This window comes from Mesorhizobium sp. IMUNJ 23033, assembly GCF_044778005.1.
Classification (GTDB): Bacteria; Pseudomonadota; Alphaproteobacteria; order Rhizobiales; family Rhizobiaceae; genus Mesorhizobium; species Mesorhizobium amorphae_A.
This window is the reverse complement of the sequence record NZ_JBJACT010000004.1, coordinates 113,143-170,813: the sequence shown is the minus strand read 5'-3', so window position 1 is coordinate 170,813 and position 57,671 is coordinate 113,143. Positions and strand designations below refer to the sequence as shown.

Annotated in this window: 49 protein-coding genes and 2 pseudogenes (1 of these 51 running past the window's edge); 30 read left to right on the top strand and 21 right to left on the bottom strand. The window is 62.3% G+C overall.

Features of this window, described 5'->3' with window-relative positions:
• The 10 genes from ACFX5Q_RS06035 to ACFX5Q_RS05990 form a co-directional block, all read left to right on the top strand.
• Window positions 1-1,858, top strand: partial view of a DUF2126 domain-containing protein gene (locus ACFX5Q_RS06035; protein ID WP_404276157.1) — the 3' portion only. 1,502 nt of this gene lie to the left of the window's left edge; 1,858 of the gene's 3,360 nt are visible here — the last part of the coding sequence; the start codon falls outside the window, past its left edge; the stop codon is at window positions 1,856-1,858.
• Between the two features lie 6 nt (window positions 1,859-1,864).
• Window positions 1,865-4,276: a circularly permuted type 2 ATP-grasp protein gene (locus ACFX5Q_RS06030; RefSeq protein ID WP_404276155.1), complete on the top strand. Its 2,412-nt coding sequence runs from the start codon at window positions 1,865-1,867 to the stop codon at window positions 4,274-4,276.
• A gap of 13 nt (window positions 4,277-4,289) precedes the next feature.
• Window positions 4,290-5,174, top strand: coding sequence for a transglutaminase N-terminal domain-containing protein (locus ACFX5Q_RS06025; RefSeq protein WP_404276153.1), 885 nt, complete (start codon window positions 4,290-4,292; stop codon window positions 5,172-5,174).
• A gap of 131 nt (window positions 5,175-5,305) precedes the next feature.
• On the top strand, window positions 5,306-6,241 hold the full coding sequence (locus ACFX5Q_RS06020) for a glycosyltransferase family 2 protein (protein ID WP_404276151.1): 936 nt from the start codon (window positions 5,306-5,308) through the stop codon (window positions 6,239-6,241).
• Window positions 6,242-6,263: 22 nt separating this feature from the next.
• Window positions 6,264-7,115 (top strand): glycosyltransferase family 2 protein, encoded by an 852-nt coding sequence (locus ACFX5Q_RS06015; protein ID WP_404276149.1) that lies wholly within the window; start codon window positions 6,264-6,266, stop codon window positions 7,113-7,115.
• 11 nt (window positions 7,116-7,126) lie between these two features.
• On the top strand, window positions 7,127-7,864 hold the full coding sequence (locus ACFX5Q_RS06010) for a hypothetical protein (protein WP_404276148.1): 738 nt from the start codon (window positions 7,127-7,129) through the stop codon (window positions 7,862-7,864).
• Between the two features lie 85 nt (window positions 7,865-7,949).
• Complete coding sequence (locus ACFX5Q_RS06005; RefSeq protein ID WP_404276146.1) at window positions 7,950-9,056, top strand: DNA topoisomerase IB; 1,107 nt, start codon at window positions 7,950-7,952, stop codon at window positions 9,054-9,056.
• A gap of 120 nt (window positions 9,057-9,176) precedes the next feature.
• Window positions 9,177-9,551, top strand: a complete 375-nt coding sequence (locus ACFX5Q_RS06000; protein WP_192177924.1) for a YciI family protein — start codon at window positions 9,177-9,179, stop codon at window positions 9,549-9,551.
• On the top strand, window positions 9,548-10,822 hold the full coding sequence (locus ACFX5Q_RS05995) for an RNA polymerase sigma factor (protein ID WP_404276145.1): 1,275 nt from the start codon (window positions 9,548-9,550) through the stop codon (window positions 10,820-10,822). Before ACFX5Q_RS06000 ends, ACFX5Q_RS05995 begins: the two co-directional genes overlap by 4 nt.
• A 166-nt stretch (window positions 10,823-10,988) precedes the next feature.
• Window positions 10,989-12,503, top strand: a complete 1,515-nt coding sequence (locus ACFX5Q_RS05990) for an aldehyde dehydrogenase family protein (protein ID WP_404276143.1) — start codon at window positions 10,989-10,991, stop codon at window positions 12,501-12,503.
• Between the two features lie 85 nt (window positions 12,504-12,588).
• Here ACFX5Q_RS05990 and ACFX5Q_RS05985 read toward each other — a convergent pair whose 3' ends face one another.
• The 6 genes from ACFX5Q_RS05985 to ACFX5Q_RS05960 form a co-directional block, all read right to left on the bottom strand.
• Window positions 12,589-13,677 carry an ABC transporter ATP-binding protein gene (locus tag ACFX5Q_RS05985; RefSeq protein WP_404276142.1) on the bottom strand — a complete coding sequence of 363 codons (1,089 nt, stop codon included), beginning with the start codon at window positions 13,675-13,677 and terminating at the stop codon, window positions 12,589-12,591.
• Window positions 13,664-14,602, bottom strand: a complete 939-nt coding sequence (locus tag ACFX5Q_RS05980; protein ID WP_404276140.1) for a carbohydrate kinase family protein — start codon at window positions 14,600-14,602, stop codon at window positions 13,664-13,666. Before ACFX5Q_RS05980 ends, ACFX5Q_RS05985 begins: the two co-directional genes overlap by 14 nt.
• Window positions 14,603-15,619 carry an SIS domain-containing protein gene (locus ACFX5Q_RS05975; RefSeq protein WP_404276138.1) on the bottom strand — a complete coding sequence of 339 codons (1,017 nt, stop codon included), beginning with the start codon at window positions 15,617-15,619 and terminating at the stop codon, window positions 14,603-14,605.
• Between the two features lie 2 nt (window positions 15,620-15,621).
• Complete coding sequence (locus tag ACFX5Q_RS05970) at window positions 15,622-16,467, bottom strand: carbohydrate ABC transporter permease (RefSeq protein ID WP_404276137.1); 846 nt, start codon at window positions 16,465-16,467, stop codon at window positions 15,622-15,624.
• Complete coding sequence (locus tag ACFX5Q_RS05965; RefSeq protein WP_404276136.1) at window positions 16,467-17,351, bottom strand: carbohydrate ABC transporter permease; 885 nt, start codon at window positions 17,349-17,351, stop codon at window positions 16,467-16,469. The genes ACFX5Q_RS05970 and ACFX5Q_RS05965 overlap by 1 nt, the downstream gene beginning before the upstream one ends.
• Window positions 17,352-17,431: 80 nt before the next feature.
• Window positions 17,432-18,670, bottom strand: coding sequence for an extracellular solute-binding protein (locus ACFX5Q_RS05960; RefSeq protein WP_404276135.1), 1,239 nt, complete (start codon window positions 18,668-18,670; stop codon window positions 17,432-17,434).
• A gap of 211 nt (window positions 18,671-18,881) precedes the next feature.
• Here ACFX5Q_RS05960 and ACFX5Q_RS05955 point away from each other — a divergent pair, with 211 nt between their 5' ends.
• A complete protein-coding gene (locus ACFX5Q_RS05955; RefSeq protein ID WP_404276133.1) occupies window positions 18,882-20,096 on the top strand; it encodes an ROK family protein in 1,215 nt (404 codons plus the stop codon).
• 9 nt (window positions 20,097-20,105) lie between these two features.
• Here ACFX5Q_RS05955 and ACFX5Q_RS05950 read toward each other — a convergent pair.
• Window positions 20,106-20,775: pseudogene (locus tag ACFX5Q_RS05950) on the bottom strand (hypothetical protein).
• On the opposite strand from ACFX5Q_RS05950, the gene ACFX5Q_RS05945 reads away from it, so the two are divergent.
• A complete protein-coding gene (locus ACFX5Q_RS05945; protein WP_404276483.1) occupies window positions 20,686-21,009 on the top strand; it encodes a hypothetical protein in 324 nt (107 codons plus the stop codon). The pseudogene ACFX5Q_RS05950 and the gene ACFX5Q_RS05945 overlap by 90 nt on opposite strands.
• Window positions 21,010-21,093: 84 nt before the next feature.
• Here ACFX5Q_RS05945 and ACFX5Q_RS05940 read toward each other — a convergent pair whose 3' ends face one another.
• Window positions 21,094-21,960: a hypothetical protein gene (locus ACFX5Q_RS05940; protein WP_404276131.1), complete on the bottom strand. Its 867-nt coding sequence runs from the start codon at window positions 21,958-21,960 to the stop codon at window positions 21,094-21,096.
• 131 nt (window positions 21,961-22,091) lie between these two features.
• Window positions 22,092-22,805 (bottom strand): GntR family transcriptional regulator, encoded by a 714-nt coding sequence (locus tag ACFX5Q_RS05935; protein WP_404276129.1) that lies wholly within the window; start codon window positions 22,803-22,805, stop codon window positions 22,092-22,094.
• A 263-nt stretch (window positions 22,806-23,068) separates the two neighbouring features.
• Between ACFX5Q_RS05935 and ACFX5Q_RS05930 the strand changes: the two genes are divergently transcribed.
• The 6 genes from ACFX5Q_RS05930 (at window position 23,069) to ACFX5Q_RS05905 (ending at window position 29,030) form a co-directional block, all read left to right on the top strand.
• Window positions 23,069-24,157, top strand: a complete 1,089-nt coding sequence (locus tag ACFX5Q_RS05930; RefSeq protein WP_404276127.1) for an ABC transporter ATP-binding protein — start codon at window positions 23,069-23,071, stop codon at window positions 24,155-24,157.
• Window positions 24,158-24,191: 34 nt separating this feature from the next.
• Window positions 24,192-25,481, top strand: a complete 1,290-nt coding sequence (locus ACFX5Q_RS05925; RefSeq protein ID WP_065518292.1) for a PotD/PotF family extracellular solute-binding protein — start codon at window positions 24,192-24,194, stop codon at window positions 25,479-25,481.
• Window positions 25,482-25,700: 219 nt separating this feature from the next.
• Entirely contained in the window at window positions 25,701-26,615 is a 915-nt protein-coding gene (locus tag ACFX5Q_RS05920) for an ABC transporter permease (RefSeq protein WP_404276125.1), read from the top strand.
• Window position 26,616: 1 nt separating this feature from the next.
• On the top strand, window positions 26,617-27,435 hold the full coding sequence (locus ACFX5Q_RS05915) for an ABC transporter permease (RefSeq protein WP_404276123.1): 819 nt from the start codon (window positions 26,617-26,619) through the stop codon (window positions 27,433-27,435).
• Window positions 27,436-27,443: 8 nt separating this feature from the next.
• Entirely contained in the window at window positions 27,444-28,190 is a 747-nt protein-coding gene (locus ACFX5Q_RS05910; RefSeq protein ID WP_404276467.1) for an aspartate/glutamate racemase family protein, read from the top strand.
• Window positions 28,191-28,196: 6 nt separating this feature from the next.
• Entirely contained in the window at window positions 28,197-29,030 is an 834-nt protein-coding gene (locus tag ACFX5Q_RS05905) for a GNAT family N-acetyltransferase (protein ID WP_404276121.1), read from the top strand.
• Between the two features lie 62 nt (window positions 29,031-29,092).
• Here ACFX5Q_RS05905 and ACFX5Q_RS05900 read toward each other — a convergent pair whose 3' ends face one another.
• The 6 genes from ACFX5Q_RS05900 to ACFX5Q_RS05875 form a co-directional block, all read right to left on the bottom strand.
• Complete coding sequence (locus ACFX5Q_RS05900; RefSeq protein WP_404276119.1) at window positions 29,093-30,463, bottom strand: alpha-glucosidase/alpha-galactosidase; 1,371 nt, start codon at window positions 30,461-30,463, stop codon at window positions 29,093-29,095.
• A gap of 21 nt (window positions 30,464-30,484) precedes the next feature.
• Window positions 30,485-32,152, bottom strand: a complete 1,668-nt coding sequence (locus ACFX5Q_RS05895) for an ABC transporter ATP-binding protein (protein ID WP_404276117.1) — start codon at window positions 32,150-32,152, stop codon at window positions 30,485-30,487.
• Between the two features lie 10 nt (window positions 32,153-32,162).
• Window positions 32,163-33,302 carry an ABC transporter permease gene (locus ACFX5Q_RS05890; RefSeq protein WP_404276115.1) on the bottom strand — a complete coding sequence of 380 codons (1,140 nt, stop codon included), beginning with the start codon at window positions 33,300-33,302 and terminating at the stop codon, window positions 32,163-32,165.
• A gap of 1 nt (window position 33,303) precedes the next feature.
• The gene (locus ACFX5Q_RS05885) at window positions 33,304-34,311 is read right to left on the bottom strand and encodes an ABC transporter permease (protein ID WP_404276113.1); all 1,008 of its coding nucleotides are present in this window, start codon (window positions 34,309-34,311) and stop codon (window positions 33,304-33,306) included.
• Between the two features lie 94 nt (window positions 34,312-34,405).
• On the bottom strand, window positions 34,406-36,490 hold the full coding sequence (locus tag ACFX5Q_RS05880) for an ABC transporter substrate-binding protein (RefSeq protein WP_404276112.1): 2,085 nt from the start codon (window positions 36,488-36,490) through the stop codon (window positions 34,406-34,408).
• A 114-nt stretch (window positions 36,491-36,604) separates the two neighbouring features.
• On the bottom strand, window positions 36,605-38,071 hold the full coding sequence (locus ACFX5Q_RS05875; RefSeq protein ID WP_404276110.1) for an alpha-glucosidase/alpha-galactosidase: 1,467 nt from the start codon (window positions 38,069-38,071) through the stop codon (window positions 36,605-36,607).
• Window positions 38,072-38,375: 304 nt separating this feature from the next.
• On the opposite strand from ACFX5Q_RS05875, the gene ACFX5Q_RS05870 reads away from it, so the two are divergent.
• Window positions 38,376-39,173: an AraC family ligand binding domain-containing protein gene (locus tag ACFX5Q_RS05870; RefSeq protein WP_404276466.1), complete on the top strand. Its 798-nt coding sequence runs from the start codon at window positions 38,376-38,378 to the stop codon at window positions 39,171-39,173.
• A gap of 229 nt (window positions 39,174-39,402) precedes the next feature.
• Entirely contained in the window at window positions 39,403-40,794 is a 1,392-nt protein-coding gene (locus ACFX5Q_RS05865) for a family 16 glycosylhydrolase (protein WP_404276109.1), read from the top strand.
• Window positions 40,795-40,998: 204 nt separating this feature from the next.
• Here ACFX5Q_RS05865 and ACFX5Q_RS05860 read toward each other — a convergent pair whose 3' ends face one another.
• Window positions 40,999-42,333, bottom strand: a complete 1,335-nt coding sequence (locus ACFX5Q_RS05860) for a dicarboxylate/amino acid:cation symporter (RefSeq protein WP_404276464.1) — start codon at window positions 42,331-42,333, stop codon at window positions 40,999-41,001.
• A 255-nt stretch (window positions 42,334-42,588) separates the two neighbouring features.
• Here ACFX5Q_RS05860 and ACFX5Q_RS05855 point away from each other — a divergent pair, with 255 nt between their 5' ends.
• The 4 genes and pseudogenes from ACFX5Q_RS05855 to ACFX5Q_RS05840 all read left to right on the top strand — a co-directional run bounded on the left by ACFX5Q_RS05855 (window position 42,589) and on the right by ACFX5Q_RS05840 (window position 45,461).
• A complete protein-coding gene (locus tag ACFX5Q_RS05855) occupies window positions 42,589-42,912 on the top strand; it encodes a LysR family transcriptional regulator (protein WP_404276108.1) in 324 nt (107 codons plus the stop codon).
• A pseudogene (locus ACFX5Q_RS05850) lies at window positions 42,863-43,497 on the top strand (LysR substrate-binding domain-containing protein). Before ACFX5Q_RS05855 ends, ACFX5Q_RS05850 begins: the two are co-directional and overlap by 50 nt.
• A 407-nt stretch (window positions 43,498-43,904) precedes the next feature.
• A complete protein-coding gene (locus tag ACFX5Q_RS05845; RefSeq protein ID WP_404276107.1) occupies window positions 43,905-44,525 on the top strand; it encodes an SDR family NAD(P)-dependent oxidoreductase in 621 nt (206 codons plus the stop codon).
• 183 nt (window positions 44,526-44,708) lie between these two features.
• Window positions 44,709-45,461 (top strand): GntR family transcriptional regulator, encoded by a 753-nt coding sequence (locus ACFX5Q_RS05840; protein ID WP_404276105.1) that lies wholly within the window; start codon window positions 44,709-44,711, stop codon window positions 45,459-45,461.
• Here ACFX5Q_RS05840 and ACFX5Q_RS05835 read toward each other — a convergent pair.
• Window positions 45,429-46,349, bottom strand: coding sequence for a LysR family transcriptional regulator (locus ACFX5Q_RS05835; protein WP_404276104.1), 921 nt, complete (start codon window positions 46,347-46,349; stop codon window positions 45,429-45,431). The two genes, ACFX5Q_RS05840 and ACFX5Q_RS05835, sit on opposite strands and share 33 nt — an antisense overlap.
• Before the next feature lie 103 nt (window positions 46,350-46,452).
• Between ACFX5Q_RS05835 and ACFX5Q_RS05830 the strand changes: the two genes are divergently transcribed.
• From ACFX5Q_RS05830 to ACFX5Q_RS05805, 6 genes are all read left to right on the top strand, one after another.
• Window positions 46,453-47,694, top strand: coding sequence for an FAD-dependent oxidoreductase (locus tag ACFX5Q_RS05830; RefSeq protein ID WP_404276102.1), 1,242 nt, complete (start codon window positions 46,453-46,455; stop codon window positions 47,692-47,694).
• Between the two features lie 10 nt (window positions 47,695-47,704).
• The gene (locus ACFX5Q_RS05825) at window positions 47,705-47,956 is read left to right on the top strand and encodes a sarcosine oxidase subunit delta (RefSeq protein ID WP_404276100.1); all 252 of its coding nucleotides are present in this window, start codon (window positions 47,705-47,707) and stop codon (window positions 47,954-47,956) included.
• 1 nt (window position 47,957) lies between these two features.
• The gene (locus tag ACFX5Q_RS05820; protein ID WP_404276099.1) at window positions 47,958-50,852 is read left to right on the top strand and encodes a 2Fe-2S iron-sulfur cluster-binding protein; all 2,895 of its coding nucleotides are present in this window, start codon (window positions 47,958-47,960) and stop codon (window positions 50,850-50,852) included.
• Between the two features lie 169 nt (window positions 50,853-51,021).
• Window positions 51,022-51,576 (top strand): hypothetical protein, encoded by a 555-nt coding sequence (locus tag ACFX5Q_RS05815; protein WP_404276097.1) that lies wholly within the window; start codon window positions 51,022-51,024, stop codon window positions 51,574-51,576.
• Window positions 51,476-51,721, top strand: a complete 246-nt coding sequence (locus tag ACFX5Q_RS05810) for a dihydrofolate reductase family protein (protein ID WP_404276095.1) — start codon at window positions 51,476-51,478, stop codon at window positions 51,719-51,721. The genes ACFX5Q_RS05815 and ACFX5Q_RS05810 overlap by 101 nt, the downstream gene beginning before the upstream one ends.
• A 513-nt stretch (window positions 51,722-52,234) precedes the next feature.
• Complete coding sequence (locus ACFX5Q_RS05805) at window positions 52,235-54,103, top strand: tetratricopeptide repeat protein (protein WP_404276094.1); 1,869 nt, start codon at window positions 52,235-52,237, stop codon at window positions 54,101-54,103.
• A gap of 16 nt (window positions 54,104-54,119) precedes the next feature.
• Here the strand turns inward: ACFX5Q_RS05805 and ACFX5Q_RS05800 are convergent, their stop codons facing one another.
• The 4 genes from ACFX5Q_RS05800 to ACFX5Q_RS05785 all read right to left on the bottom strand — a co-directional run bounded on the left by ACFX5Q_RS05800 (window position 54,120) and on the right by ACFX5Q_RS05785 (window position 57,343).
• Window positions 54,120-54,869: a TfuA-like protein gene (locus ACFX5Q_RS05800; protein ID WP_404276093.1), complete on the bottom strand. Its 750-nt coding sequence runs from the start codon at window positions 54,867-54,869 to the stop codon at window positions 54,120-54,122.
• Window positions 54,866-55,936, bottom strand: a complete 1,071-nt coding sequence (locus ACFX5Q_RS05795) for a YcaO-like family protein (RefSeq protein WP_404276091.1) — start codon at window positions 55,934-55,936, stop codon at window positions 54,866-54,868. Before ACFX5Q_RS05795 ends, ACFX5Q_RS05800 begins: the two co-directional genes overlap by 4 nt.
• Before the next feature lie 165 nt (window positions 55,937-56,101).
• Window positions 56,102-56,809, bottom strand: coding sequence for a hypothetical protein (locus ACFX5Q_RS05790; RefSeq protein ID WP_404276089.1), 708 nt, complete (start codon window positions 56,807-56,809; stop codon window positions 56,102-56,104).
• Between the two features lie 51 nt (window positions 56,810-56,860).
• Entirely contained in the window at window positions 56,861-57,343 is a 483-nt protein-coding gene (locus ACFX5Q_RS05785; protein ID WP_404276088.1) for a hypothetical protein, read from the bottom strand.
• Window positions 57,344-57,671: the final 328 nt, after the last annotated feature.

The following is a 57,671-nucleotide window of genomic DNA, read 5'->3' as shown; positions in this document are numbered from 1 at the left end:
CTGGAACAGCCAGGCATCGGAACCGCGCTGGCGCTCGGAGAAATGGAAGACGCGCCGCGGCCGCCTGTTTCTGGTGCCCGGCGATTCACCGGTCGGCTACCGCCTGCCGCTCGGCACGCTGCCCTATGTGCCGCCGGCGCAATTCCCCTACATCGTGCCGGTCGACCCGTCGCTGCCGCGCGGACCGTTGCCGGCGCGCACGGCCATCCTGCCCGCAGCGGCGCCGGCAGAGCTTGAAGGTGCCGACGAAATGGCGCGCCGCCAGCAGGCGGTGTCGTTCACGGCCGCGACCGGCCAGCAGGACCGGGTCGAGCAGGAGATCACCGAGATCGGCGGCGCGGTGCGCACGGCACTCTCGGTCGAGCCGCGTGACGGGCGGCTCTGCGTGTTCATGCCGCCGGTCGAGGGGCTGGAAGACTATCTCGAACTGGTCGCGGCGGCTGAGAACGCGGCAAAGGCGATCGGCCTGCCAGTGCATATCGAGGGCTATGGCCCGCCGCACGACCCGCGCCTCAACGTCATCAGGGTGGCGCCGGATCCGGGCGTCATCGAAGTCAACATCCACCCGGCCGCGAACTGGCAGGATTGCGTGGCGACGACGACGGCGATCTACGAGGAGGCGCGGCAGACGCGGCTTGGCGCCGACAAGTTCATGATCGACGGCCGCCATACCGGCACCGGCGGCGGCAACCATGTCGTGGTCGGCGGTGCGACCCCCGACGACAGCCCGTTCCTGCGCCGTCCTGATTTGCTGAAGAGCCTGGTGCTGCAATGGCAGCGCCACCCATCGCTCTCCTATCTGTTTTCGGGCCTGTTCATCGGCCCGACCAGCCAGGCGCCGCGCTTCGACGAGGCGCGCCACGATTCGCTCTACGAGCTCGAGATCGCCATGGCGCAGGTGCCGCATCCGGACAAAGGCGCAGCACCCTTGCCGTGGCTGGTCGACCGGCTGTTCCGCAATCTGTTGACCGACGTCACCGGCAACACGCACCGCTCGGAAATCTGCATCGACAAATTGTTTTCGCCCGACGGACCGACGGGCCGTCTCGGCCTGGTCGAGTTCCGCGGCTTCGAGATGCCGCCCAATGCGCGCATGAGCCTGGCGCAGCAATTGCTTGTTAGGGCGATCATTGCCCGCGCGTGGAAGAACCCGCTCGACGGCCGCTTCGTGCGCTGGGGCACGTCGCTGCATGACCGCTTCATGCTGCCGCACCATGTCTGGGCGGATTTTCTCGACGTGCTCGACGATCTCAAGCTCAACGGCTTCGAGTTCCGCCCGGAATGGTTCAACGCACAGCTCGAATTCCGCTTCCCCTTCTGCGGCGAGGTTCAGCATGCGGGCATAAAGCTGGAATTGCGGCAGGCGCTGGAGCCCTGGCACGTTATGGGCGAGCAAGGCGCCATCGGCGGCACCGTGCGTTTCGTCGATTCCTCGGTCGAGCGGCTGCAGGTCAAGACCGAAGGCCTCAACCCTGAGCGCCATGCAATCGTCTGCAATGGCCGCACCGTGCCTATGAAGGTGACCGACAACCGCGAGATCGCGGTGGCCGGCGTTCGCTTCAAGGCCTGGCAGCCGGCGTCGGGCCTGCACCCGGCGCTGCCGGTCAACACGCCGCTGATCTTCGACATCTACGACCGCTGGTCGGGCCGCTCGGTCGGCGGCTGCGTCTACCATGTCGCGCATCCCGGCGGGCGCAGCTACGACACCTTTCCGGTCAATGGCAACGAGGCCGAGGCGCGGCGGCTTGCCCGCTTCGAGCCGCGCGGCCATACGCCGTCCGGCTACGCGCTGCGCAACGAAGAAGCCTCTGAAGATTTTCCGATGACTCTTGACCTCCGGCGGCCACCAAGACTCTGATCAGCGATGGCAAAGGGGAATCAGAAAAAGATACGTGGCAAGCCGCTGACGCACAGCCTGCTTGAGCACTACCAGCCGATCGACGGCGTCGTCGACGAGATGGTCGATGCATCTGGCAATCCGCGTCCGGTCTGGCAGGATTTCATCGAGGCGCTGGAGGAACTGGGGCCGGAAAAGCTCGGCCAGCGTTTCGCCCGCGCCGACCAGTATCTGCGCGACGCCGGCGTCTACTACCGCGTCTACGACAAGGCCGGCGCCAACGAGCGGGAATGGCCGCTGGCGCATGTCCCGCTGCTGATCGAGGAAAAGGAGTGGGCCGACATCAGTGCCGGTCTCGTCCAGCGCGCCGATCTGTTCGAAGAGATTTTGGCCGACATATACGGGTCGAACCGGCTGATCGACAAAGGCATTCTGCCGGCCGGCCTGATCGCGGCGAGCCCCGAATATTTGCGGCCGGTCGTCGGCGTCCGGCCTGCCAGCGGCCATTTCCTCCACATGCTCGCCTTCGAACTCGGCCGCGGCCCGGACGGACGTTGGTGGGTGCTGGGCGACCGCACGCAGGCGCCTTCAGGAGCGGGCTTTGCGCTGGAGAACCGCGTCGCCACCACCCGCGCGCTGTCCGACATCTATGGCGAGATGCATGTGCATCGGCTTGCCGGTTTCTTCCGCCGTTTTCGCGACGCGCTGATCGGCATGGCCAAGGTATCGGGCGGCCGCGTCGCCATCCTGACGCCGGGGCCGCTCAACGAAACCTATTACGAGCACGCCTATATCGCCCGCTATCTCGGCATCATGCTGCTCGAGGGCGAGGACCTGACCGTCTCGGGCGGCAGACTGATGGTGCGCACGGTCTCGGGGCTGAAGCCGGTCGGCGTGCTGTGGCGGCGGCTCGACGCCGCCTTCGCCGATCCGCTGGAGCTCAGGCCGGACTCGCAGATCGGCACGCCGGGGCTGGTCGAGGCAATCCGCCATGGCGCGGTTTCGGCCGTCAACGCGCTCGGTTCCGGCCTGCTGGAAACGCGGGCGCTGCAGTCGTTCCTGCCGAGGATTGCGCGCGAGTTGCGGGGTGAGGAGCTTCTCTTGCCAAGCGTCGCCACCTGGTGGTGCGGGCAAGAGAGCGAGCGCCGGCATGTGCTCGCCAATTTCGACCGCATGGTTGTCGGTCCGGCGCTGTCGACGCGGCTTGCCTTCGAGGATGACGATTCGACCCGGCTCGGGTCGACACTGTCCGACGAGGAACGGGCCGAACTGGTCGCCCGGATCGAGCGCGATGGCGGCGGCTTCGTCGGCCAGGAAGCGGTGACGCTGTCGACCACGCCGGTCTATATCGGCGGCTGGCTGGAGCCGCGGCCGGCAAGCCTGCGCGTCTATCTGGCTCGAACACCGGAAGGCTGGACGGTGATGCCCGGCGGCTTTGCCCGCGTCGGCTTTTCGCTCGATCCGACGGCGATCGCCATGCAGCGCGGCGGCCAGGCGGCGGATGTGTGGGTGGTCAGCGACAGGCCGGTGGAGCGCGAGACGCTGCTGCCGCAGGAGCACGACAGCTTCACCCGCACCATGCCAGGCAGCTTGCCCAGCCGGGCGGCGGAAAACCTGACATGGCTCGGCCGCTATATCGAGCGGTCGGAAGACACGGTGCGCATCCTGCGCGCCTATCACGTGCGGCTGGCCGAGACCTCCGACCCGGAAATGCCGCTGCTTGCCGACATCAGGGAATATCTCGAACCGTTCGGCATCGACGTCGATTCGGCGATCCCGCTCGGCCTGATCAGCACGCTGGACAGCGCTGTCTACAGCGCCGGCCAGATCCGCGACCGGTTTTCGCCCGATGGCTGGCTGGCGCTGAAGGATCTGTCGAAGACCATCCATCAGTTCGCGACCACTGTGGCGCCGGGCGACGACGCGACGCGGGCAATGACGGTGATCCTGCGCAAGCTCGCGGGCTTTTCCGGCCTGCTGCACGAGAACATGTACCGCTTCACCGGCTGGCGTTTCCTGGAAATCGGCCGGCGGCTGGAGCGCGGCATCCAGATCGCCCGCACGCTGGCGTGCCTGACCAGGACCGGAGCGCCGGACGGGGCGCTCGATATGATGCTGGAGATCGGCGACAGCGTCATGACCCATCGCCGGCAATATCCGGTGCAGGCCGGGCGGCGCACGGTGATCGATCTCCTGGCGCTCGATCCGCTCAATCCGCGCTCGATTCTGTTCCAGCTCGAGCGGCTGAAAGCCGAAATCGGGCTGTTGCCCACCGTCGGCGGCGAGGGGCATATGTCGCCGGCGGCCAAGGAGATCCTGCAGCTCAACACGGCGATCGCCGTGATGGAGCCTTCGGACATGACGGCGAATGCACTCGACGATCTCGCCGGCGAGATCGGCGGCCTCTACAACAGCGTCGCCAAGGCCTATTTCGGATAAGACCAAGGCAGCCATGCTCTACGACATCAGGCTTCATCTCAGCTACGACTACGATGCCGCGGCCGGCGGCGGCCGCCATCAGGTGCGCGTGCTGCCACCGACCATATCGGGCGTGCAGCGGGTGGTCGCCGCGTCCCTGTCCTTCGCGCCGGCGCCCAGCGAACGCGCGGACTTTTCCGACTTTTTCGGCAACAATGTCACCTCGATCGCCGTTCGCGATGCCCATGATGCTTTGGACATCCGGATGAGCGCGCGCGTGTCCGTGTCGCGCCCGGAGCCCGGGCTCGACGTGTCGCCCGGCATAGACCGGCTGAAAGAGGAGCTCGGCGCGGTGCGATCCCTGGCGCCCGATGCTCCGCATCACTTTCTCGCCGCCAGTGATCATGCCAGCATCGACGCGGCGATCACGGCATACGCGCAAGCGAGCATCGCCGATTCGACCGCCGGCACGGTCATGGATTTGTGCAACCGCATTCATCGCGATTTCACCTATGACGGCAAGGCGACCACGGTCCAGACGCGCGCCAGCGACGCCTTCGGCCTGAAGCGGGGCGTCTGCCAGGATTTTTCGCATATCATGATTTCAGGCCTGCGCGGCCTCGGCATTCCCGCCGGCTATGTTAGCGGGTTCCTGCGCACCATTCCGCCGAAGGGCAAACCCCGGCTGGAGGGCGCCGACGCCATGCATGCCTGGGTCAAGGCATGGTGCGGGCGCGACGCCGGCTGGCAGGAATTCGATCCGACCAATGGGATGCGGGCAAGCAACGACCACATCACCGTCGGTTACGGCCGCGACTATTCCGATGTGGCGCCGATCGTCGGCGTGCTGAAGACCACGGGCGGACAGGTCGGCGAGCAAGCGGTCGACGTCATTCCGGTCGCCCTCGAGAAAGTCTGACCGGATCCCAGGTTCAAGCTGTTCGTAAGTCTCCGGGCGAGCAAAGACTGCTTCTCAAACGCCGATGCTGCCGTTATCTTGGGGACAGGGGTTGGGGCCGCCGGACACAAGCGCCGGCGCGGAGTTTGCACTTGAAAGCGGTCAGCGTCATCATTCCGGCACATAATGCGGCGGCCACGATAGCCGGCACGCTGGCGTCGCTTCGTTCAGAGGCGGCGGTCATCGGCGAGGTGCTGCTGGTCGACGATGCGTCCTCGGACGGCACGGCTGCGGTGGCTGAGGACGTCGCCGCGCGGCTGGCCTTGCCGTTGCGCGTGATTGCGTCGAGCTGCCGGGACGCCGGCGGCGCCCGCAATCTGGCCCTGGCGCAGGCGGACTGCCCATGGATATACATGATCGATGCCGATGATCTGCATCTGGAAGGCGGCCTGAGATCGCTGCTTTCGCGAAGCGACGCGCAACCGCGAGCCGAGATGGTGGTCGGCGCCTTTCGCCGCCGCACCAAGGGCGAGCACCACCAGTTCAAGTTGCCGTACGGCTATACGGCCACCGGCATCGCCAACGCTTCGGCCTATCTGGAAGGTCAGGTTCGCTCGATCGCGGTCGGCAGCGCGCTGGTGTCCCGGCGCGCGGTCGGCGAGACGAGGTTCCCGACCGCGCTCGCCTATGACGAGGACACGCTGTTCTGGGCGCGGCTGATGTGCCGGGCCCCGCTTGCCGTCATTGCACAGCCCGTCATGACCTACTTCGTCTCGGCGGAGCGCTCCGACGACCGTTTCACGATTAAGCCGGCACAACGCTTCCTCGCCTGGCGCCACGCCTTGCGTCAACTCACCGACTGCGGCATCGCCAGGGCGACACTGAAAACGAGGGAAGGCCTGGTCGCGCTCAAGATCGCCCGCGTCCACTATGCGCGCGGCGACTTTGCCACGGCAGCGCGGTTCCTTGCCGTGGCCAAGGCCGCGCCGAAGATCCCCTCGGACATTTGGCGCTGCATGCGCTACCAGTTCAAGCTCGCGGTGCGGCGCCGTTTCTCCATTTCACACGCCCTGCTGCAAAGTGCCTGATTCACACCGGCCGAAGCTTGCTGTGGTCGTCATTGGCTACCGCGCGCCGGTTCAGATAGTCGATGCGGTGACATCTCTGCTTGATCAGAACACGCCGCTCGAGATCGTCGTGGTCAACTCAGGTGGTGGGGACGTGCTGGCACTGTTGGCTGGCGTTGGGATCAAGGTGCCGGTGATCGAGATCAGTCGAAGGCTGTTTGTCGGTGCGGCCCGCAATGTCGGCATAGCGGCGACACAAGCGCCCTTCGTTGCTTTTCTTGCTGACGATTGCCTCGCCTGTCCCGGCTGGGCCGAGGCACGGATAGAGCGACATCTGGCCGGCGACCGCATGGTGGCGAGCGCCATCGTGAACAGCCATCCGCGCAATCTGATTGCCTGTGCGGCTCATCTGATCATGTTCATGCGACGACTTCCCGGTTTGCCGGCGGATCGTGCGCTGCGATACGGCGTGTCGTTCGATCGCCGGCTGTTCGATGAATACGGCTTGTTCGATGAAGAGCTGCGAGCCGGCGAAGATACCAACTTTCTGGACAGGCTGCCGCGGGAACCTCTGCCCGTCTGGGAGCCGCGTGTGCAAACAGTGCATCGCAATGAAACAAGCCTGGTGCGACTGTTTGCCGATCAATACCGGCGTGGATGTCGACGCGGTGACTACCTTGTCGCGTCCAGCCCAAAGACGCCGTTCCGATTTTTTCGCGACACCTTTCACGACCGGCATAATGTCCGCAAGCTGGCGAAGATCGGGCTTTCCGGACGGGATCGAACCTTCGCGATGATGTCGCTGCCAATTGTCTGGCTGGCCCTGTTGATCAAATCGGTGGGCGTCTATGCCGGCGCGCGCGACGGTGCGAAAGCGGGCAAGCAACTGCAATGATGACATCCCACATGAAACCCCAACCTGCGCGACGGACCAGATTGTTCCGCTCGCGGCAGAGAGTTATCGCGGTCTTCAGCTATCGCTTTGACGCGCATCTGGTTTCCGATCTTATCGCCAATCTCGATCCGATCGTCGATGGCTGGATTGCCTATGACGATCGCAAGGCGACGGGGGCTTTCAGCAGCGAGCCGCGTCGGCGGCACGCCCTGCTCGCGGCGGCGCGCGACGCTGCCGCCGACTGGATTTTGGCTATCGATCCCGACGAGCGGCTGGAGCGCGGTGCGGCGGAGCGGATCGCAAAATTGACGAGTGTCTACAGGCGAATTGCCTGGGGGTTCAGACTCCGTGAAATGTATTCGCCGACCGACTACCGCGTCGATGGGCTATGGGGCGAAAAAATTCAGTACCGCCTGTTCAAAGCCTACGACCCGGCAAACTGCCGGTCCAAGGACCTTCATGATCTCTGGTATCCTTCCAGTGTCGGGTTCAAAGCCAGGGATAGCGGGCTCAACCTCTATCATCTGAAAATGATCGAGCCCAAGCGGCGGATCGCCCGCCGTGATCTTTATGACTATCTCGATCCGGGGCATGTGCTTCAGGACGTGGGCTACGATTACCTCGCTGACGAGGCCGGGGCAGTCTTTGAACGCATTTCCCCTGGACGCGAATACCATCCACCTCATGTCGACGATGGCGGCCTGTGGATGGCCGACATTGCAGCCGGGATGCACGGCCGGCCACCCTGATCAGTCAACCCCGAAAACATTCCCTGACGACGGAACCTGCCGTCGATCCGTTGCTTATCTACGCGGAAGTTCCCGCGGAGAGGACATGCTGGACAAATCCGGGTCGTCACACGACCAATCGGCCGACAGGAAAGTTGCACCAGGCAATGGAGCGGCGACGAATGGCGCCCAGGCTTCCGCCGACCAGGTGTCGCTGACCTATGTTTCCGACAGCGAAGCCGGCATCCGCCGCCTCAGGGCAGGCAAGGGCTTCTCCTACAAGGGGCCGAACGACCGCGCGGTGAGCGAGAGCACCATCGCGCGCATCAAGGCGCTCGCCATACCGCCGGCCTGGACCGATGTGTGGATATCGCCCGATCCGGACGGCCACATCCAGGCGACCGGCCGCGACCAGCGTGGACGCAAGCAGTATCGCTATCATCCACTATGGGCCGAGGAGCGCGACGGGGCCAAATATTCGAGCCTGGTCGCCTTTGCCGAAAGCCTGCCCGAACTGCGCCGCCGCATCGATGCCGATCTGCGCCGCCACGGCCTGCCGGCGGAACGCGTTGTCGCGGCGGTTGTCTGGCTGCTCGACAACACCATGATCCGCGTCGGCAACGCCGCCTATGCGCGCGACAACAAGAGCTTCGGACTGACGACGCTGCGCGACCGTCATGTCGACATCAGCGGCTCCAGCCTGCGCTTTGCCTTCAAGGGCAAGTCCGGCAAGGAATGGAAACTGAATCTGGTCGATCGCCGGATCGCCAGGATCGTGCGCGGCGCCCAGGAGCTGCCGGGGCAGAAGCTGTTCCAGTATCTCGACGAGGACGGCAACAGGCGTCCCGTGCGTTCCGACGACGTCAATCGCTACATCCGCGATGCGGCCGGCGCGGATTTCAGTTCCAAGCACTTCCGCACCTGGGGAGGAACAATCCATGCCGCCTCGCTGTTTGCGCAGACGGAGGTTCCCGAAAGCCAGGCGCAAATCAGGCGGGTGATGAACGGCGTCATCGACAAGGTCGCCGAGCGGCTGGGCAATACGCGCGCCGTCTGCCGCAAATGCTACATCTATCCCACCGTCTTCGAGGCCTGGTCGCAAGGGCGACTGCTCGGTGAAATGGCGCAGGCCAACAAACGCAAACGGGCGATACCGGGGCTCGATGACGAGGAGACGCTGATCCTGCGATGGCTGAAGATGCAAGAGAGCTGATGCGGGCGGGCGAATTTCTCGCGGGCTCATGATGCGCCATCGCAAGCCCAGATTTTTTTATCGACCTTATGTCGGGAACGGTCCTACTGTCTCGTCCTTTGACAGAGAAAAGGACCGATCATGCTCTACGCTATCCTCTGCTATGCTTCCGAAGACGTCGTTTGCTCCTGGAGCAAGGAGCAGGACGATGAGGTCATGGCCAATCTCCTCAACGTCCAGGAAAAATACGCGCAGGCCGGCCGGCTTGGCCCGGTGGCGCGGCTTTTGCCGACGACCGCCGCGACAACACTGCGCAAGGTCAAGGGTGAATCCGTCGTCATCGACGGCCCGTTTGCCGAGACCAAGGAACAGTTCCTCGGTTTCTATACGCTCGAATGCGCCGATCTCGACGAGGCCGTGGAGTTCGCCCGCGAACTCTCCGAGGTCAACCCCAGCGGCGGTTCCTACGAGATACGCCCGGTTTCCGTCTACAACCCCGCCAGAGTTCCCGCATGACCGAGCTTGCCTGGATCAGCAATGCGATCAGCACCGCCCGTCCGCAGGCGATGGGCGCGCTGCTGCGCTACTTCCGCGACCTCGACGCCGCGGAAGAGGCTTTCCAGGACGCGTGCCTCAGGGCACTAAAGAACTGGCCGAAAAACGGCCCGCCGCGCGATCCCGCCGCCTGGCTGATCTTCGTCGGCCGCAACAGCGGCATCGACGCGGTGCGCAAGCGGTCCAAGCAGGCGCCGCTGCCCGAGGAGGACCAGATCTCCGACCTCGAGGACGCCGAAAGCGATATCGCCGAGCGGCTGGACGGCGCGCATTATCGCGACGACATTTTGCGGCTGTTGTTCATCTGCTGCCACCCGGACCTGCCGGCGACGCAGCAGATCGCGGTCGCGTTGCGCATCGTCTCCGGCATCACGGTCAAGCAGATCGCGCGCGCCTTCCTGGTCGGCGAAAGCGCCATGGAGCAGCGCATCACCCGCGCCAAGGCGCGCATTGCCGACGCCGGCGTGCCGTTCGAGACGCCGGGCGCGGTCGAGCGCTCGGAGCGGCTCGCGGCGGTCGCCGCCATGGTCTATCTGATCTTCAACGAAGGCTATTCGACCAACAGCGGCGAGGCGCCGGCCCGCGCGCCGCTCTGCGAAGAGGCGATAAGGCTGGCGCGGCTGCTGCTCAGGCTGTTCCAGACCGAGCCGGAGATCATGGGGCTGACGGCGCTGCTCTTGCTCCAGCATGCGCGGGCGCCGGCGCGTTTCGACGACAACGGCGAGATTGTGCTGCTCGAGGACCAGGACCGCAGCCGGTGGAGCCGCAAGATGATCGACGAGGGCTTGGCGCTGGTCGACAAGGCGCTGCGCCACCAGAAGCCCGGACCCTATCAGGTGCAGGCGGCGATCGCCGCGCTGCATGCGCGCGCGGCGAAGCCCGAGGATACTGACTGGACCGAGATCGACCTGCTCTACAGCCTGCTCGAACAGATGCAGCCGTCGCCGGTGATAACGCTGAACCGCGCCGTCGCGGTGGCCAAGGTGCGCGGCCCGGAGGCGGCCCTTGCCATGATCGAGCCGCTCGGGGAAAGACTGTCCGGATATTTCCACTTCTTTGGCCTCAAAGGCGGCTTGCTGATGCAGCTTGGCCGCGGCGAGGAGGCGCGCGTCGCCTTCGACCGTGCGATTGCGCTGGCCAACACCGCAGCGGAAGCCGCCCATATCCGCATGCATATCGATCGCCTGATCAAGGACGGCGCGGCGAAGGCCACCGCGAAGACAGCGCGCTGAAGCCCGTCTGGCTCAATCGTGCAGCCCAGGCTTAGACCATGCCGGGGTGGCGGTTTTTCCCTGAAACGAGTAATGCCACGCCATGACAGCGCCCGATGGCACAATGGTGCGTGGCGCAAGGCTTTGACCTCCGTCCTATAAGCGACGGGATCTGAAAGGGACAAAAATGACGATAGCGAAGGAAACGGCCGAACTGCTGGCGAAACTGGGCGTCGCCAAGGATGCGCTAGTCGGTGGTGATCTCATCGTGCGCAGCCCGGTGACGGGCGAGCAGATCGCGGCGCTGAAGACGATCTCGCCGGCCGACGCGACAAAGACCATCGACGCCGCGCACAAGGCCTTCCAGGCGTGGCGGCTGGTACCGGGGCCGAGGCGCGGCGAGCTGGTGCGGCTGCTCGGCGAGGAATTGCGCGCGCACAAGGCCGAGCTTGGCCGACTGGTGTCGATCGAGGTCGGCAAAATCCCGTCCGAAGGCCTCGGCGAAGTGCAGGAGATGATCGACATCTGCGATTTCGCCGTCGGTCTCTCCCGGCAATTGTACGGCCTGACCATCGCCACCGAGCGCCCCGGGCATCGCATGATGGAGACCTGGCATCCGCTCGGCGTCGTCGGCGTCATCTCGGCCTTCAATTTCCCGGTGGCGGTGTGGTCGTGGAACGCAGCCCTTGCGCTGGTTTGCGGCGATGCCGTGGTCTGGAAGCCGTCGGAAAAGACGCCGCTGACCGCACTGGCCTGCGAGGCGATTTTTGCGCGAGCGGTCAAGCGCTTCGGCGCGGATGCGCCGCAGGGCCTGGCACCCGTGCTGATCGGCGACCGCGCCGTCGGCGAGATCCTGGTCGACCATCCCAAAGTGCCGCTGGTTTCGGCCACCGGCTCGACCCGCATGGGCCGCGATGTCGGTCCGCGGCTGGCCAAGCGCTTTGCCCGCGCCGTGCTGGAGCTCGGCGGCAACAATGCCGGCATCGTTTGCCCGACGGCCGATCTCGACATGGCGCTGCGCGCCATCGCCTTCGGCGCCATGGGCACGGCCGGCCAGCGCTGCACGACGCTGCGGCGTCTGTTCGTACATGACAGCGTCTACGACGCGCTGCTGCCGCGCCTGAAGAAGGCCTATCAGAGCGTTTCGGTCGGCAATCCGCTGGAGACCTCTTCGCTGGTCGGTCCGCTCATCGACAAGGCCGCGTACGAGGCCATGCAGAAGGCGCTGACGGAAGCCACTGTGCATGGCGTCAAGGTGACCGGCGGCTCGCGGGTCGAGAACGGCCATCCGGACGCCTACTACGTGCATCCGGCGCTGGTCGAGATGCCGAAGCAGGTTTCGCCGGTGACGGAAGAGACGTTCGCGCCGATCCTCTATGTGATGAAATATTCCGATTTCGACGCCGTGCTCGACGAGCACAATGCGGTCGGCGCCGGACTGTCATCGTCGATCTTCACCCGCGACCTGCAGGAGTCCGAGCGCTTCCTCGGCGTCGACGGTTCGGACTGCGGCATCGCCAACGTCAACATCGGCACGTCGGGCGCCGAGATCGGCGGTGCCTTCGGCGGCGAGAAGGAAACCGGCGGCGGCCGCGAGAGCGGTTCGGACGCCTGGAAGGCCTATATGCGCCGCGCCACCAACACGGTGAACTATTCCAAGGCGCTGCCGCTGGCGCAGGGCGTATCCTTCGACATCGACTGAGGACGGTCGTCCCGTTCTGGCGGCCTTGACCGCCGAACCGTCAAACAAAAGCCGACGACGCCTGAGGCGTTGTCGGCTTTTGCGTTTAGCGGGCTGTTTCGAAGGCTTTGCCGGTCGCCGGGTCGAACAGGCGCAGCGCGTCCTCGTCGAAGGTGAAGGCGCATGGTTCGCCCTTGGCGACGCGGGCGCGTGGCGGCAGGCAAGCTGTCAGCCGTTGACTGCCGATGCGGGCCGTGGTGACCAGTTCCGGGCCGGTGAGTTCGACCACGTCGATCTCGACCGGCAACGAGAACTCCGTTGCGGCGCCGGTTGCCAGGCGAAGCGCCTCGGGCCTGATCCCGACAATGACCGGCGCGCCGTTCGGCGCCGCGTTCCTGAAGCCGGCCGGTAGCGTCAGCCGCGCGTCCGAGCCTGCAATGGCTAGCTGTCCATTCTCGACTGTTGCTTGCAGCATGTTCATCGACGGCGCGCCGACGAAACCCGCCACATAGAGCGTCGCCGGGTAATTGTAGATCTCCTCGGGCGTGCCGAGCTGCTCGATCCTGCCGTCGCGCATGACGGCGATGCGCGTTGCCAGCGTCATCGCCTCGATCTGGTCGTGGGTGACGTAGACGACGGTGGTCTGCAGCATCTGGTGCAGGCGCTTCAACTCGGTGCGCATTTCCAGGCGCAGCTTGGCGTCGAGATTGGAGAGCGGCTCGTCGAAGAGAAAGACCTGCGGCTTGCGCACCAGCGCCCTGCCGATGGCGACGCGCTGGCGCTGGCCGCCGGAAAGCTGGCCAGGCTTGCGGTCGAGCAGGGGTTCGATCTGCAGCAGTTTCGCCGCGTCGCGCACCGCCCTGTCGCGCTCGGCGACAGGAACCTTGCGCATCTCCAGCCCGAAACCGATGTTGCGGTGAACGGTGAGGTTCGGATAGAGCGCGTAGGACTGGAAGACCATGGCGATGTCGCGGTTCTTCGGGTGGACGCCGAGCACCGAGCGGCCGCCGATCATCACCTCGCCGCTGGTCGCTTCGGCGAGCCCGGCGATAATGTTGAGCAGCGTTGACTTCCCGCAGCCGGACGAGCCGAGCAGCACCAGGAACTCGCCGCTTTCCAGGGCGATGTCGATGCCTTTCAGCGTTTCGACGGCGCCGTAGTTCTTGCGGATGTCGCGGATTTCAAGCGCGCTCATGGCTGGCGTCCTCGAATTGCAGGGCTCCGCCATAGTTGCGGGGCAAAGTGGAGATGGCGCGAGACGCCACCTGTGTCGCGAAGGAGAGGCACGAGGCCAGCGGCTGGTCGCGCGTCAGTGCCGCCAGGAAGGCGGCGTTGAAGACGTCGCCGGCGCCGATCGTGTCGACGACCTTCACGTCGGGCGCCGGCGCTTCGACGAGGGCGCCATCCGGCCCGACGGCGAGGGCGCCTTGCGGTCCGCGCTTGACCACGGCCACGGCGCCTTTCTTCATGCCGAACCTGATCTCGCGCGCGGCATCGACGGGGTCTTCCAACGCAGCAAGGGTCAGCGTCTCGACCTCGTTGAACAGCGCCAGCTCGCAGCGCGACAGCCAGGCAAGCGCAGCCGTGCAGTTCGCCGCCGTCCAGCCGTCGATCGGCCATCCGGTGTCGAGCGCCACGGCGATGCGATGCCTGTCCGCCCAGTCGAAGAACGCGTCATAGTCGCGGGTGAGATCGTCGGTGAGGAAGGCGCCGCAGAGCAGTGCGCATCCGCCCGACAGCCGCTTGCCGTCGAGACCGGAGATGACGTCGGCGAGGCTCAGGCGCGGCAAGTGCCCGCGCGTGGTGAAGAAGGTGCGCTCGCCGTCGGGATGGGTCATGCCGACCGACAGTGTCGTGCCCTCGGGGCGCATCGGCCATTTTTCGGCGCGGTAGCCGAAGGCTTCACGCAGCCAGCGGCCGAACTGGTCGTCGCCGACATTGGCGGCGATGTCGAAGTCGACGTCCAGCGCCTGCCAGGCAAGTGCGGTGTTTCCCGCCTGTCCGCCGACGCGCAACTCGTCATGGTCGACGACGGTCTCGGTCCCCGCCTTGGGCCACGGTGCGACCGGGCCGACGATCAGGTCGACATTGACGTTGCCGATCACCGCAAGCGGCCGCATTCATTCGCTCCTGGTGATCTTGGTGGAGCGGACCGGCGTGCCGGCATCGTCGACGCGGGCGTCGGCGAAGGCGATCATAAGGCGCTGCGCCACCGGCAGCATGGCAAAGATCGCCGCGAGCCCCGAAGCCGGCTTGAGGGCGAGCGTCACGGCTCCAGAGACCGGCGCCTGTCCGGAGGAATCGAAAATGACGAGCGGCGCGCCGGCTTCGACCACGGAGACGGCCATGGCGGTCACCAGTTCCGCCGTCGGGTCGTCGCCGCGAAACAGGATGACGCCGGTGCGCTGGCCAAGCATCTCCATCGGTCCATGGCGAAGCTGGCCGCCTTCGAGGGAAAAGCAAGGCAGCCGCGACAATTCGGTGAGGCCGAGCGCCAGCGCTTCGGCGAGGCCCTGCAGTCGACGGCCGGAGGTGACGATGGTCGTCACGCCGCTCAAGGCAGCAAGCGCGATGTCGATATCGACGGTTTCAGGGGCTTCCAGCGCCGCAAGGGCGGCGGCCGGATCGTCGCCGAGCGCCGCCAGGATCGCCAGGTGCAAGGCGAAGCTTACGGTCAGGCTGCGGGTCGCGGCGAAGGCCAGTTCCGTGCCGCCGGCGCCGATCAGGCTCGGCGCGGTTCTGGCAAAGAAGGAGGCACTTTCCAACGTCAGGCCGAAGGCGTCAGCACCATCGCCCTTTTCTGCGAACCATCTGACGACTTCAGCGCTTTCGCCGGACTGTGAGGTGACGAGCACGGTCCTGCCGGCGAGCGGCAGCGGCTGTCCCAATTGCTCGGAGAGCGGCAATGCGAGGGCGTCTATGCCATGCGCCCGGTAGAGCGGTTCGACGGCCCGTCCGACCGCATGCGAGCCACCCATGCCGAGCAGGAGCAAACGGCCGCTCTGCCGGATCGCGGCCGCGACCTTTGCCGCGATGGTCGCGTTCTGCTGGAATGAAGCGATGGCGTCTGCATGCTGGCGCGCCATTTCGCGGTCGATCGCGAGGAGGCCAGCCGGGCGGGGTTTTCCTGCAGGCATTATCATCCTTTCACGCCGCCGCTGGTGAGGCCGGAAATCAGCGCGCGCTGCATGACCAGGCCGATCAGCACCGGCGGCAGAGCGGCGAGCACGCCGGCGGTGGCGATCAGCCCGTAGTCGGAGACGCGGCCGCCGGCGAGATCGGCGATGGCGACCGTCAGCGTCTTGGCGCGCTGGTCCGAGGTGAAGAGCAAGGCGTAGAAAAACTCGTCCCAGGCAAGCAGCACCGCAAACAGCGCCGATGTCGCCACCACGGGTGCCGCCAGCGGCAGTGTGATGATGCGCAGGGTCTGGAACAGGCCGGCGCCGTCGATCATCGCCGCCGCCTCGATCTCGCGCGGGATGGCGTCGAAACCCGACTTCATCAGCCAGGTGGTGAAGGGCGCCAGGATGGTCAGATAGACCACCGCCAGGCCGAAGACATTGTTGAGCAGGCCAAGATAGGAAAGCCCCATATAGAGCGGCACGGCCAGCGCCACCGGCGGCAGCATATAGGTAGCGATCACCATCGACAGCGACCAGCCGATCGACGGCGTGCGCGAAACCGCCCAGCCGGCAGGGATGGCGAGCAGCAGTGCGGCAAGCGTCGCCATGCCGGCGATCTCGAGGCTGTTGCGCAGCGATGCGGTGAAGGCTGCGCCTGCGCTGTTTTCGGCCGTCGACAGCAATTGCTGGTAGCGGGAGAAGTCAGCCGCTTGCGGCCACCAGCGCAGCGGCTTGGCGGCAAGGTCGGCGGCCGGCGAGATGCTCATGACGAACAGCCAGGCAATCGGTGCCAGGATGACGACGGCAAGCAGGGCCGCGCAGGCATAGATGAAGACGGTGAAGGCGGGGCTCTTGCGTTCCATCAGGTGGCACTCCCGGCGGTCTTCTTCACCAGTGCGGCATAGGCGAGCGCCAGCACGGTGACGAGCAAGGTGACGATCAACGCCAGCGAGGCGCCGGAACCGGCGCGCTGGAAGGAGAAGGCCTCCTGGTAGACGAGGATCGACAGCGTACGCGTGCTGTTGGCCGGGCCGCCGCGCGTCATCACCCAGATGATGTCGAAGACCTTGAAGGCCTCGATGGTGCGTAGCACCAGCGCCACCATCAGCGGTCCGGCGAGATAGGGCAGGATGACGAAACGAAAACGCGCGAACGGCCCGGCGCCGTCGACCAGCGAAGCGGCGGTGATGTCGCGCGGCACGGCCTGCATGGCGGCGAGCGCGATCAGGGCGACCAGCGGAAAATTCTTCCAGCAATCGGCGATGATCAGCGCCGCCAACGCCGTTCCCGGCTCGCCGAGCCAGGAGCGGTAGGCGTCGATGAGGTGCAACTGCGTGAGCGCTGCGTTCAGCGCGCCATATTCGGGATTGTAGATCAGCCGCCAGAGCGTGGCGTTGACCACGGTCGGTAGCGCCCAGGGCAGGATCATCAACGCCCGCAAGAAGGTGCGGCCGCGAAATTCCTGGTTCAGCAACAGTGCTGCCAGAACGCCGATCACCATTTCGATGGCGACGGATGCGACGGCAAACCAGGTCGTGGTGACCAGCGTGCGTGAAAAGTTCGAGCTGGACAGCATCTTGGTGTAATTGTCGATGCCGACGAAATTGCCCGCCGTGCCGACCAGCTTGGCGTCGGTGAAGGACAGGCCGACAGTGTCGACGAGCGGCCAGCCGATGACGGCGACCATGACCACGAGAAGCGGCAGCATCAGCAGCCACGCACGGGTCGTCATCCAGGTGCCCGACATCGGAGGCGCCTCTCCCAGGTCATCACTGTTTCAGAAATAGCACGGGCGGCACGAGGCCGCCCGTCTGGCAAAAGTCCGACCTAAAGACCGCTATTTTCGGCAGCCGTCTTCAAGGCATCTTCCGGCGTAGCCGATCCGAGCAGCGATTCCTGGATCGCCTGCTGCAGGGCGGTCGACATCTCCTGGTATTTCGGCGTCGTCGGCCGCGGATACATAGCGGCAAGCCCGACCTTCGCCGTGGCGATCAGTTCTTCCTGGCCCTTGGTGACGGCCGGATCGTCGTAGGACGACGCCCAGATCGGCAAGCTGAGCTTGGCGTACTGGTTCTGCGTCGCCTGCGAGGTCATGAACTCGATGTACTTCCAGGCTTCATCCGGGTGCTTGGAGACCGCGGTGACGCCAAGGCCCATCGAGCCGTTGACGGCCGATACCTCGCTCTTGCCGGCAATGCCCGGCGCCGGCACGACGCCGACCTTGCCCGCGACCTTGCTGTCCTTCGGGTTGTTTGCCATGTTGTACATGTAGGTCCAGTTGAGCGCGAAGGCGGCGTCGCCGTTCTCGAACACCTTGCGGACGTCCTCTTCAAGGAATTCCTTGGAATTCGGATTGGTGACACCCGACTTGTAGCTGGCGACCATGTATTTCAGCGCATCGAGCCCGCCGCCATTCTGGAAGTCCGGCTTGCCGTCCTTGAGGAAATCGCCGCCATAGGCGCTGACCAGCATGGCGTAGTCGCAGATCACGGCTTCGGCCTGCGACCAGCTCCAGGCGATCGGTGTCGCCAGCAAGCCCTTGTCCTTGATGATCTTGGCCTGCTCGCTCAGCTCGTCCCAGGTCTTGGGCGGGCTCTTGATGCCGGCCTTCTCCAGGATTTCCTTGTTGTAGAACAGGTACTTGGTGTCGAGGATCCAGGGCATGCCATAGTATTTTCCGTCATACTCGACGGTGGTCCAGGCGCCCGGCAGCACGCCCTTCTTCATCTCGTCGGTGATCTTCGACGAGACGTCGACCAGCACCTTGTTGGTGGCATATTCGGCCGGCCAGATGACGTCGAACAGCACGACGTCGTAGCCGCCGCCCGAGCCCTGCGCGAGCACTGTCTTGTCGTGCAGGCCCTCATAGGGAACGAATTCGAGATTGACCTTGATGTCGGGATTGGCCTTGGCGAAGGCATCCGTCATGGCACGGACGTCGGCTTCGCTGTAGGCGGCCTGCGCCATGAAGAGCGCGTTCAGCGTTGTTTCGGCGAAAGCGTGGGGAACCAGCAGTCCTCCAACGAAGACCGCGCCCAGAAGCGTCTTACCGATTGATTTCAGCATTTGTCATCTCCCATTTCCGGCGTTGGCGAGTCGGCGTTGCATCGCCTTCCCGAATTGATGTCGCGGTGACCTGGGCTTGCTCGAGCGACCGGAGGCGATAGGCATGGAGCCCTGGCCGTCTTCTTATGGAGCGCTCGGCTTCGCTATTAAGTCAATCCGCTTGACTTAATTAGTTGATCAATCCTTTAATGGTGTCAAGAGGGAAACGCCGGTGAACGAAAACAGCTCGATCCGCGCCAAAAGCGGCACCAACCAGGAAGGCACCAGTGCGCATAACCGCCGCGTCATGATCGAGGCGCTGCGGCTCAACGGCGCGCTGTCCAGAGCCGACCTGGCGCGGGCGACGCAGCTGACCAAGCAGGCGGTTTCGAACATCATCGAGGATCTCGAGCGCGACGGGCTGGTCGTCGCCCTCGAGACGGTGCGCAAGGGCAGGGGCCAGCCCTCGACCCCCTACAGGCTGGTTCCGGAAGGCGCCTTCGCCATCGGGCTGCAGATCGACCGGCATCTGACACGGGCGGTCGTTGTCGATCTGGTCGGCAGCGTGCTGACACGGGCCGAGGCGAACCTGCCGCTCGACGAACCGTCTGAAGGCGTCAAGATCATCCTCGGCCTCATCGATGGCGTCCGGCGCGAGCTGGCCGGCATTTCCAGCCAGTCCGAAAGCCGGCTGGTCGGCCTCGGCGTCGCCATGCCCGGCCCGTTCGGGCTGAAGAATTCCGACGACAAATGGATGATGCCGGCCTGGCAGAAATTTCCTTTGCTGGAAACGCTGGCGGCAGGCACGGGATTGAACGTCGGGCTGCAGAACGACGCCGCCGCCTGTGCCACGGCGGAGCGCATCGTCGGCGCCGCGCACGGTGTCGACCACGCGGTCTGCCTCTATGTCGGCTACGGCATCGCCGCAGGTCTGATCCTGAATGGCGAGCTCTACACCGGCGGCAACGGCAATGCCGGCGAGATTGGCAGGGCGCTGCTGTCGCCGGCCGGCCCGGGCTCGACGCCGCTCGAGCACCGCGCCTCGCTCGCCTCGCTCTACCAGCATCTCGGGCTGGATGCCGCCGACGCGCACCTCTATGAGCGGATGGGCGCGTTGGCGCTGGCCGAGGATCCGAAGGTCATGGCCTGGATCGAGGGGGCGGCGCATGATCTGCGCTGGAGCGTGCATCTCATCGAAACGATCTTCGATCCGCAGACGGTGATCCTGACCAGCGGCGCGCCGGAGACGCTGGCCCGCCGCCTGCTGGAGGCGATGCAGCCGCTGCTGCCGTCGATCGCCGACCGGCCCGGACGGACATTGCCGCGCCTGCAGCTCGGCATCACCGATCCTTGGTCGATTGCGCTCGGCGCCGCCGCCGAGCCGATCAGCCGCGCCTTCGACCCGCGCTTCTCCGCGATCCTGAAGACACGGGCCGGAGGATTCTGAGTTGGGCCGTCAGCTGTCCGCCAATGCCGGAACACACGCTTCGAAGGCAGCATCGATGATGGCGAGCTTGACGGCCTGGGCGGTCATGTATTCGCGGTAGAAGTCGTTCGACACCCACATCACCGAATTGCCGCGCTGGCCGAGCCAGCCGACGCTGCCAAGCTCCTCGGCGTCGCGCAATTTGCGCGCCAGATGCGTGCGCGAGAGCTTCAGCCATCTGGCGAAGTCGCCGATCGAAACCACGCCGGTCGGGATATGGTCCAGGCCGGCATGATCGGGGTCGACGCCCGAGATCAGCCAGTCCATGACGACGCCGCCATTGTTCAGCCAGGTGAACAGCGAAAAGGTCTGCCTGGGTTCGCGCACCGGGTTGGAGGAAAGCAGGCCCTCCGCCACCAGCGGCTGCAATCTGGCCAGCATTGCGGGCTGCTCGAGGAACCGGGTCAACCGGGCCCCCGCCGTCGAGGCTGTCCAGCGTCTGCAGGTGGGCAAGCATCCAGCCCGTCACCGCCTCCAAAGTGAGCTGCGTTGGTTGCAGAGGCCGAATGCGCCCATCCTCGCTCGCCGGCACAAGCTGGATGAAATTGTAGTGCAGCATCTCCTTGACGAAGGCGTCGGCGGTGTTGCGGCTGGCCACCTGGTGCTGGCGGATCACGTCGATGAAACGGGCGGTCGTCAGCTCCTTGCGGTAGTCGCGCGGATCGCGCCTGAAGTGCAAAGCGAGCCCGGTATGTGCCATCAGCCAGCGCTGCTGGGTGGCAAAGACGGAAGCAAGACGCGGGTTCCCTTGATAGGCCTGGAGCAATGCCAGCGCCTGCGCCCGGACATAGCGGTGCAATGCCGGATGACCGGAAATCTCTTCAGCGTTCAGCGCCATCCCCCCAGATCCCGCTCACGTCTCGTGACGATCTGACGGCGATAGCAGTTTCCACTTGCCGCCGCCAGACTGCGGACCGGCAATGCCGAAGACATGATCAGGCGTGCGCGGGGGCGGTGCTCAGCGATCTTCCGATGGCGGAAAACAGGCTTCGAAGGCGGCATCGACGATGGCGAGCTTGGCCGCCTGTACGGTCATATATTCCTGGTAGAACCCCTTCGAGACCCACATCAGCGAATGTCCGCGCTGGCCGGCCCAGCCGATGCTGCCGAGTTCCTCGGCGTCGTGCAGTTTGCGGGCGAGGTGGGTGCGCGAAAGCTTCAGCCATCTGGCAAACTCGCCGATCGACACCACACTGGTCGGTATCTGGTCGAGCCCGGCATTCTCGGGGTCGATGCCGGACATCAGCCAGTCCATGACGATGCCGCCATTGTTGAGCCAGATGAACAGCGAGAAGGTCTGCTTGGGCTCGCGCACCGGCGCCGAAGCCAAAAGGCCATCGGCCACCAGCGGCTGCAGTTTGGCGAGCTTTTCGGGATGATCGAGAAAGGTGGACAAGCGGCTGCCGCCGTCGAGGCTGTCCAGAGTCTGTAGATGGGCGAGGACCCAGCCAGTGAATGTCTGCACGGTGGCCGCCGTAGGCTGCATGGGATGAGCCCGCCCGTCCTCGCTCGTCGAAAGATATTCGGCGATCTTGTAGTGCAGCATCTCCTTGAGGAAGGCTTCGGCGGTGTTGCGGCTGGCGACCGAATCCCGGCGTATGGCCTCGATGAAACGCGCCGTCGTCAGCGCGGTATGGCGGTCGCGCGGATCGCGCCTGAAATGCAGGGCAAGGCCGACATGGCCCATCAGCCAGCGCTGCTGGGTGGCAAACACGGCGGCGAGCCGCGGGCTCGTTTCAAAGATCTCTATCAGCGCCCGCGACTGTGCCTGAACAGCGCGGTGCAACGCCGGATGGCCGGCAATATCTTCGGCTTTCAGCGCCATCCTCCAGTGCTCCGATTCAGCCCCCCGAACCGTGAAACACACATCACATTTTCAGCCTTAACCGTCTGTGTCCAGCGCCGAAAACCCGTCAAAAGGTCCAAACGGATCGCAGCCGGCATGCAGAGCGCTTTTCAGAATTCGAGCGCTTGCCTCAGCGCCGGTCCGCTCCTGACGCGGAGGTCGAGATCGGCCTCGATATGGTCGATGTGGTGCAGCATCAGCGCGCTGGCGCGGTCGGCATTGCCGGCCTCGAGCGCCTCGAGGATCTGCAAATGCTCGTTGTGGCCGCAGCTCGAAATGCCGGAGCGGCCGTAGAGCGCGATCACCAGTGAGGAGCGCGCAACCAGTTCCTCCATGAAGCGCTGCAGGATGACGTTGCCGGCCACCGATGCCAGCAGCAGATGGAAATCGCCCGATGCCTTGATTTCCGATCGTCTTGCGGTTGGTCCGCGTTCGGCGATGAAGCGGCCCTCTTCCTCGAGCTGGGTCTTGAAGGCAGCGACGTCAGCCGATGTCATGCGACCGGCGGCGGCGATCGCGATGCCGGGTTCGATGAGCCGGCGTGAGGCAAAGACCTGGCGGGCTTCCTCCGGCGAAGGGTTGGCGACAAAGGCGCCGCGATTGCGCTCGGTGCGCACCAGACCCTCGAAGGAAAGCATCTGCAGGGCTGCGCGTGCCACGGTGCGGCTGACGTCGAACAGCGTGCCGACCTCGCCCTCCGACAGTTTGGTTCCGGGCGCCAGACGGCGGTCGACGATGGCGTCGCGCAGCTGGTCGCGGATCGCCTGGGCGCGATCCTCGTTAGCGCCGTCGATAGCAGGGAATGTCTGGTCGGCTATGTTCATGGCGGCAAGGTCCCAAAACCCTTCTAGCCTGAATCGGGTTACTTGGACGAGAGCCAAAGTGAACGCGATCTTGGAAAAAGATTGCATACGATTTCTGCCGACATCGCTGACAATCGCCCATAATTTGTGCATCGCACAAGGGTGCTGTTTTCTCGGGCAGGGGCTTCGATGCCGATTCTTGCAGGGATTCAATTACTTGATGATCGCCGCGGGCAATTGGCACGCATGATGCTTTGGTTCATGCGACCAAAGCGAGGAACGGAATGTCCAAAGCCGCCGAAATCGACATCGTGTCCGTTTCGAAAGTCTATGGAACGACGACTGCCGTCGAGGCCATCAGCCTGAAAATCCCGGCAGGCACCTATTGCTGCCTGCTCGGCCCGTCCGGCTGTGGTAAAACCTCGACGCTGCGCATGATCGCCGGGCATGAGAGCATTTCGAGCGGTGACGTCCGCCTCGGCAATACCGTCGTCACCGACCTGCCGCCGGCCAAGCGCGGCACGGCGATGATGTTCCAGTCTTATGCGCTGTTTCCGCATCTCGATCTCATCGACAACGTCGCTTTCAGCCTGAAGATGAAGGGCGTCGGCAAGGAGGAGCGCCGAGCCAAGGCGCTCGACATGCTGAAGCTGATGCAGATGGAGGCTTATGCGGCGCGCCGTCCGGCGCAGCTTTCCGGCGGCCAGCAGCAGCGCGTGGCGCTGGCCCGCGCCCTGATCACCGATCCCGAGGCGCTGCTGCTCGACGAGCCGCTTTCGGCGCTCGACCCGTTCCTGAAGATCCGCATGCGCGCCGAGCTGAAGAAGCTGCAGACCTCGCTCGGCATCACTTTCGTCCACGTCACCCATAGCCAGGAAGAGGCGATGGCGCTGGCCGACCTGATCGTGGTGATGAATGACGGCCGCATCGAACAGGCGGCGCATCCGCGCACGGTGTTCGAGCGGCCAGCCACCGCTTTCGTCGCCCGCTTCATGGGCGACCACAACGTCGTTTCTGGCCGCGTCGCCGGCAGCCGCGACGGCATGGTGGTGTTCGACGTGCCGGGCGGTCCTTCGCTCGCGGCCAGCGGGCAGGGCCGGGAGGTCGGCGAGCCGATCGACATCGCCATCCGCACCGACCACGTGCGCATCGGCGAGCCGCCGGCTAAGGGGCTCGGCTTCACCGGCATCGTTGCCAACGTCGAATACCGCGGCTCGACCGTGAAGCTCTCCGTCAACGGCGCCGGCATCGAGGATTTCACTGTCATCGTCGACGACACCGACTTCTTCACCAAACCGGTTGCCGTCAGCGATGCGGTGCCGATTGCATGGGATGCCGAGGACGCAATCGTCCTTGGCCGTCTCGATTCCTGAACCAGCATAACCAACCAGAACAGGGGAACTGACCATGACCAACACAACAAACAAGAAAGCAGGAATCTCACGTCGTTCGCTGCTGAAGACGGGTGCCGCCGCCGTCGGTTTTGCCGCCGGCTCCGGCGCGATCACCGGCTTCCCGACCATCTGGGCGCAGACGAACATCACGCTGCGCCAATTCGGCACCGGCGTGTCGAACCTCAACGCCATCGCCGACAAGTGCAAGGCCGATCTCGGGATCACGCTGGAGATGACGGCGACCGATTCCGACGCCGCCGCCCAGCGGGCGGTGACGCAGCCCGACAGCTACGACATCGCCGACATCGAATACTGGATCTGCAAGAAGGTGTTCCCCACCGGCGTGCTGCAGCCGATGGATGTCAGCAAGTTGAAATATTACGACGAGCTGGTGCCGCTGTTCAAAACCGGCAAGCTGACGCCGGACAGCGTCATTGCCCAGGGCACGGCGCCGCACACGGTAGGCTATGTCGAGGCGCAGGACAGCAAGGTCTTCGCCAAGGCGCCGACCAACTGGTTCACCATGGTGCCGACCATCTACAATGCCGATACGCTCGGCATCCGCCCCGACCTCGTCGGCCGCGACATCACCACCTGGGCCGACATCATGGACCCGGCCTTCAAGGGCAAGACCGCGATTCTCAACATCCCGTCGATCGGCATCATGGACGCGGCGATGATCATGGAAGCCATGGGCAACATCAAATATGCCGACAAGGGCAACATGACCAAGGAAGAGATCGACAAGACGATCGACTTCCTGATCAAGGCCAAGCAGGACGGCCAGTTCCGCGCCTTCTGGAAGTCCTTCGACGAGAGCGTCAATTTGATGGCTTCGGGCGAAGTGGTGATCCAGTCGATGTGGTCGCCTGCCGTCGCCGCCGTGCGCTCCAAGGGCATCCCCTGTCGCTTCCAGCCGCTCAAGGAAGGCTATCGCTCATGGGGTGGCGGCCTTGGCCTGGCTGCCCATCTCAAGGGTGCTGAGCTCGATGCGGCCTATGAATACATCAACTGGTACACGTCGGGCTGGGTCGGCGGCTATCTCAACCGCCAGGGCTATTACTCGGCCAACATGGTCTCGGCCAAGAAGTTCATGTCCGAGGACGAATGGGGCTACTGGATCGAGGGCAAGCCGGCCAAGGGCGAGATCAAGGCGCCCGACGGCACCGTCATGGAAAAGGCCGGCGCGGTTCGCGACGGCGGCTCTTTCGAAGAGCGCATGGGCAGGGTCGCCTGCTGGAACTCGGTGATGGACGAGGACCGCTACATGGTGAAGCGCTGGAACGAGTTCATCGCGGCGTAAAGCGGACGCGTTCACTGTGCGATCCTTCGCGCCCCCCTCTGTCCTACAGGACATCTCCCCCACAAGGGGGGAGATTGGCAGCTTCATGGCCGGCTCTTCCTTAGCAACGTTGGAGATTGGCGAAGGCAGTTATGAGAGTTCAATCTTCCCCCTCGTGGGGGAGATGTCTGGTAGGACAGAGGAGGGCGCGAAGGATTGCGAGTCAGGAGGCCTTTCCCCATGACCGTGGCTCTCGACCAGCCTGCGGCCACGACGGTGGCCAAGCCCGCCAGACGCCGCCGCTTCTCGTTCGGCGCCGTCGCGCCGTATCTGCAGTCGGCGCCGCTGGCGCTGATCCTCGGCGCGTTCCTGCTTTTGCCGATCGTCATGATCGTCGTCGTCTCCTTCTGGGACTACGACTTCGCCGCCATGTATCCGGATTTCCTGACCACCAATTATTCCGACGTGCTGGGTTCCTGGGTCACCTGGAAGACCTATCTCAACACCATCAAATTCGCCGTCATCGTCTGGGCGCTGACCTTGTTCATCGGCTTCTGGGTCGCCTATTTCCTTGCCTTCCACATCCGCACCACGGCCATGCAGATGGTGCTGTTCCTGGTCTGCACGGTGCCGTTCCTGACTTCCAACATCATCCGCATGATCTCGTGGATCCCGGTGCTTGGCCGCAACGGGCTGATCAACTCGACGCTGGTGCATATGGGCCTGGTGCCGAAGCCGATCGAATGGCTGCTCTATTCCGAATTCGCCGTGGTTCTCGCCATGGTGCATCTCTACACGCTGTTCATGGTGACGCCGATCTTCAACACGCTGATGCGCATCGACCGCTCGCTGTTCGAGGCCGCGCGCGACGCTGGCGCGTCCGGCTGGCAGGTGCTGTGGAACGTCGTCATCCCGCTGGCCAAACCCGGCATGGCGATCGGCACTATCTTTGTCGTCACGCTTGTCATGGCCGACTTCTCGACGGTGCAGGTGATGTCGGGCGGGCAGAGCGCCTCGGTCGCGCTGATGATGAAGAACCAGATGTCGCTGCTGCAATATCCGGCCGCCGCCGCCAACGCGGTGGTGCTCCTGGTGCTGGTGCTGCTGATGGTCGCCGGCATCCTGCGCATCGTCGACATCCGCAAGGAGCTCTGACGTGAACCACGAGAAGCGCACCCTCGAATTCTACGTGCTGGCGGTCTTCTTCGCGCTGTTCGTGCTGTTCCTCTACGGCCCGCTTTCGGCGATCCTGATCCTGTCCTTCCAGGGTGAGAATGGTGGACTGACGTTTCCACTCAATGGCGTGTCACTGCACTGGTTCGCCAATCTTTTCGAGCGCCAGGCGGTCGGCGATTTCGGCGGCAGCTTCAAGCGTTCGCTGGTGCTGGGGGTGATGGTGATGGTCGTCACCGTCGTGGTGTCGCTGCTGGCGGGCCTCGCCTTCCGCCGCAGGTTTCGTGGCGCGACGGCGCTGTTCTATCTGGCCGTCGCCAGCCTCGTCGTGCCGTCGATCATCATCAGCCTCGGCATCGGCGTCGTCTTCCAGCAGATCGGCTTTCGGCCGGCCTGGTACACATCCGCTTTCGGCGCGCATCTGACCTGGACCTTGCCGTTCGGCGTGCTGATCATGTTTGCCGTCTTCAACCGCTTCTCGCCGGCCTATGAGGAGGCCGCGCGCGACCTCGGGGCATCTTCCTGGCAGACCTTCGCGCATGTCGTGCTGCCGATGATCGCGCCCAGCCTGATCGGTGTGGGCCTGTTCGGTTTCACGCTCTCCTATGATGAGTTCGCGCGCACGCTGATGACCTCGGGCACGTTCAACACGCTGCCGCTCGAAATCTACGGCATGACGACGAATGTGACGACGCCGGTGCTCTACGCGCTGGGCACGGTGACAACCGTGTTCTCCTTCCTGGTGATCCTGCTGACGCTCGGCGCCATCCTCTATGTCGGCCGCCGCCGGGCAAGGGCTTGAGAACCGCAGTGCAGATCCTTGTCGTCAATCCGAACACCACGGCCAGCATGACCGCAACGATCGGCGCCGCCGCGCGATCTGTCGCCGGCGCCTCGACCGAAGTCGTCGCCGTCACCTCATCCATGGGGCCGGCGTCGATCGAAGGCTATTATGACGAGGCGCTGGCCGTACCGGGCCTGCTGGTCGAGATCGCTGCCGGCGAGCGCGCGGGGGCGCAGGCGGCCATCATCGCCTGTTTCGACGACACCGGGCTGGACGCCGCGCGCGCCATGGCCAACATCCCGGTCGTCGGCATTTGCGAGGCGGCGCTCAGCATAGCGTCGTTCATCGCCCAGCGTTTCACCGTCGTGACGACGACCAAGCGGTCGTGGGTTCCCGTCGAGGCGCTGGTGCAGCGCTACGGCATGGCCGGCCAGGCGCGCGTTCGCGCCGCCGACATTCCGGTACTGGCGCTTGAGGACCCGGCTTCGGGCGCGGCCGAGAAACTGCGCGGCGAGATTGCGCGCGCGCTCGACGAGGATCGCGCCGAGGCGATCGTGCTCGGCTGCGCCGGCATGGCCGATCTCGCGGCAGAGCTGCAGCGGGAATTCGGCGTTCCGGTGATCGACGGCGTCGGCGCCGCCGTCAAACAGGCAGAGGCGCTGATTGCACTTGGCCTGTCGACATCCAAACGCGGTGCCTATGCAAACCCGCTGGCAAAGCCCTATCTTGGTGCATTGGAATCCTTTGCCCCTGATGCCGTCGCCGCCGAGTGATCGCAAATGCCCCGAACGATCCGGACCCTGACCTCAAAGGAGGTTGAAACGCTTGTCGACTGGGCGGCGGGCGAGGGCTGGAATCCCGGTCTCGGCGATGCCGCCGTGTTCCAGGCGGCCGACCCCGAGGGTTTCATCGGCGCCTTCGTCGACGGCGAGATGGTGGCCGGCATTTCGGCCGTCGCCTATGGCGACGGCTTCGGCTTCATCGGCCTCTATATCTGCCGCCCGGACAGGCGCGGCGAGGGGCATGGTAAGGCGGTCTGGGACGCCGGCATGACGCGGCTCGGCAACCGCAGTGTCGGGCTCGACGGCGTCGCCGAGCAGCGGGCCAACTACCGGCGCATGGGGTTCGTGCCAGCCTATGAGACCGTCCGTTACAGCGGGCGTGTCGCCGGCCTCGCCGGCGGCGGTAGCATCAGACCTGTGGCAGCCGAGCACATCGCCGACATCCTGGCTTACGACCGCAAATGTTTCTCGGCGTCGCGGCAAGCTTTCCTGAACGGTTGGCTGCAGCCGCCGCACATTGCGCTCGTGGCGATGAATTCAGCTGGCGTTTCCGGCTATAGCGTGGCGCGACAGTGCAGGGAGGGGTTCAAGCTCGGACCGCTCTTGGCCGACGATACGCACGTCGCGTTGCAATTGCTGGGGGTGCTGGCAGCGGCGATGGCGGGGGACGCGCTTCACATCGACGTGCCCGCGGCCAATAGCGGTTTCATCGCCGCGCTTCAGGCGGGCGGCTTGAGACCAGGCTTCACGACGACCCGCATGTACCGGGGAGGCGTGCCCAGGATTGCCTCGTCAAAGGTGTTCGGGATCACGACCCTGGAACTAGGCTGATCCCGACCTGAAATCTCACGCACGAGCAAGCTCCCGCCAGCCGGCGGGATCGGCAGCGAATGTCAGGCCGCGCGGACCCCGGGTGCCTTGCGCGCCCAGGCGGGCAACCAGTCGCCATGCGTCGCGAGCAGTTCATCCACCAGCGACCATATCTGGTCGAGGTCGAGTTCAGCCGCCGTGTGCGGATCCATCATCGCCGCGTGGTAGATATGCTCGCGGTTCTCCGTCATAAGCGCCTGGACCGTCAGTTCCTGCACATTGATGTTGGTGCGGATCAGCGCCGTAAGCTGCGGCGGCAATGCGCCGATGAAGGTTGGCTGGATGCCGGAGGCATCGACGAGGCACGGCACCTCGGCCGCGCAATTTTCGGGCAATGAGGTGATGCAGCCATTGTTGCGGACGTTGCCGTAGATCACCGAGGGTTCGCCCGTCCACACCGAATTCATGATCGAGGAGGCGTATTCCTTCGACTGCTCGACCTCGATCTTGTCGGCGGAGCGATAGGCTTCCGCTTGTCCTTTCCAGCGCTCGATCTGCTCGATGCAGCGCTTCGGATATTCATCGAGCGGGATGCCGAATTTCTCGATCAGATCCTCGCGCCCTTCCTTGATGAAGTAGGGCGTGTACTCGGCGAAATGCTCCGAGCTTTCGGTGACGAAGTAGCCGAGGCGCGTCAGCATTTCGTAGCGCACCTTGTTTGGGCAGCGCGGGTTCCAGCCGGGTTTCGGCGCGCGGCCCTCGCGGTAGGCGCGCACGAGATCCGGATAGAGGTTGCGATAGGAGCCGTCCGGCTGGCGATGCTCGAACTTGAGATAAAACGCCATGTGGTTGATGCCGGCCGAGCGGTAGCGGATTTCCTCGTAGGGAATGTCGAGATCGTGCGCCAGCTCCATCGCGGTGCCCTGCACGGAATGGCAGAGGCCGACCTGCTTGATGTCAGGATATTTCTCGGCGATCGCCCAGGTGTTGATCGCCATCGGGTTCACGTATTGCAGCATGATCGCCTGCGGGCAGACGGCGAGCATGTCCTCGCAGATCTTCCACAGATGCGGCACGGTTCTGAGGCCCCGCATGATACCGCCGACGCCGAGCGTGTCGGCGATGGTCTGGCGCAGGCCGTATTTCTTCGGGACTTCGAAGTCGGTGACCGTGCACGGCACGTAGCCGCCGATCTGGAAGGCGACGACGACGAAATCGGCACCCGCCAGCGCCCTGCGCTGGTCGGTGTAGGTCTCGGCTTTGGCCTTTACCCCGAGCGTCGAGATCAGCTTGTTGACGACGATGGCGCTCTCTTCGATGCGCTGCGGGTTGAGGTCCATCAGCGCGATCGTCGCACCGGACAACGAGGGACGCTGCAGCACGTCGCCGACGATGTTTTTCATGAAAACGGTGGAGCCAGCTCCGATGAATGCGATCTTGGGATTTCTTGCCATAACAGTCTCCGGCATATGCGATCAGGCTACCTCGAAAGCGGCTTTGACGAGCCGTTCCGTGTAAGCGGTTTTGGGATTGGACAGAACTTCGTTGACGGGACCCTCTTCCATGATCTTGCCGTGCTGCATGACAATCACGCGGTGGCATAGCGCCCGCACGACCTTGAGATCGTGCGAGATGAAGAGGTAGCTGAGGCCCCGTTCGCGCTGCAGCTTGCGCAGCAGTTCGATGATCTGCGCCTGGACCGAGAGGTCCAGCGCCGATGTCGGCTCGTCGAGCACGATGAATTCGGGCTCCAGCGCGATGGCGCGGGCAATGGCGATGCGCTGGCGTTGGCCGCCGGAAAACTCATGCGGGAAGCGCGACAGGATATTGTCCGGCATGCCGGCGCTGACCAGCGCATCGCGCACCCGTTCGATGCGGTCGTTCTTGGTGACGCCGATGCTGTTGACGATCAGCCCTTCCTCGATGATCTGGCCGATCGTCATGCGCGGATTGAGCGATGAGAAGGGATCCTGGAACACGACCTGCATGCGCGAGCGCAAAGGCCGCATCTCCGATCGCGACCTGCCGTGGATAGGCTGGCCATCGAAATGGATCTCGCCGCTGGTGGCATTGTTGAGCCTGAGCAGCGCCTCGCCGAAGGTCGTCTTGCCGGATCCGGATTCGCCGACCAGCCCCAGCGTTTCGTGGCGGCGAAGGCTGAGGTCGAGACTGTCGACGGCGACGAGCTCGCGCCAGTCAGGCTTGAAGAAGGTGCCATGCCGCAGCATGAAGGACACGCGAACGCGTTTGGCATCGAGAATGATGCCGGACCCTTCCGGCAGCGGATTGGCCTGGCCGCGCGGCTCGGACCCAAGCAGGTGCTGTGTGTAGGGATGCTGCGGATTGGCGAAAAGCCTCTCCGTCACATTGTGCTCGCACATCGCCCCGTGCTGCATGACGTAGACATAGTCGGAGAACTTGCGCACCACGGTCAGGTCGTGGGTGATCAGGATCACCGCCATCCGCAATTTCTGCTGCAGGTTGCGAATGAGGTTGAGGATCTGCGCCTGGACGGTGACGTCGAGCGCTGTCGTCGGCTCGTCGGCGATCAGCACGTCCGGATCGTTGGCTAAAGCCATGGCGATCATCACACGCTGCCGCTGGCCGCCGGAAAGCTGATGCGGATACTGTTTCAGCCGCGCCGCGGGGTCGGGGATCTGCACCTGCTGCAGAAGTTCGAGCGCGCGTGCCTCTGCCTGCCTGCGGCTCGTCTTGCGATGCACCCGTATTGCTTCGACGATCTGGCTGCCGATCGTGTAGATCGGGTTGAGCGAGCTCATCGGTTCCTGGAAGATCATCGAGATGCGGTCGCCGCGCAGTTTGCGCCGGGCTCGCTCGGAAAACTTCAGGATGTTTTGCCCATCATATTCGACGGTCGATTTGGGCGACACGACCGCGCGCTTCGACAACAGGCCCATGACGGTGCGCGCCGTCACCGATTTGCCCGACCCGGATTCGCCGACGATGGCGATGGTCTCGCCACGATAGAGCTGGAAGGAGATGTCCTTGACGGCCTGGACCATGCCGTCCTCGACCTTGAAGTCGACGGCGATGCTGCGGGCATCGATGACAGGGTTTTCCGAACGCCCGGCATGGTCGAGCCGGACAGGCGGTGCGAAGGCATTGACGAGCGCGACAGCCATCACATGCCCCTCAATAAGGATCGACTGCATCGCGCAGCCCATCGCCAAGCGCGTTGAAGGCGAAAACGGTAACAAGCACGAAGCCGACAGGGGCGAGGATCCAGGGATAGGTGCCGATGACCGAGTACGTGGCGGTGTCCTGCAGCATCAGCCCCCATGAGATCAGCGGCGGCTTCACGGCGAAACCGAGAAAGCCCAGGAATGATTCAAGCAGGACCACACTCGGGATCGCCAGCGTGACGGCGACGATGACGTGGCTCATCACGTTGGGAAAAATGTGCTGCATGATGATGCGGCGGTCGGTGGCGCCGACCGCCATTGCCGCGCGAACATAGTCGATGCGGGCAAGCGCCAGCGTCTTGCCGCGCACTTCGCGCGACATCTGCGCCCAGCCGAGCGCCGACATGATGACGATCACGAAGGCGAGGAAGACATTGGTCGGCGCCGTCACTGGGACAAGCGATGTCAGCGCGAGGTAAAGCGGCAATTGCGGGAAGGCGAGCACCAGTTCGACGAAGCGCTGTACCCAGACATCGAACGTGCCGCCGAAATAGCCCGACACCATGCCGACTGTGGTGCCGATCACGGTGACGATGAAGACCACGGTCAGTGCGATCATCAAGGAGATGCGCGAGCCATAGATGGCGCGGGCCAGCACGTCGCGGCCGAATTTGTCGGTGCCGAGGAAATGCACCGGCTGGCCGTCGGTCGAGCCGAAGAAGTGCCGGTTCGCGGGGATCAGGCCAAGCAGCCTGTAGTCGGCGCCCTTGACGAAGAAGCCGAGCAGCCGCGGATGGTCATAGTCCGGTCCGACGACCGGCTGGAAGGTGACGGGGTCAAGTTCCTCGGAATCCGCCAGCGCATAGACGCGCGGCTGGAAGACGAAATTGCCGTCCTTGTCATGGAAGCTCATCACCTGCGGCGGGGCGAAACCGACATCGGTGATCTTGGGGTCCATGGGTGCGAAGAAATCGGCAAACACCGCCATCAGCACCAGCAGCACGACCAGGATGAGCCCGGCCATGCCGGTCCAGGATCGTTTCAGGCGGCGCCAGACGAGCGCGAGATAGCTCTCATTGCCGTGCGGCCGTTTCTCTTTCTCGACCGATATTTCGGGCGGTGGCGGCAGCGAGGGCTCGCGGGCAAGCATCTCAGGTCCCTCCGTACTGGCGGACACGGGGGTCGAGCAGGGCGAGCAGCATATCGGCGATGATGTTGCCGACGATCAGCGTCGCCGACAGCACCATCATGAAGGTCGCGGTGACATAGACGTCGCCGACCGCCATCGAACCGACGATCGCCGGGCCGACGGTCGGCAGCGCGAAGATGATCGCGGTCTCGATCTCGCCGGTGAGCATGTAGGGCAGCACCACGCCCTGATACATGACCAAAGGATGCAGCGCATTGGGCACCGCATGGCGCATGACCACCGCACTGCCGCTCAGGCCCTTGGCACGGGCGGTCTCGACATATTGCGCGTTCAGCGTGTCGAGCAGATTGCCGCGCATGACGCGCATGTTGTAGGCGAGCCCGCCGAAAGTGGCGATCGCCACGACCGGCCAGACATGTTTGACGAGGTCGACGAACTTCGCCCATGACCACGGCGCGCCGCCATATTGCGGCGAAAAGAAGCTGCCGATCTCGGACACGTTGAACTGGAAGACCAGCAGGTAGACGATGATCAGCGCCATCAGGAAGCGCGGCACCGTCATGCCGAGGAAGGCGACAGCCGACAGCGCGCTGTCGATCCAGCTGTACTGCCTGGTCGCCGCCCAGATGCCGAATGTGATGCCCAGCACCGAAGCTAACAGGTGGCAGACAAGCGCCAGCAGCAAGGTGCGTGGCAGGCGTTCGCCGACCACGTCGGCGACCGGCTTGTTGTAGTAGAGGCTGTAGCCGAAATCACCGCGGGTGACGATGCCGGTGATCCAGTTGAAATACTGGACCGGCATCGGCTTATCGAGACCGTGCTCGACCCGGTAGGCCTGCGCCTGGGCGTCGGCCTCGGCGAAGGAGGCTCCGCCCTGGTTGATGAGCTGCGAACGGATGTAGTCGGCGTAGTCGCCGGGCGGCGCCTGGATGATGGCGAAGGTGACCAGGCTCAGGATGACGAGAACCGGTATTGCGGATGCTATGCGTATCATCAGGAATCGCAGCATCGGACCGTTTCTCCTCCTTGCATTCGGGTTCAGGTATCCTTGTCCCCGGCCGCGCCGCAGCGCGGCCGGGGACCTTCGCAGTCAGGGAGGAAACTCAGTTCGTCGTACCCTTGTCCCCGGGCTTTCCGGGCAATTGCTCGGGGAACAGTTCGTATTTCTGCTGCTTGTCGGCGGCGACAAAGACCCGCTCGCGGACGATCGAGTCCTCGGCCCAGTTGAACATGAAGATCGGCGTTCCCTGGGGAATGTTCGAGAAGCGCTTGTTGATGATCAACGCGCCGGGATATTCGGTCAGCCCGACGTTGTAGACGTGTTCTGTCGAGATCTTCTGGAACTTCTTCATCAGGCTGGCGCGCTCGTCATTGTCCTCAGACGAGACGAACTTGTTGACGATGTCGACGAGGTCCTTTTCGAACGGCATCAGATCGACCTCGCCATTCTCTGGTGCGCGGTGGTTCCAGCTGGTCTTCGGGCCGACAGGAGCCAGTTGCTCGGTGTTCTGCACGACCGACGTCAGCTCTTGGTCATTGCGCCTTACCAGCCAGTCGAAGCGGCCGGAATATTGCGAGGCGTCGCGCTGGGTACCGTTCAACCCGTTCAGAACCACCCGAAGCCCGAGCTTTTCCATCTGGCCGACGACACCTTCGGCAAGGCTCTTGTCGGTGGTGTAGTCGTTGTTGACCAACATGACGATCTCGACATTTTTGCCGCCGGCGGTGCCAGCCGGGAAATTGACGAAGCCGTCGCCATCCGTGTCCTTCAGGCCTGCCTTAGCGAGTTCCGCCTTGGCGCCTTCGAGATCGAATGGATAGTAGACGGTCGAATTGCGGTCATAGAAGCTGGTGCCCGAGGAGAAGCCGCCCGGATAGATCGCTGTGAAAGGACCCTTGACCAGCGAGTCGCCGAGCGCCTTGCGGTCGAGCGCCATGGTGACGGCCTTGCGGAAGTCCTCGTTGCGGTTCAGTTCGCGGATTGCCTGGCCGCGTTCATCTGGGTTGCCCCAGCCATTGGTCGAGAAATTCATGCGCAGATTGTAGCCGATCAGGCGCGGGCCGAAGGCAAGGCGGGCCGGCGCATCCTTATCCGCCGCACGCTTCAGCGAGGCGACGAAGTTCTCAGGCTGTTCGAGGTTGGAGACGTCGGCTGAGCCCGCCACCGCCTGAACGTCGCGGTCGGCCCAGGTCGATAGCTTGTAGTGCAGTTCATTGAGATAAGGGAGCTGGTTGCCCTTCTCGTCGACCTTCCAGTAGTAGGGATTGCGGCGCATGACGACGATGTCGTCAGGGCGGTATTCAACCGGCACCCAGGCGCCCATCACGGGAATGTTCATGTATTCCGGCGGGAAGGCGTTCTTGAACTGCTCGTAGGTGTTCTTCGAGTATTTCGGATGCTGCGGCTTCAGAATGTGCGCGGGGCCGGGGCAGAATGTGCCGTAGGCCATGGCATAGAGGTACTGCTTCGGGAAGGCGTCCTTGAAGGTCCATTCGACGGTGTAGTCGTCGATCTTCTTCAGCGTCGTGCCGACGCCGAAGGTTTCCTGCGTCGCGCCATTGAGCGGCGAGACGTTGGGGTCGACGACTTCGTCGTCCCAGTAGAACATGACGTCGTCGGCATTGAAGGGAACGCCGTCCGACCATTTCGCGCCTTCGATCAGATGCATGGTCAGCTTGTGGCCGTCCGTCGACCAGTCCCAGCTCTTGGCCAGGTTCGGCAGCGGCTCGGTGTCCTTGGCCTCGACCTGGAACAGCGGCGCGGTGCGGGTCAGGCATTCGGAAAGGCCGATATCGATGCCGCCCCAGCCTTGCGTCTGGCCGGCGCCATAGTTCCAGCCTTCCGGCCGGCCGCCGATGACGTGGCGCATGGTGTCGCCATAGACGCCGATGCCGTCCGGCATGTTGCCGGTCTTGAAGACCAGCGGCTCCTTCGGTAGGCGATCCTTGACGGGCGGCAGCTTGCCGGCCTTGACGTATTTCTCGGTGACCCAGTCGGGTTCGTGGTACTCGGGCAGCGCCTTGAACTCCAGAATGGAGTCGCGCGCGACATATTTGATTTTCCCTTCGGCGGGGAATTGCGCCGGCGCCGGCGGCACGGTCGGTTCGGATGCGTAGGCACTCAGCGCGGTGGCGGATACGCTCAGCGCCAGCCCTGCCAAAATGCTGATGTTGCGGAAGTTCCTCATCGTCTTTCCTCCCATTTGTTGGGAGCGTGCTTTACGCCGCTCCATTTCTGCTCGAGCGATTTGCATGCCGTGCGGCTTCGGTCTTCCTCCCGGAAATTCGCCGCTGCGCAAAACTCAGACGGCCTGCTTCAGCGCCGCCTTTTCGGCGCGCAATTCCTCGATCGAGCGGACGTCGCGCCGCGCGGCACCTGCCCAATCCCTGGTCCGGACTATGGATTTCGAGAGCCGCTCCTTGGCTGCCGGAATTGCATCCGCGTATTGCGGCAGCCAGCGGGCCTGGGCGACGACCATCTCGTCGACCATCTGCCAGACTTCCTCCGGCGTCGACACGGCGCCAACCAGCGGATCATGCAGCACTGCGAGCTTGAGCAGGTCGATGTCGCCGCTGATCGCCGCATGCACCGACATGCGCTGGACGTTGATCGAGGAAATGCAGGTGGCGGCGCAGGCTTCCGGCAGCGTGATGCCCGAGGTCATGTTGATACCGAAGCGATCGACGAAACCAGGCGACTCGATGATCGCGTCCTGCGGCAGGTTGGTGATGACGCCATTGTTCTTGACGTTGAAATGGCCGCGATAGACGCGGTTCGTCTCCAGCGCCTCCAGAATGTGGCTGGCATGCTCGTTGGAGCGCTTGGCAGGGTCGATCGGCTTCGATGCGGCCTCGAGAAACTGCGGGAATTCCGTCTCGAACCAGTTTCGCGTTTCGGTCGAGTAGCGGAGGTAGCCACCGGTCTCACCATGGATCCAGTCGGACATGTCGATCCAGCGGGTGATTTCATCCGGCCGCTTGCGATACCAAGGCAGATATTCGGACAGGTGACCATTGCTTTCGGTCGAATAGACACCGAAGCGCTTCAGGACGTCGATGCGCAGCTTTTCCTGCTGCGAATAGACCGGATGCGCCTCGAAAGCGGCGACCAGCTCGTCCTTGCCGATCCTACGGCCGTTGAGGCGCAGATCGATGAACCAGGTCTGGTGGTTGATGCCGGAGCAGATGTAGTCGAGTTCGCTGTGGGATTTGGCGCCGAGCACTTCGGCGATCTGTTCGGCGCCGTGCTGGACACCGTGGCAAAGGCCGACCGTATCGACCTTGCCATATTCGATCGCCGCCCAGGTATTCATGGCCATCGGGTTGGCATAGTTCAGGAATTTCGCGCCAGGCTCGGCAAACTCGCGAATGTCCTTGCAGAAATCGAGAATGACCGGAATGTTGCGCTGGCCGTAGAGGATGCCGCCGGCGCAGATCGTATCGCCGACGCACTGGTCGATGCCATATTTCAAGGGAATGCGGATGTCGTCGGCATAGGCTTCGAGCCCGCCGACTCGCACGCAGCTGATCACGTAGCGGGCGCCTTCGAGCGCCTCGCGACGGTCGGTAGTCGCCGTGACCCTCGTGGGTAGTCTGTTGGCTTCGACGATCCGGTCGAGGATCGCCTTGATCATCTGGAGGTTGTGGTCGCTGAGGTCGGTCAGCGCGAATTCGATATCCTGGAATTCGGGAACGCACAGGATGTCGGTGAAGAGCTTCTTGGTGAAGCCGACGCTCCCCGCGCCGATGATAGCGATCTTGAAACTCATCTGCCTGGCCTCGACCTGATCGAAAGAAGTTGGGCAAGGGCGGCGAAAAGAGGTCCGATCCACATGCCGGGGCATGTGGCCAAGACAAGCCGGAATCCGGCGTCTCCTCCTGTCCGTTCCTCGACCGCTATTTGTTTGCACTGCGGTTTGTTTTGCTTTTCGTAACGCATTATGCGCCTAATCGAGCAAGCGACCAGAGAAGGATTATGCTTTCAGGGGTAATTTTGTGCTGCGAAAGCTGATCGACACTGGGCCGTCGGCCAGGACAGTCTCGCTGCCGCGCGGCCGCCAGCGCCTGCACACTATGCCGACGAGCTCCGGCTACGAAGTGCGCGAGAACGAGGTCTATGACTGGGACGGGCGCAAGCGTGGCCAGACGCCGTTTACGGTGCTCCAGCATACGATCAGCGGCACTGGCCGGCTGCGCTACGAGAGCCGGAATTACCGCCTGCAAAAGGGCGATACGCTGCTGGTCCTGGTGCCGCACAACCACCGCTATTGGCTCGCCAAGGGCGAACGTTGGGAATATTTCTGGATCTCGATGAACGGCGAGGAGGCGCTGCGCATCCACAAGTCGATCCTTTCCGCGGTTGGTCCGGTGCTGCGGCTGCAGCCGTCGACGATCGATCATCTCGCCGATTGCAGCGTGCGCCTGATCACGGGAGCGGTCACGCCCGGAGCTGCGTCGGCCGTGGCCTACGAGGCGGCGATGGCGCTCTATGACGATGTCTTCGGCTCGCATGCCTTTGCCGACGAGAAGAGTGCCATGCAGCCGGTGGTCGACCACATCAAGGCCAATCTCGACAGGCCGCTCCGCGTTGCCGATCTCGCCGAGATCAGCGGGCTGAGCCGCGCGCATTTCTCGCGCTGCTTTGCCGAGAGCGAAGGCATTCCGCCCGCCGAATTCGTGCTGCAGCAGCGGCTGCAGCGGGCGGCGAAACTCTTGACGAAAGCCGATTTCCTGCCGGTGAAGGAGGTGGCCATCATGTGCGGATTCGAAGACGCCAACTACTTTTCGAAAGTCTTCCGCCGCTTGTACGGCACCAACCCGACGCAATTCCGCACCACCGGCATGTATGCCAGCATGGGAAACCACCGTTAGATGGGATGTCCATCCAAGCCGCAGTCGCGATGCACAGATTGCACCGACTCGTGACCACAAAAAGTGCTGGCGGCCCAATCCTTATGCATTCGAGGCAATGAGGGCGGCCGGACAGCCTGCGTGTTAAGTTCCTGGTAACTCTCCTAAGTCGACGACCAAATAAGGGGTTGGCTTCTCTTGCTTGCCATAGATGCTAGGGCCGGCATCGAAGCGAGACGAGGAGACCAGAATGGCCACCGTCCTGAACGCCAAGGGAGTCGCACTCCCCTACAGCGGGTCCTCGACAAAGTGGTACTCGGCGACGAATTCCGGCCCGGCACTTTATGGCAGCATCTACAACGACTCGATCTACGGCGACGCTAGCGTCAGCGTCACGATGTATGGCGGCAAGGGCGACGACATTTACTATCTGTATTCCACGAAGAACATGGCGGTCGAACTGGCCAATGAGGGTGTCGACACCATCTCGACCTGGATGAGTTACAGGCTGCCAGCGAATTTCGAGAACCTGACGGTCACGGGCGACAAACACTATGCTTTCGGAAACGCGGCGAACAACATCATTACCGGCGGCTCCGGCCAACAGACACTTGACGGCTTGAAGGGCGATGACGTTCTCAAGGGTGGATCCGGGGCGGATATTTTCGTCGTGGCTCCCGGCAACGGCAGTGACCTGATCCTGGACTTTGGCGCTACGGATACTGTGCGTGTCGGGAGCTACGGCTTCAACTCGTTCGAGCAGGTGCAGGCCAACATGGTCCAGTCGGGAGCAAACGTCCGGCTTAACCTGTCCGACACCGAGTTTCTCGTCTTCGCCAACAAGACCGTCGACCAGTTCACCGCAAGCCAGTTCGATCTGGCCCTCGACAGGTCGCATCTGGAACTCACCTTCGCGGACGAGTTCAACACGCTGAGCCTGTGGAACGGCTCGAGCGGCACCTGGGACTCGAACTTCTGGTGGGGAGGCGCGAACGGCAGCTCGCTCACGGGCAACAATGAGCTTCAATGGTATATCGATACCAGCTACGCCCCGACGAGTACCGTCAACCCGTTCAGCGTCAATGACGGTGTTCTCACGATTACCGCTGCCCGGGCTCCCGAGGCGATCAAGCCTTATATAAACAACTACCAATACACCTCAGGCTTGCTGACGACCTACGAATCCTTCGCACAGACCTACGGCTATTTCGAAATTCGGGCCGACATGCCCGAAAAGCAAGGCGTATGGCCGGCCTTCTGGCTTCTGCCGGAGGACGGTTCCTGGCCACCGGAACTGGATGTCATAGAGATGACCGGTCAGGATCCAAACAAGCTCCTTTTGACAAGCCACTCGAACGAGACGGGAAGTCAAACGACAGTGGCCTCGACGGCCTTTGCCGCGAATACAGAAGGGTTCCACACATACGGGGTGCTGTGGACAGAAGACGAACTCGTCTGGTATTTCGACGACGTCGAAGTTGCCCGTGCGGCAACGCCTGCCGACATGCACGACCCGATGTACATGCTGGTCGATCTGGCGGTTGGCGGCATAGCGGAAACGCCCGCCGACGGGCTCGCGACGCCAGCGGAAATGAAGATCGACTATATCCATGCCTACGCGCTGAGCGATTGGTTTGTCTAGAGCGGTTCAGCTTTGATAGAATCGCCGACCCGCTCTAACTCTTTGTTTTTACGCAATTCCGGACGGAAAATCGCTGCGCACTTTTCCTGGGAATTGCTCTAAAGCGCGTCGCATCCAAACGGATTCATGCGACGCGCTTTAGCTTCTTGTTTCTATGCACTCGTTGTCGCAAAACGCTGCGCATGCGGCTTGGGATGAAGTTTCTCAGTGGGCCAATGATGTCCGAGGCTCATCGGCGCGGACGGTGTCCGTACCGACATCCAGCAGATCCTCGGTCGATCCATCCATTTCACCATTGAGAACCTTATGTGCCCGAACGCGGTCGATATCGCCTTCCCACGCAGCGATGACAACGGTCGCAACGCAGTTGCCGATGAGATTGCCAAGCGCGCGGGCCATGCCCATGAACCAGTCGACGGACAGCACGAGCACCAGGCCGATCGCCGGGATCACGGGCACAGCCGATAGTGTTGCGGCCAGAACCACGATTGCCGAACCGGGCACGCCGTGGGCGCCCTTGGATGTAAGCAGCGCGATGCCGAGAACAACCAGAAGATCGGAGGTGGAAAGTGGTGTGTTCGTCGCCTGCGCGATGAACACGGCGGCCAAGGTAAGGTAGATCGAGAAGGCGTCGAGATTGAACGAATATCCGGTCGGAATGACAAGACCTACGGTCGAGTCCTTGATGCCCATATTCTCCAGCTTGCGCATCACCTGTGGCAGGACACTGTCTGACGATGCCGTACCCAATACGATGGTCAGTTCTTCGCGCAGATAGGCAAGGAACTTGATGAGGCTGAATCCGGCCATCCTCATGATCAGGCCCAGTATGCCGAAGACGAATATGATGACGCTGGCGTAGAACAGGGCGACAAGATAGCCGAGTTGCTGCAGCGAGCCGATCCCGTATTTCCCGACCGTGAAGGCGATGGCACCGAACACGCCGATGGGCGCAAGTTTGACGATAAAGCCTATGATCTTGAACAGAACGTCGGTGATGATCTCGATGATATTGACGACCGGCCGTCCGCGTTCGCCGAGCAGGCAGAGACCCGCACCGAACAACAGGGCAATCAACAGGACCTGCAAGATATCGCCTTTTGTGAAAGCATCGAAAATGGTCGTCGGGATGATGCGCATGAGGACGTCCACGGTGCTCGTGACTTGTCCGACCTTATCGGTATAGGAGCCGAGGGCGCCTGCATCGAGCATCGAGGGATCGATGTTCATGCCGGCGCCGGGCGCGAAGAAATGAGCAATGAGGAGGCCCATGACCAGAGCCACGGTCGTGACCGCCTCGAAATAGAGGATGGCCTTTACTCCGACGCGGCCGACTTTCCGCAGGTCGCCCGCGCCGACGACACCATGGACGACGACGCCGAACACGAGCGGTGCGATAATCATCCTGATGAGCTTGATGAAGCCATCACCAAGCGGCTTCAATTGGGTTGCGAATTCCGGCCAGGCGACACCGACGACAACGCCAAGCAGTAGGGCGACCACGACCTGTCCGAACAGGGATTTCATGAGATTTGGCATGCTCTCCTCCATGGAGGCCAGTCATATGGCTGGCAGATTTATCGAGGGCTCGAGAAGCTTTGACCGTAGGCAGGGGCGTTTGCCGCCAATTGGCAGCTGCGTCCGGCCGACACTCGCTCCGGTTCCTCGGTTCCCATCCTGATTCGAAGATCAGGTTTTTTCTATTTTGCGAATTTTTGTCGATGGAGTGCAATATGTCCAATATATTGTTCGGCTAGTTCTATATGAAAAAGATATAAAACATGGGAGCCCGGCATGGAGCTGCGTCATCTGCGATATTTCGTGGCCCTGGCCGAAGAGCTGAGCTTTACGGCGGCGGCCGCACGAATGAACATTTCGCAGCCGCCACTCAGTCAACAGATCAAGGATCTTGAGAGGGGAGGTGGGCACGGTGTTGTTCGAGCGCACGAGCCGCAGGGTCAAGCTGACGCCCGCCGGCATAAGCTTTCTTGTGAATGCCCGCACGATACTTACCGGGGTCGAGCATGCCGCAAAGGACGCGCGCGACATCGGTGCAGGACAGGTCAGCGTGATCAATGTCGGCACGACCGGTTCAGTTCTACTTGGGCCGTTGGCTGAACTCATCGCGATTTTTGGCAAGCGCTATCGGGACGTGGTCATCCGCATTCATGAAATGGGCCCCCAGGCGCAGCAGGCGGCTTTGCTGGCCCGTCGCATTGATGTCAGCTTCATTCGGCGACCGCCCCATGAAGCTGATTTGATCACGCGGCTCGCCTGGCATGAAATGTCGGTGTCGTTCTGCCGGCGGCGCATCGGCTGGCTGTTTATGATCAGCTTCCGCTGTCCGCGCTGAAGAATGAAAGTCTGGTGTTCCTGAGATTGAGCGATTCACGGTTCGCGAGATATCTGAGGGATTGCTGCATCGAAGCCGGATTCACGCCGCAGATTTCGCACGAGGTCGTCGAATCCTATTCGCTGACCAGCCTGGTTGCTGCCGGCCTCGGCATCGCGCTTGTGCCGGAATGCGTTCAAAAGCTATCGCGGCCGGGAGTCGTGTACCGGCCTCTTGACGCTCCGGCCCCTACGGCGGACGTTCAGATCATGTATCGTCCGGACCGGTCGGAAGCGATCGAGCGGCTTATCGGCTTGGCTGGCGAGGTTCTCAATCCAGGCCCGCCACCTGGGGAGATCACCTCAAGATAGCCAGCGAAAGCCTGTATTGGCGCCCTCGTATTCGAATCTCACATTCGCTTTGAACACGTGGTGCTGAGGTGTTGCCCTGACGCTGTAATGCCGAGAGCATCCAGCCGGTCGCGACACGGCAAGGCCGGGTCAATGGCGGGACCAGGGTCCCGGAAACGCCTTGACATAAATTGGTATCCATTTGGTATACTGGGCAGCCGACGGATTCTTGCACCACGAACCAGGCCCTTTAAGGCCTCCCATAACCGCGAGGCGACAGAGAAGAGAAAAATGGCAGATTTTACCGGAAAGAACGTCGTTGTGACCGGCGGCGCCGGCGGCATCGGTGAAGCGACAGCATTGGGCTTCGCGCAAAAGGGCGCCAATGTGATCATCATCGATTGGTCGCAAGATGCCCTGGACAGGCTATGGAACGGTTGCGCGCAAAGGGTACGGTCTCAAGCGTCGCCCTCGACGTCACCGATCGCGACGCCGTCGAGGCCGCCTTTGAGAAGATCGAGGAGATTGGCGGCACGGATGTCCTGGTGACCAGTGCGGCCATCGTCAAGACCGGGGCCATCCTGGATTTCGAACCACGCGACTGGGAGCGCATTCTCTCGGTCAATCTGACCGGCACCTTCAATTGTTGCCAGTTCGCCGGCCGGCAGATGGTGGCCAAGGGCGAGGGGCGTATCATCACCGTCAGTTCGGTGAACGGCCAGATTGCCAATACCGGACGTGGCGCCTATTCCTGCAGCAAGGGCGCTGTCGACATGTTGACGCGCCTGCTGGCGGCGGAACTCGGCGACAAGGGTGTGACCGCCAATGCCGTCGCACCAACGCCTGTCGATACGCCGATGATCCTGCAGGTGCATGGGCCGAAGGACCGAGCGATCTGGGATGCGCAAATTCCCGCAAGGCGGTACGCAAAGCCCGAAGAAGTTTCGGCAGCCATCCTTTTCCTGGCCTCTCCGGCAGCCGCCTATATCAACGGTCACATTCTGAATATCGACGGCGGCTTCATGGCGTCTGGCGTCCTCATTCGCTAGGCGCTGCGAAACCCGCACACCCGGGCCGGTATAGGCCAGGCGTTCAATTTGTCAGCGCGGCAACGTCCACAAGTCGCATTGCGGTGGGGTTTCAACTTCCGCCGACCGAGGGTCTTGCGGTGACCTGCAGGTCGCTTGTCTCGCAAATCCGATTAGAATAGCCCTTTCAAAGGCAGTCACGCATTGGCACGCAGAACAATTCAAGAGGCAGTGAATTCAATGACCGAACGGGATGCTTGGAAAGTGACGCGTGAACTGCGCGACGCGATCTTGCGGCTGGAACTGCGTCCTGGTCGAAGCCTCGACGAGGCAGCACTTGCCGAGGCGTTGTCGGTTTCGCGCACACCGGTACGTGAAGCCATCATCCAGCTGATCGCTGACGGACTGGTCGTGCGCGAAGGGCGTTCTGCAAAGGTGGCGCCCCTCGACTTCGATGATTTGCCCAAGCTCTATGACGCCCTGTTGATCGCCAGCCGCATGGTGCACCGCCTTGCGGCCCAAAACCGCACGGACGAGGATTTGAAGCGGATCACCGAGCAGATGGAACTGTTCAAGGACGCGGTGGCCTCCGGTGATGGCGTCGGCCGCTCCGAAACCAATTTCTCGTTTCACATGGCGATCGCCAAGGCTGCGGACAACCGGCATTTCTCCGCCTTCTATGAACAGACTTTGATTGGCTCCATTCGAATTGCGCGCGCCTGCTTCGTCAGCGCCGCCAATGAAGACGAAAATGACGTTCGACTGCACCTCGCCGAAACCGTGCGCCAGCATGATCTGATATTCGACGCCATAAAGGCGCATGATGCCGAGCGTGCCGACGAATACGCCACGCTGCATCACAACCTGACCAAACAGCGCATCAAACGAATAATGTTTTCGGGCGCGCCGGTGTTGAACGGAAAGCTAGATCTCGCGGTGGAATGGAATCTCCCCTGAGAGCCATTGCAGGAACAGCGTCGCGGACCGCGAGAGCCGGCGCTGTTGATTGGGAACCACATGCAGGGCAACCGGCAGGATTTCCCCTGCGCCGAATGGCGCTACCAGCCGCCCCGAGGTGAGGTAGGCCGCCGCATAGGTCGACATGACGGCCGTAATGCCGCCAGCGCACGCTGCAATCTCCAATGCCGCTGCCGCATTGTCGGCCTTGATCGGCGCCTTTTGTAGCGCGACGACCATGTTTTCCTGCTTCGCCCAAAGATCCAGTAACTGCATCCTGCCCTGCACATAGACGAGCCGGGCGGCGTTGAACCAGTCTGCACTGGGTCGCGCGCCGGCCTGGCGAGCGGTCTCGGGGTCGCAGAGAAGCATCAGTCGTTCTTCTCCCAATTGCACGGCACCCGTTAGCGGCTGCAACGGATCGAGCGCCAGAATGCTGAGATCCGCCAGTTCCACGTTGGGGTCGGTCCAGATCGTGCTGTTCAGCCGCACCTCGATCCGCGGATGGGCGGCGGAAAAGCGACCCAGATGCCGCGCAAGCCACAGTGTGACGAAGCTGAGCGGGGCTGAAACCGTCACGCTGGTCTGCGCCTGTGCGCCCAGCAGCCCCTCGGTCGCTGCCTCGGCCCGATCCAGAGCCTCGGCTATTCCGGGCAGATAGGCGGTGCCGACTTCGGTCAACTCCAAACCGTTGCTGCGGCGGTGGAAGAGTGGCCTGGTGAAGAATTGCTCCAGCGCCCGAACCCGTTGGCTGATCGCCCCTTGCGTACAATTCAACTCCTCGGCGGCGCGGGTAAAGCTCAGATGCCGGGCTGCCGCTTCAAAGGCTTCCAGATAGATGAGATGCGGCAGGTTTCGCATGATGAAGACCCTCTTGAGGTTTTCCATGCATTACAAAAACGAGGTCACTGGGTAAAGAACGATTTCTTGCGCCAAGCCGGCCTGGCGGGTTTTCTAAGGCTCGATCCCAGCTGCTGAACCGCAGGAAACCATGCCTTTCTCCTTGCTGAAATACGGTCTGCGCGCCAGGCACGCTTCCTTTCGCGACATTCCTCTGACGCCCGAGCTGAAGCGATCCTACGACGTGGTGGTCATCGGCGGCGGCGGTCACGGTCTTGCGGCGGCTTACTACCTGTCCAACGTGCATGGCATTCGCAATATAGCCGTGCTGGAGAAAGGCTATCTCGCGGGCGGCAATACGGCGCGCAACACCACCACGATCCGCTCGAACTACATGACCGAGGAATCGATCCGCTTCTACAAGGAAGGCGTCGAACTCTTTGAGACGATGTCGCGGGATCTCGGCTTCAACGTCATGTTTTCGCAGCGCGGGCAGCTGACGCTCGCGCATTCCGAAGCGACGCTGCGCAGTTTCCATCTGCGTGCCGAGATGGGCAAGCATGTGGGCACCCGCATCGAAGTGGTCGATGTCCAGACGGTGAAGGAGCTTTGCCCGCATCTGAACCTCGATCTCGGTGGCCAGCACGAAGTGATGGGCGGGCTCTGGCATGCCGACGGCGGCACTGCCCGCCATGATGCCGTGGCATGGGGTTATGCCAAGCATGCCAGCGAGCGTGGCGTGGAGATCCACCAGCGTACCGAGGTCACTGGCTTCGAGCGCGCGGGCGACCGGGTCACCCACGTCAAGACCAACCGCGGCGCGATTGCCGCCGGGCAGGTGCTGCAGGCCGTGGGCGGGCTCAATGGCCAGGTCGCCGCCATGGCGGGCATCCAGCTGCCGATACGCTGCTTCCCACTGCAGGCAATGGTGACGCAGCCGTTGAAGCCATTCCTGCACATACTTGTCTCATCCGCCAATTTGCACACCTATCTGGTGCAATCCTCCCGTGGTGAGGTCGTCATCGGGGGCGGCTCCGACCCTTACCAGCTGGCGTCGACCCGCTCGACGCTGGACCAGAAGGAACATCTCGCCGAAGGCGCGCTGCACCTCTTCCCCTTCCTGCACAAGGTTAAGCTGCTGCGGCAATGGGCGGGGATCACCGACATGACGCCGGATTACAGCCCGATCATGGGAGCCTCACCGCTGCAAAACTACTGGCTCGACTGCGGATGGGGAACGTGGGGCTTCAAGGCGACGCCGGTGGCCGGCAAGCGTATGGCCGAGACCATCGCCAGCGGGCGCGTGCCCGATGTCTTGAAACCATTCGACCTGCGCCGGTTCGACAGCTTTGCGCTGCTGAATGAAATGGGCGCCACGGCCGCCAGCCATTGACGAGGCTTCGATGAAACTTCTGACCTGCCCGGTGAATGGGCCTCGCAACATTACCGAATTTCAGTATCTCGGGCCGGTCCGCGCGGCCAGCGCCGAACAGCCCGAGCAACTGATCGAGTCCCTGTTCTACGGAGAGAACCCGCTCGGCGTGATGCGCGAATGGTGGCGGCACACCGCGTCCAACACCGTGTTGATCGCCGAACGCCACACCGTCAGCGACCAGATTGTTGCCACCTATCTTCCCAGCCGAAAGCCCGCCTGACATGACCGAACGGTTGCCGCTTCCCTGGGGATCGCGTCTCGATCGCACCCGCAAGATCCGCTTTGAATTCGACGGCCGCGCGCTCGAAGGTTTCGCCGGCGACTGCATTGCCTCCGCCATGGCTGGAACCGGCCGCTGGATCCTGTCGCGCTCATTCAAATACCACCGTCCGCGCGGAATTCTGACCATGGCCGGGCAGGACGCCAACACGCTGGTGCAGCTGCCGGATGAGCCCAATGTCCGCGCTGATCTGCGCCCGATTGCCGAAGGGTTGAAGGTCACTGCCCAGAACGTCAGCGGAACGGCCGAGCACGACCGTGGCGCGGTGCTCGACAGGCTGGGGCGCTTCATGCCCGTCGGATTTTACTATCGCAGCTTCTTTCGCCCCGGCGCGAAGAGTTGGTTGAAATTCTGGGAGCCGATGATCCGTAAGTCGGCCGGCCTCGGCAAGGTCGATCCGGCCGCCGATCACGGCCACTACATCAAGGAAAACCTGCACACCGACGTGCTGGTCGTGGGCGCGGGCCCGGCCGGTCTGTCGGCCGCCATCAAGGCAGCCGAAGCGGGGGCACAGGTGCTGCTGGTCGATCTGAACCCGGAGCTCGGCGGCGCCCTGACCTATGCGCGCTTCGGGCTCGAGACGGCAGAGGCGGAGGCAACCCTGAAGACGCTGCGCGAAGCGGCCGGAAAGCTCGGCAATCTACGGGTGCTGACCGGTGCGACATGCAATGGCTGGTTTGCCGACAACTGGCTTCCGGTGCTGCAGGGCGAGATGCTCTATCGAGTTCGCGCCAAGCAGGTCGTGGTGGCCGCAGGTTCGCATGAACAGCCGCTGGTGTTTCGCAACAACGACCTGCCGGGTATCCTTTTGTCGTCCGCGGCGCAGAGACTGATGCGCCATTATGCGGTTGGTCCTGGCCAGCGCGCCGTGGTCTTTGCCGGCAACCGGGATGGATATCTCACTGCCCTCGACCTTCTCGACGCGGGCGTATCGCTGTTCGCCGTTCTCGATCCCGCCGCCGATGCGTCCGGCAAGATCCTCGCGAAGCGCCTCATCGAGCGCGGCATTCGGATCATCCCGAACGCTACCGTCACGGAAGCATTGGGGACCGGAGGCAATCGCCATATCCGAGCCATCCGCTTCAGCACACCCGAGCGTGGCGCGGAACAGCTGGACTGCGATCACCTGGTGGTCGCGGCTGGCTACACGCCATGTTACCAGCTCCCCCTGCATGCCGGGGCAAAGCTGGGATTTGACGAGGCCAGTCGGCAATTCGTGCTGAGCAATCTGCCGGAAGCGTTTCACGTTGCCGGATCGGCGGCAGGATATTTCGACCTGAAATCGGTGCTGCGCAGCGGCGAGATCGCGGGCGCGGCCGCAGCGCAGGGCGCCGGCCATGTCTGCGTCCACCCGGACGTCATCCCGGATGCCAGTGCGCCGGAGATGAACTGTCTCCAGGAACTATCCCCCCATCCCAAAGGGCGGGATTTCGTGGATTTCGACGAGGATCTGCAGATCAAGGATATCAAGAATGCCGTCAGCGACGGTTATCGCGAGCTTGAACTGGTGAAGCGCTATTCGACCGTCGGCATGGGGCCGTCGCAGGGCCGGCATTCCGCCCTGGCAACGGCCCGGATCGTCGCTCGGGAGACCGGGCGCAAGGTGGGCGAAGTCGGGATCACCACCTCGCGTCCGCCTTTCGGCCCTGAAAAGCTTGGCCTGCTCGCAGGCCCGAACCATGTGCCCTACCGCCATACCGCCATGCATGCCGAACATGTCGCCGGCGGAGCGAAACTGGCACCGGTCGGGGCATGGTGGCGGCCGCTGCACTACGCCGGAAATCGCGACGTCAAGAAAGCGATCCGGGATGAGGTCACGCTTGTGCGCAATCAGGTCGCCATGCTGGATGTCTCGACCTTGGGGAAGCTGGCGATCCGTGGTCCGGATGCCGGCGCGTTCCTCGACCGGATCTATACGATGGCCCATGCCAGGCAGCCGGTGGGGCGCGTCCGCTACTGCCTTATGCTGAACGACATGGGATCGGTCATCGATGACGGGGTGGCTTTCCGCCTGTCCGAGACCGAATTCTATGTGACCGCCACCACCGGCGCCGTCGCCCGCGTCTTTACCGAGATGCTGTTCCTGAACACGCAATGGGGCATGCAGGTCGATATCCAGAACGTCACCGCCGCGTTCGCCGCGATCAATGTCACCGGACCTGCGGCCCGCAAGGTCCTCAAGGCCCTGGGAGGCGACATCGATCTCTCCCCGGACGGCTTCCCCTATCTCAATGGCCGTAGCGGCGTGATCGGCTTGTGCCCGGCTCGAATCATGCGCATCGGGTTTACCGGCGAGTTGAGCTACGAGCTTCACGTGCCGCAATCTTTCGGAGCGGCACTCTGGCGAAAGCTGCTGGAGGCAGGGGCACCCTACGGTCTGCAACCCTATGGGCTGGATGCCTCGCGTATCCTGCGTCTGGAAAAGGGGCATATCATCATTGGGCAGGATACCGATGCACTCTCGACGCCGGATGAGCTGAGCATGGGTTGGGCGCTGTCCAAGACCAAGGCCCGATATGTGGGGAAGACTGCCGTAGAAGCGCGTAGCAAGCTGGGCCTGAAGCGCAAGCTGTGCGGCTTCGAACTGCCCGAAGGGCACGGCATCCGGCTGGCGGAATCCTGCCTCGTGCTGCGGGACGGACGCCCGGTGGGCTTTGTCACATCGACCTGTTTGTCGCCAACCCTGAACAAATGGATCGGGCTCGCCTATGCCGACCCGCGTGATGCGACGCCGGGATCCAGTCTGCGCATACGGGGCCTGTGTGGCAAGGAACTGGAGGCCAGAGTGGTGCCTACCCCATTCTATGATCCCGAAAACCAACGGCAGGAGATGTAAGATGCTTCCGCGCCCCCATCCTGGAGTCTCAGTCGAGATTGAGCCGAGCTTACGCCACAGCGCCTTGGAGCAAAGCCTTGCGCGGAGAGATGCGCTCCCCGGAGCGCATGAGAACGTCGTTTTCGACTGTACCCAGACGGAGCGTTTTGGGCTGCGCGGGCTAGGTACGATGGACTGGCTCGGTGAAGCAGGTCTATCCGCACCCGAGGCGGTGAATACTGCGCTTACCCTGCCTTGCGGCACGTCGGTGTTGCGGCTGGGCCAACAGGAGGTGCTGCTGACGGCGCCTCCCGGTGGCAGCGGCGCGCGGTTGCGCGAGTTGCGCAAGGCCTGGCACGACAGCGAGCTTGCGGCCAAAGGATACGAAGCCTATCGCGACGAGGGCTGGGCGTGGTTCGTGATATCGGGTCCAGCGGCGCCTGCGTTGATGCGGCGGATCTCGATGGCCGATCTGAGGCCGGAGAGCCTGAAACCCGCTCATCTCGCCCAGACCCGCGCCCTGCATCTGGATGCGGTTGTGGCTCGTTTCGACCGTTTTGGCGCGGTGTCCTACGATATCTTCATCGACATCGCCTCGGCGGCGTTTGCGCTGGATGTCCTGACCGAGACCGCGGCGGGAACGGATGCAGGCTTTCAATTGGCGGCTCTTCACCCCGGGCAAGGGACTGTTCGTGGGAGGCGTGACGCTCCCGTTAGCGTTGGCGGAGCTCGGGTTGATCGATGAGTACGAGTTCGTGGTGCAGCCTAGGCTGGCGGGTCACGGGCCGACGCTGTTCGCGGGATTATCGAAGTATGTCGAGTTGAAGCTCGTGGGCCGGCAAGAGTTCGTCTCAGGGGCGGTCGCGATGCGGCATGAGCCTAGAGCGTAACCCGGCTGCCTGCATGCTGGGGAGCTCCTGTGAGACCGAGTGAAGCGAGTCGACACAGGTGTCCGCTTCTGGCGCGAAGCGGTAGTTCCCGGTCTGAACATTGGCGGACAAAGGCGGCACACTGAAATCGTTCGCCCAAATTCAACTGGACCATTGCCATCGAACGGTCATTTATTGTCTATTTCAGATGTTTAGCGTGATTTTGGTAGCGGGAGAGCGCTACCGCCTTTCCCCACATTCGGAAACCCTGCGATATTTTCTACGGTGTTGAGCGTGATGGACCTGTCTTGTGCTGCAAAGACCGGTGGGAACGGGAAAGTCTGACCCAAAGCCGACGCACGGTTTCCACGACGCGAACGGCAGCTTTGCGCCGCAACTCTGCCGTTGCGGCCATCTTTGCCACTGCCTGAAAGCGGACGCTAGTAGCGACCTAGCGCAGGTCGGTAGGGAAGCGAATCAAAACAGTAGACTCAGTTGTTGTCGATCGCTACCTATAGTCGACCGGAGGATAAGTTGGAGCGCCGTCTCGCCGCCGTTCTTTTCGCTGATGTGGTTGGATACAGTCGGCTTATGGAGGCAAGTGAAGCTGCCACGTTCGCCGCCCTCAGGACTCGTCAAAGCGAAATTCTGGAACCATTGGTAGCTGCGCACAATGGTCGAGTCGTCAAGCTAATGGGCGACGGTATTCTATTGGAATTTCCAAGTGCTGTTAGCGCGGTAGAATGTGCCCTGGGGCTGCAAGGGGCCATGGCCACGGCGAACAACAACGTGGCCCCGGAAAAGCAAGTCCTCTACCGCATGGGAATCAATATTGGCGACGTCATCGCGCAGGGCGACGACATATACGGTGAGGGTGTCAACATCGCCGCTAGGCTGGAGCACGAGGCGGATCCCGGCGGCATCGTAATTTCCGAAATGGTATTTGGACAAGTCCACGGAAAAGGCAATTTCCAGTTCGAAGATTTGGGTGAGCGTTCGCTCAAAAATATTACGCGCCCGCTGCGCATATATAGTGTGTCGGGTGGCCGTTCCTCGGGTACCAGCCGAAATGAGAATCAGCCCAAGAAGGTCGGTCTATCAATAGCTGTTTTGCCGTTCGCAAATATTAGCGGCGATCCAGAACAAGAATATTTCAGCGATGGCATTACGGACGATATTATTACGGATCTATCGAGAATTTCCGCCTTAAAGGTGCTTTCTAGGAGTACGGCGTACTCGTTCAAAGGACGCAAGATCAAGGTCAATCGGATCGCTCAGGAGCTTCAGGTCGCATACGTGCTCGAGGGGAGCGTCCGCAAGTCTGGTGGCCGTGTGCGCCTAAGCGCTCAGCTTATCGACGCGATGAAGGACACTCATGTTTGGGCGGAGCGCTACGACCGCAATTTCAGCGACGTGTTTGCTCTGCAAGACGAACTATCAAGCGCGATTGTTGCTGCGCTGAAAGTTCGTCTGCTTCCCGAGGAGCGCGAGGCGATCGTAACACGCTCCACTCACGATACCGAAGCATATCGACTTTACCTGATGGGCCGTCGCTACTTCGAAATCCGCGGTGCGCGCAACTACGAGATCGCGCTGCGCGCATGCAAGAAGGCAATAGGACTGGATCCAAACTACGCCCGCGCATGGGCGTTATCAGCCCTATGTCTTTGTTACCTAAATTTTTGCGGCAGGACTTCCGATTCTGGATTTGAAGCAGCGAAGAGGGCTCTGGAGCTAGACCCAACTTCGGCGGAGGCCCACGCTGCCATGGGGCGCATCCTAGCTGAAAGAGGAAAGTTCGAAGAAGCACTTGTCTCACACCGGGAATCTCTTAGGTTAGACTCTCACTCATTTGATGTGCATCAGAATTTCGGAACCACGTGTTCCGAGTGTGGCATGAACGTAGAAGCTATAGAGCACCTCGAACTGGCATCTGGCCTGCTCGATACAGATTATACCGCACTCAATTTGATGGCCTTAGCCCTGAAATCACTGGGTCGACACGAGGAGTCGACTACCGCCACATACCGCGCGCTAGAGAGAATCGAAAAAGCGGTAGCCGCGCGTCCTGACAACGCGAATTCCCTTGCGCACGGGGCTTTAGCTCTAGCCCGTCTAGGTGAAAGAGAGCGCGCAGGCGAATGGATTGAGAGGGCCTTGATTATCGATCCCGATGACGCAACGGACCAATATAATCTCGCCTGCGCCTTGGCGCAAATAGGAGAGATAGATAAGTCTATAGATTTGTTGGAAGCATGTGTTCCAAGGATGCCTCAAGAGTTTGCCTTATGGATCCCGAAGGATCTCGATCTCGCACCGGTCCGAGATCACCCTCGCTACGTCGTCTTGTCGGAAGCTTGCCAGGCGAAGTTGCAGCAAGGCGCAATGGGACATGCCGTGTGACTTGCATAGAGATTCCCTATGTGAAATCGCGAATGATCGGATTATCCATTGCGGCCCGAAATTCGGCGAAGAAAATCGTTTCCTCGAACTCAAATAGTTGATTTTTAGGCAACTGCCCTGTTTCCAAGTATTGGTTCATTGCAGCTAGTAACTCAAGGGCGTCTCGCTTTTTCTGGTCGACTCGGTTTTGCGAGAACCAATTAGTCACTTCGGTGTTGATTCGACCATCTGGTGCGCAGCGCACGTTGTAAGCATCGATCGCGTTAGCAAGATTTCTGCGCGCATAATATGTTGCTGAAGCGATTTCTTCGATTTCACGGGCTGCTCGCGTCGCGATCTTGTTGAGAGCGACGGCTTCTCTCAAAGTGTATCGTATGTTGATTAGGGCCTCCGAGGTTTGTGGGAAGCCAAGCTCCGCAGGGCCGTGTTCAATTGCAACCTCATCATCGCGCGTTATTCGCCCGCTAACAAAGTCGTGAAAGATCGCTCCAATTCCGATCATCCCGCATGGGTAGAGTTCTGCGGCCCGGATCGCGCCCATGCTTGCGGCGCCAAAAACAGCACATCCGCCGTTCAGCGCCCAAAGAATCTCTTTGTGCAGGACAGACGGAACAGTCCTGAAGCATCCGTCAATAAGGCCAATCATACGCGCGCCGGCCGCTGCGGCACGGTAAATGTCTCCGCGTTGTGCTGGTGGGCGCCAATCAAATGATGCGCCCTTGGGAACCGATCGCAACGTGGGCCCAACAAATAGGACAGGTTTCATTGCGAAAGCTTAGCCGCTCTTGCGCGTCGGCCCTTTGTGTATCCCACGGCATACGGATAGGTTTCCAAGCCAGGCACTACTACCCTAACAAACGAAAGGTGCGAGGAGCGGCTCTTTAGATCAACAACAATGGCTTGTCGAAAGCCCGCCACAACAAGGCGACTGACCAGCCATTTCAGCAGTCCTGACGCTGTTCGGTCCGAGCACTCTGAATCGCGAAGCCGTATCTCTGCGGTCCAAGTGTCGTTCGGCGCTTTGGCGGAATAGTGGCGTGGTCTCAGGTCGTCGCGGGCCCCCGAAATCAAAAGAACGCGGGTTTGAATAGCCTCAAACAATGCACGCCGGAGAGCTATGGCGGGTAGTGGATGGCAACCTGCTCCATCCGTGGCGACGGGGATGCCTACAGGCCCCTTTTCACGCTCGACCAAACGACAATAGTAGCAAGGCACGCCAATCTCAGTAGTTATGTCCCAAGCAGTGACGGCAATGCCAAGGCTCCGACACCTCGCATATTGGTTCTGGGATTCGTCGTCTTCGATGGCCCTCCAATCGACCCTTCCAAAGCTGCCCGGCTGCGATGCCTTGAAGAGAGCGATGGCATCACCCTCGATGACCTCGCACAATGCATGAGTTGCCGCATCATTGTAGCAGCTGCCCCCGCCAAGCCCGTTGCTGCAGACCACAAAGCCGTCATTTTTCTGCAACGTCTCGCTTCTGAAATCGGTGTGCACTAGTCCGAAAGGAACGGCTGCGGTTTCGCCTGAGATCAACTCTAACCCTGTCGCCATACGCAGCCATGGCTTTGCTGCCTTAGGGGCTTCTTTGTCAACTGTGTGCGGGAGGTCTGATAGATCGGGAACTACGCAATCACGGGGAAGCTCGCCAAACGGAATCCAGTCAGCAAATCGCTCTGCATGGAAAATCTCCAACCCTTCCATCAGTCCAGAGATACACGCCTGTGAAATCGTCGAGCCCTTTCCAGATGAAACTGTAAGGGCCCGTGAATTTGGGCGAACCACTGACGTAACGCAGAGTCCAATTTCGTCCAATCCAGTTATGTCTGCCACCCTGGTAATGCCGGCCTCCGGTATCAATTCCCAGCATGCAGCTAATGCAGGACTGAGGGTCGCGGAACCACGGAGGACGGCTGCGGATGAAGAACAAAGGACTCGTTCCGCAGCGCAATTCTCTCGCCCAAGGGTTTGCTTGCGCACCACCGCTTCACGAGACCGCTAGTTGCGGCCCATGATAACCATACCGTCACCAATTGTGATCGGTTCATAAATCGGCACCGTTCCTTTCCCTCCAAGCCGAAGCTGAACGGCACCGGAAATGTTGATGACATTGCCACGTATCGAATCTAGCGCTTTCGTAATTTGCTCATCGACATACTTCCACCTTTTGTCGCCGAGATTCCGGTCGAATCCGACAAGTGCGTTCCCCGGAATTGCGTAAAGTCTCTTGTCCGCCTCACCTCCACCAGCGTCAATCGGCTGAATGTCCACTTGGACAAAAAGCGTTCCGTTTATGGTTCGCTTCTCATCATCACTTAGCTTATCGCCTACGAAGTAGCTGAAAAGAGCTGCCCGAAATTGCAACAAATCCTTGTCAGAAGATCTTATCGCATGAAGGTCCGCTCGTGCCAGCGCCGCGCGATTTAATACAATCGGCACGTAGCCAGCGACGAAATCATTGAAATCCTTGCAGTCAGATTGACGAATGCCACCGTTGACCTTTGGAGACTCGCCTGCTTCAAGTTTCTTCTTCGATTCTTTATTGTCTTCGAAAAAGTACGTCATATGATCGATTTCTTTGGGGGAACCGGCATCCAACCAATTTTTGTATCGGACGTAGAACTCCTCGTTTCCCTCTTCAATCCATTTATCGACATCCGGATCGGCGGTATAAGTTGCACAGAAGTTAGGATCACCTGCAGGCATATTTCCCTCCTCATCAACAGAATTAGGTCGTATAGAAGCCGAGGCTGCGTGTCAGCATTTTTTACTAGTCCGGTTGCGGTACAATGCGGTTTGTGCCATCTTCGTGTGCATTCGGGTAGCCGAAAAATATGAGCACACCGTCGCCCATGTATTTGGCGATGAAACCGCCGAGCCTACTTCCTCAGTCACCGCCGACTGATAGCTGGCGATTACCTGCCGGAAGTCCTCTGGATCGAGCTCTACAGAAAGTTTGGTTGACCCGACCAGGTCACAAAACATCACCGTCAACTGACGGCGCTCTGCCACCCTATCATCGGCGCCTGTGTCTTTGCTGTAGGTGACAACGGCAGGCTCAACACGCAGTGCCGCAATCTCGGAAAGCAGCTTACGTCGATGGCCAACGAGGGCAACACCAAGATCCTTTAGATCGTCAGTGGTCAAATGATGCAATATCTCGGCATCGACAGCGTTCTCCTCGAACGCAGCTGCGTACTGGCCAAGGCCTAAGCTTCGCAGCCAACTGCCAACGTCCATGGACGTCCCCGATTGGAGTGATCCGCAAGAACTTAGTGTAATCGAGCTGGAGCGAAGGAACTAGCACCTACTGCCCGTTAGTCCGCCGCCGAGTGTTCGAACATCATCGAGCGTCCGCGTTGGGTCAACTCGCGATACGGACCTTGGAGGTTGAGCGCCCGCTATCGTTCTTCGCTGCACCACAAGCAGACATTCTGCTTCCGGCCAAATTGTCGCCTTTCGAGAACTGGCGGCGAATGACTGCTACGGGCGCTTCCACGCTGTTCCGGGAGCTCGCATGCTCCTTTCCGTCCAAAAACGTTGATCCGCGGGCGGACGTTGCCCCGGC

Bases quoted from the DNA above. Each gene is read 5' to 3' on its own strand.
- ACFX5Q_RS05860 (WP_404276464.1), bottom strand. From the start codon at position 42,333: ATGCCAAATCTCATGAAATCCCTGTTCGGACAGGTCGTGGTCGCCCTA.
- ACFX5Q_RS05815 (WP_404276097.1), top strand. From the start codon at position 51,022: ATGGACTGGCTCGGTGAAGCAGGTCTATCCGCACCCGAGGCGGTGAAT.
- ACFX5Q_RS06025 (WP_404276153.1), top strand. From the start codon at position 4,290: ATGCTCTACGACATCAGGCTTCATCTCAGCTACGACTACGATGCCGCG.
- ACFX5Q_RS05790 (WP_404276089.1), bottom strand. From the start codon at position 56,809: ATGCCTGCAGGTGATCCTAACTTCTGTGCAACTTATACCGCCGATCCG.
- ACFX5Q_RS05995 (WP_404276145.1), top strand. From the start codon at position 9,548: ATGACCGAGCTTGCCTGGATCAGCAATGCGATCAGCACCGCCCGTCCG.
- ACFX5Q_RS06030 (WP_404276155.1), top strand. From the start codon at position 1,865: ATGGCAAAGGGGAATCAGAAAAAGATACGTGGCAAGCCGCTGACGCAC.
- ACFX5Q_RS05870 (WP_404276466.1), top strand. From the start codon at position 38,376: ATGCCGACGAGCTCCGGCTACGAAGTGCGCGAGAACGAGGTCTATGAC.
- ACFX5Q_RS05835 (WP_404276104.1), bottom strand. From the start codon at position 46,349: ATGGAAAACCTCAAGAGGGTCTTCATCATGCGAAACCTGCCGCATCTC.
- ACFX5Q_RS05965 (WP_404276136.1), bottom strand. From the start codon at position 17,351: ATGTCGGGCACCTGGATGACGACCCGTGCGTGGCTGCTGATGCTGCCG.
- ACFX5Q_RS05800 (WP_404276093.1), bottom strand. From the start codon at position 54,869: ATGAAACCTGTCCTATTTGTTGGGCCCACGTTGCGATCGGTTCCCAAG.
- ACFX5Q_RS05820 (WP_404276099.1), top strand. From the start codon at position 47,958: ATGACCGAACGGTTGCCGCTTCCCTGGGGATCGCGTCTCGATCGCACC.
- ACFX5Q_RS05975 (WP_404276138.1), bottom strand. From the start codon at position 15,619: ATGCCTGCAGGAAAACCCCGCCCGGCTGGCCTCCTCGCGATCGACCGC.
- ACFX5Q_RS05830 (WP_404276102.1), top strand. From the start codon at position 46,453: ATGCCTTTCTCCTTGCTGAAATACGGTCTGCGCGCCAGGCACGCTTCC.
- ACFX5Q_RS05960 (WP_404276135.1), bottom strand. From the start codon at position 18,670: ATGCTGAAATCAATCGGTAAGACGCTTCTGGGCGCGGTCTTCGTTGGA.
- ACFX5Q_RS05865 (WP_404276109.1), top strand. From the start codon at position 39,403: ATGGCCACCGTCCTGAACGCCAAGGGAGTCGCACTCCCCTACAGCGGG.
- ACFX5Q_RS05875 (WP_404276110.1), bottom strand. From the start codon at position 38,071: ATGAGTTTCAAGATCGCTATCATCGGCGCGGGGAGCGTCGGCTTCACC.
- ACFX5Q_RS05925 (WP_065518292.1), top strand. From the start codon at position 24,192: ATGACCAACACAACAAACAAGAAAGCAGGAATCTCACGTCGTTCGCTG.
- ACFX5Q_RS05885 (WP_404276113.1), bottom strand. From the start codon at position 34,311: ATGCTGCGATTCCTGATGATACGCATAGCATCCGCAATACCGGTTCTC.
- ACFX5Q_RS05935 (WP_404276129.1), bottom strand. From the start codon at position 22,805: ATGAACATAGCCGACCAGACATTCCCTGCTATCGACGGCGCTAACGAG.
- ACFX5Q_RS05980 (WP_404276140.1), bottom strand. From the start codon at position 14,602: ATGCGGCCGCTTGCGGTGATCGGCAACGTCAATGTCGACCTGATCGTC.
- ACFX5Q_RS05810 (WP_404276095.1), top strand. From the start codon at position 51,476: ATGCAGGCTTTCAATTGGCGGCTCTTCACCCCGGGCAAGGGACTGTTC.
- ACFX5Q_RS06010 (WP_404276148.1), top strand. From the start codon at position 7,127: ATGAAACCCCAACCTGCGCGACGGACCAGATTGTTCCGCTCGCGGCAG.
- ACFX5Q_RS05825 (WP_404276100.1), top strand. From the start codon at position 47,705: ATGAAACTTCTGACCTGCCCGGTGAATGGGCCTCGCAACATTACCGAA.
- ACFX5Q_RS05985 (WP_404276142.1), bottom strand. From the start codon at position 13,677: ATGAGCGCGCTTGAAATCCGCGACATCCGCAAGAACTACGGCGCCGTC.
- ACFX5Q_RS05895 (WP_404276117.1), bottom strand. From the start codon at position 32,152: ATGGCTGTCGCGCTCGTCAATGCCTTCGCACCGCCTGTCCGGCTCGAC.
- ACFX5Q_RS06005 (WP_404276146.1), top strand. From the start codon at position 7,950: ATGCTGGACAAATCCGGGTCGTCACACGACCAATCGGCCGACAGGAAA.
- ACFX5Q_RS05990 (WP_404276143.1), top strand. From the start codon at position 10,989: ATGACGATAGCGAAGGAAACGGCCGAACTGCTGGCGAAACTGGGCGTC.
- ACFX5Q_RS05970 (WP_404276137.1), bottom strand. From the start codon at position 16,467: ATGGAACGCAAGAGCCCCGCCTTCACCGTCTTCATCTATGCCTGCGCG.
- ACFX5Q_RS05930 (WP_404276127.1), top strand. From the start codon at position 23,069: ATGTCCAAAGCCGCCGAAATCGACATCGTGTCCGTTTCGAAAGTCTAT.
- ACFX5Q_RS05920 (WP_404276125.1), top strand. From the start codon at position 25,701: ATGACCGTGGCTCTCGACCAGCCTGCGGCCACGACGGTGGCCAAGCCC.
- ACFX5Q_RS06000 (WP_192177924.1), top strand. From the start codon at position 9,177: ATGCTCTACGCTATCCTCTGCTATGCTTCCGAAGACGTCGTTTGCTCC.
- ACFX5Q_RS05845 (WP_404276107.1), top strand. From the start codon at position 43,905: ATGGAACGGTTGCGCGCAAAGGGTACGGTCTCAAGCGTCGCCCTCGAC.
- ACFX5Q_RS05785 (WP_404276088.1), bottom strand. From the start codon at position 57,343: ATGGACGTTGGCAGTTGGCTGCGAAGCTTAGGCCTTGGCCAGTACGCA.
- ACFX5Q_RS05855 (WP_404276108.1), top strand. From the start codon at position 42,589: ATGGAGCTGCGTCATCTGCGATATTTCGTGGCCCTGGCCGAAGAGCTG.
- ACFX5Q_RS05905 (WP_404276121.1), top strand. From the start codon at position 28,197: ATGCCCCGAACGATCCGGACCCTGACCTCAAAGGAGGTTGAAACGCTT.
- ACFX5Q_RS05890 (WP_404276115.1), bottom strand. From the start codon at position 33,302: ATGCTTGCCCGCGAGCCCTCGCTGCCGCCACCGCCCGAAATATCGGTC.
- ACFX5Q_RS05880 (WP_404276112.1), bottom strand. From the start codon at position 36,490: ATGAGGAACTTCCGCAACATCAGCATTTTGGCAGGGCTGGCGCTGAGC.
- ACFX5Q_RS05940 (WP_404276131.1), bottom strand. From the start codon at position 21,960: ATGGCGCTGAAAGCCGAAGATATTGCCGGCCATCCGGCGTTGCACCGC.
- ACFX5Q_RS05900 (WP_404276119.1), bottom strand. From the start codon at position 30,463: ATGGCAAGAAATCCCAAGATCGCATTCATCGGAGCTGGCTCCACCGTT.